This window comes from Chryseobacterium sp. FH2 (genome assembly GCF_001045455.1).
In the GTDB taxonomy this organism is placed as follows: domain Bacteria; phylum Bacteroidota; class Bacteroidia; order Flavobacteriales; family Weeksellaceae; genus Chryseobacterium.
In genome coordinates, this window is record NZ_LFNE01000006.1 from 173,015 (window position 1) to 225,540 (window position 52,526).

The window sequence follows — 52,526 nt, forward strand, 5'->3', positions numbered from 1 at the left end:
AATATTAATTTCCGGGGAAAATTGATTGTTTTTTTGTTCCGAACTGTTGGACAAAAGTACATTATATTGAGAATATTGTCCTGTATTTTCATCAAAATTATTAACATTTCTGATGTTTGATAGGTTTTTTGAGTTATAATTTAAACCTAGTGTTACGTTCAAAGAATCAGAAATCGGTTCAGAATATTTTACGTTAAAAGAGTAATTGTTAGTTTGGTTTTTACTTTGTGCCAACTGATTTCGGATGTCTACAGAATCATTGGGAATTCGATACAGAATTGTCTTCGATTTCGTTAAATTATCACTTTTTGCCTCAGAAATTGAGGTGTTCAAGCTGGCATAAAAAGTACGGCCTTTCTTTTTAAATTTTCTTGAATAATAGAGACTCGGGCTGAAAGTATTGTTTTGTGAAGCAGAATTGGTAGCAGATTCACTTTCATTCGCAAGTATATTGTCTTTAAATGTTACAGATTTTGAAGTTCTGAAATTATTTGTTTTCGAAAGCGAAAGCGAAGGTGAAAAATAAATGGTACTTAAAGAATCGGCTTTTATCCTCAAAGCAGAATTAAAATTGTATTGCTCAGTATTATTATCAGCATGATTTTCCGAATCAGTTTTCAGTGAGGAATCTGTAAGAAAAGTAGTTTTTGAGGTTTTTGAAGCGGTTTCGAGATCTGTTTCTGTACGCGTTATGCCAAGAGATTCAAGGTCGACATTTTCGCTAAGCTGATCACTGTAATTTATTCCGATTGTTGTTGACTTTTGAATTCCCTTCATATTATTACCGCCGCGTGCGCCTTTGCTGGTACCTGCACTTTCGGCTTCATCACCGGTAAAACCTCTTGTATTGATATTGTTTGAAGATCCAAGCAGGCTAATTTTCGTTTTATTTTTAAAATAACTTAAAAATCCACTTGCTTCATATCGTTTATCAGTTCCGTACCCACCGGTAAGCCTTGAAATAAATCCTTGATTTTTTTTCTCGTCAATATTAAAATTGATGGTAGATTTTTCAGATTTCGGAGTTTTTCCTGTAAGCTCTTCTTCTTTGGTTTTTGTGGAAGTAACCTGAATATTTTTAATAATATCAGCCGGAATATTTTCCAGAGCAATTTTCCCGGAGGCATCGAAGAATGGTTTTCCGTTGATCATAATCTGGTCAACTTCTTTACCATTTACCGTTATTTTTCCATCGCTGTCAACCTCAACACCGTCAATATTTTTCAATAATTCCTGGATGTTACTATCAGGACGTACTTTTATAGCATTTGCATTAAATTCAATTGTATCTTTTTTGATTTTGACAGGAGAAACAGTAATTACTACTTCTTCAATATCTGAAACTTTGTCTTTATCAAGCTTAATTTCATTTAAAACAAAGGATTTTTTAATTTCATAAAAATTTTTAGAATAGGAAATTAATTTAGCGGCATCAACTTTTAAAATAGAAGGTTCATCGAGTTCATTTATTTTTAATGAAAACTTTCCTTCGTTATCAGTAAATGCAGACTTTATCAGGGATGAATCTTTTTGTTTAATGAGGGATACCGTTGCTTTTTCTACAGGTTTGTTTTCGAAATCTGAAATTTTTCCGCCAATAGTGATGCTCTGCCCATTCAATAATAAAAAATTGAATATAAATATCAGTAACCATAAAATTTTCTTCATTAATATCTTTTTAAGATGCTAAAATATAAAAAAAACACCCCTGATTAGGGATGTCTATAATTTAAATAATGTTAAATCTTGATTAAGCTTTCAAATATCTTGAATAAGCATATCCTTCTTGGCCGTCAGCATTTTTCACTTTCCACCAATCATCAGAAGTTTGCTCGATAAGTGTTACAGAAGACCCCTTTGCAGCTTTTCCTACTACAGCAGCTTCTGTAGAAGGCTCTTGTCTGATATTTAGGTTAGAATCTTCTGTTGCAACAGTAAGAGCTGCACCGGCAGCAAGACCAGCAACCTGCACATCAATGTTGATGTCTGAAGCAGAATAGGTAGAGTCAATAGCTCCTAAAGCATTCCAGACAGAATCTTTAGCAGCTGTATTTGAAGCTTGTCCTGAAACATAAAGGATTCCGTCTTGTTCCTGAATCTGAAGATTAGAAATTCCTGCAGATTGAGCAGCAGAAACTACGCTTGAATATTTATCTTGTAATGTGCTCATTTTGAATTATTTTACTGTGTAGTTAAAGTTTACTTTTCCGACTTTCAAAGCATCTACAGATTCTTTGATTTTTCTAGCTTGTGTAGGAGATGCATTTCCTGTCAGAGTCAATTCTCCGTTTACAACTTCTACTTTTACAGATGGGAAGTCTTTTAAAGCGTCCTTTACTTTTTGCTGAACTTCTGGAGCTACTGCAGATTGAGTCTCAACCGGCGCAGCTGCAGGAGCAACAGTAGCCATGTCCATAACCTCTTTCACGCCAGTGATAGCTTTCAATTGAGCAATCATAGCGTCTTTAGCCTGTTGTGTTTCGAAAGTTCCGCTTAGATGAGCAACACCGTCTTTTACTTCTACAGAAGCACTAGGATTAGATGTTACTACCGTAGTAGCCTGAGTTTGAAGATCAGCATCAGAAACTTTCTTTTTACAAGAAACAGCTCCGAAAGATACAGCTACAGCCAATGCAGCCATTGCGATAGTTTTTTTCATAGTTGTATATTTTTAACGTTGTTAATACAAGTAAATGTAATAATAAAATTTGTACCAAAAGGATAAAAATTAAATAAATATTTTTTAATTTTTTTACAATATTTTATAAATCAGCCGATTAATTTTAATGTATCTTAAATTTAGTATTAAAATTGCTGCCGTTTGAATGAAACTTTATGCCAATTGTAAAAATATTATATTTGCGAAACTTGAATTATTGATATGAAAGGACAGAATAAACTATTTATAGCAATTATTATTGCGCTTATCGTAGGGGTTGGAATCGGTGGATTTGTACATTTACAGTATCCTGAAAGTGCAGAACCTTTTTCTAAAAACATAAAACTTTTAGGTACGGTTTTCATCAGATTGGTACAGATGATTATTGCTCCGTTGGTTTTCACCACATTGGTAGTGGGAATTGCCAAAATGAGCGATATTAAAATGATTGGAAGGGTAGGTACAAAAGCAATGCTGTGGTTTATTTCTGCGTCTCTGATCTCTCTTTTTATTGGTTTAGTACTTGTCAACTGGATGGAACCGGGACATGTTACTAAGCTGCCGATTCAGGATGCGGCTTCTGCAGAAGAATTGTTAAAAAGCAGTAAGGGGTTCTCAATGGAAGACTTCGTAAAACATATTATCCCTAAAAGTATTTTTGAAGCTTTTGCGACCAATGAGGTTCTGCAAATCGTAGTATTTTCTATCATGTTTGGAGTTGCTTTGGCAAATTTGGGTGAAGAATATGCTAAGCCTGTTATCAAATTATTTGATATTATTGCTCACGGAATTCTTAAAATGGTGGGTTACATCATGTGGTTTGCACCACTTGGAGTTTTAGGGGCGATCGCTGCTGTGGTTGCAACGAATGGTTTTGAGATTTTCAAAGTTTATGCGGTTTACCTCAGGGATTTCTTCTTTGCATTAGGAATTCTTTGGTTAGTACTTTTATTAGCAGGGTACTTTATCTTAGGAAACCGTCTTTTTGAATTATTGAGAAGAATAAAAGCTCCGTTATTGATTGCTTTTTCAACGACAAGTTCTGAAGCAGTTTTTCCAAAACTGGTGGAAGAATTAGAAAGATTTGGTTGTAACAGCAGAATAGTGTCTTTCATTTTACCTTTAGGATATTCGTTTAATTTGGATGGAAGTATGATGTATATGACGTTTGCTTCAATTTTTATTGCTCAGATTTACGGAATCGAGATGACTTTAGGTCAACAGATAACCATGCTTTTAGTGTTAATGTTAACTTCTAAAGGTATTGCCGGGGTTCCGAGAGCATCTCTGGTAATTATTGTTGCGACCTGCTCAATGTTTGGGATTCCACCGGAGGGTATAGCATTAATTTTACCGATCGACCATTTCTGTGATATGGGAAGAAGTATGACAAACGTGCTTGGAAACGCATTGGCAACTTCTGCAGTTTCCAAATGGGAGGGGCAGTTGGAACACGGCAATGGAAACCAGAGCATTTAAATAATAAATTGTTAACTTAGTTTATGCTAATTGATGGTCAATAGGGAAGGTGTGTGATAAATCCACAAAAACGAATTCACTATTGACCATCGATTGTATATAAATTTAACTTAAAATGGATTTACGGAATCACAAAGAGTTAATTCTTGAAAAAGGTTTTACTGTTATTAACAACATTTTTTCAAATGAAGAAATTGAAAAAATAAGTGAAACTATTCAAAATATAGATACGTCAAAAGATACTTTCAGGAAATCGGAAGACCTCTTTGCGATAAGACAATTTTTAAAAGAAATTCCTGAGATTAAAGACTTAATTTTAAACGATAATATTAAAACTATTGTCAAAGAAATTTTTGGAGATAATTATTTTGTAGTAAAAAGTATTTATTTCGATAAGCCTGAAAAATCAAATTGGTATGTAGCTTATCATCAGGATTTGACTATTTCTGTTGATAAAAAAATTGAGCTAATAAATTTTGGCCCATGGACGACGAAGCAAAACCAGTTTGCAGTTCAGCCTCCTTTGGATATCCTTGAAAATGTTTACACCATTAGAATTCATTTGGATGATACTGACAAAAATAATGGAGCTTTAAAGGTTATTCCAAAATCTCACTCCAAAGGAATTTACAGGCCGGAAACAATTGATTGGAACGTAGAAACTGAGGAAATCTGCCATGTAGAAAAAGGCGGAATTATGATTATGAAACCTTTACTTCTTCATGGTTCAAACCGAACGACCAATGGGATGAAAAGAAGAGTTATTCACATCGAATTTTCTGATATAGAATTGCCTGAAAAATTAAAATGGTCGGAACGCATGGATTAATGAGAATAAAATAATAATATAAACCCCTTTGAAACGTTTCAAAGGGGTTTGTATTAATCAAATTTTCAGGATTATTTCACAGAAATTTCATCAATAAAGATATAGGCATCGCCACCGGCTCCTTGATGCCATTCCGGAAGTTTACCGAAAGGATAAGCCTTTACTTTGATATAGCGCGTTTCTGTAGGAAGAATATCCGCTGAAAAATCTTTAATCTGGACTTTCTCGTCTTTCGGATCAATTGTATTGTCAACGGTTTTTAACAGAATGAAATCTTTTCCGTTCATTGAAACGTAATATTCAACTTTTTTAGGCATTAAAATCCATGCTCTGCTGTCTTGCAGGTAGGTTGAAGACAATTTATTAATCTGTTGAGGTGAGTTCATATCAATAATTGCCTCAAAAATCTGTCCCTGATAACCATGCCATTCGCCCTTTCTCCAGTTTACATCACCATTAATACCATCAATTAAAGCTAATTTACCATTTGCGGTATATTGTGGAGTTGTAGTTGAGTTGATTGTAATATTCCAATGATTTGGTCTTCTATTGAAATTGGCTGTTACAATTGAGCTTTTTTCGCCATTTCTTTCGGCATAAGCAGAAACCTGAGTGGTTTTTGTAATAATGAAAGGTTCTTTATAAGGTTTGAAGGTTTTTCTTACATTAGCATCGTTTTCATCCATTGTCATATAATACATTTTATCTTTTGGATTTAATGGAGTGATAGCCACTTTTGTATTAATATCAAAAATTCTGTCTGCTGCAATTACCGGAGAAGCCGTTAATTCATCATATTTATAATCTTTGAAGTATTTTACATTCTCGAAACCAAGTTTTTTAAGCTCTGTTCTCCCTGTATTTTTTGTAATGGTTCGTATTGTTCCGTCTTCCAAATGAATTTTAACCTCATCAAAATATGGTGTTGTAGTCTCCCATTCTGGTAGTCCCGGCGTTACAGAATAAATTCCCATTGTACTTAGAATGTACCAGGCACTCATTTGTCCGCAGTCTTCGTTTCCAATCAAGCCGTCCGGAGTATTTTTATAAAAATTATCAAGGATATATTTGATTTTAGCATCCGTTTTTCCAGGCTTATCAACATAATTATATAAATAAGCAATGTGATGGCTGGGTTCATTTCCTTGTGCGTATTGTCCCATTAAGCCTGTGATATCTACCTGTTCTCTGCCTGTTGTTTTATCCGGAGCAGAAAAAATAGCGTCGATAAACTGTTCAAATTTTTCCTTTCCACCATGAGCTGCAATCAATCCTGGAATATCTTGTTGGACAGAATAGGAATAATGCCAAGAATTTCCTTCCGTATAATTGTTATTGACTTCTCTTGGATCAAAAGGTTCGTACCAATTTCCATTTTTTCTCGGCTGCATGAAACCATTCTTTGGATTGTAAAGGTTTTTCCAGTTTTGAGAGCGTTTCATGAAATACTGGTAATCTTCTTTTTTACCTAAAATTTTAGCCATCTGAGCGATACACCAATCATCGTAAGCATATTCTACGGTTTTTGAAACACTTTCATGTTCATCATCAATACTGATATAATTGTTTTGTTTGTAAGCATTTAAACCAAAAATATCCAACATTGCAGAATTTTTGGAAGCCTCAAATGCTTTTTCATAATCAAATCCTTGAATTCCTTTTGCCATCGCATCTGCAATCACAGAAACTGAGTGATAACCGATCATACATTCCGTTTCGTTGGAAGCCAGTTCCCAAACCGGAAGTTTTCCGCCCTGTTCATATTGTTTAATAAAAGTATTGATGAAATCTGCTGTTCTTTTTCTGTCGATTAAAGTCATCAAAGGATGTGCTGCACGGAAGGTATCCCAAAGTGAAAAAACTGAATAATAATCAAAGCCGTTTGCCGTGTGGAATTTGTTATCACGGCCTCTGTACTTTCCGTCAACGTCCATGTTGATGTTCGGTTGAGTAAAAACATGGTACATTGCTGTATAGAAAACTGCAAGTTTATCTGTATCATTTGATTTAACCTCAATTTTTGATAGCTCTTTATCCCAATCTGCAACAGCCTGCTTTTTAATGTTTTCAAAATCATTAGACTTACCTTCAGCTAACATATTTTTTCCAGCACCTTCATATCCTGTCGGAGAAATTGCCACTTTTACACTTATTTTTTCTCCTTTTTTAACATTCGCGGAAAATGCTAAGGCTAATTTCGTTCCTGTGAAAAGATTGCTTTCCTGTTTACCATTCACGTTTTTCTTTGAAATTTTCATTGGTTTTGAAAACTCAATTCTTGCATAAATGTATTGGCTGGTTGCCCAAGCTTCACTTCTTCGGAAAACTTCAATGGTTTTATCATCGATTATTTTAACTTCTCCTTCGAGCAATTTATCTCTGTGGTTCAGATCTAAAATAATATTTGCATTACCTGCACTATTGAATGTATATTCGTGATAACCGACTCTTTTTGTTGTTGTCAAACGAACATCGATGTTGTTTTTATCTAATTTTACAGAATAAAATCCTGCTGCTGCCTTTTCGTTTTTGTGTGAAAATTTTGAAGAATACTCTTGGTTATTCAAGCTTGGATTTCCCATTGTCGGCATTAGCATAATATCTCCGTAATCAGAAACTCCCGTACCGTTCAGATGGGTGTGTGAGAAACCGTAAATCACTGAATCTGAATAATGATAACCGCCACAACCGTCCCAGCTTCCATCCACTCTAGTGTCAGGTGAAAGCTGTACCATTCCGAAAGGAACAATGGCTCCCGGGAATGTATGACCGTGTCCTCCGGTACCTATAAAGGGATTTACATATTGTGAAAAGTTTTGTGAAAATGCATTATGAGCGACAATTCCTAAAAGAATAGCTAAAATTTTTTTCATCATACAAAGAATTAAATTTCGCCTAAAATACTATAAAATTTGGATTCACAAAAGAAAATATCTATCATTGCGTTTACTTATTCTAAATAGGTAAAAATTGCGTAAATTTGTAAACAATTTATTTAGTTTATGTTGACGAAAGAAAAGGTACAGGATTTCCTTAAAGAGATAGAGGTTGATGATTTGGTGAATAACCTTCAGATAATGGGTAATGACGTGTATATTGACATGACAGCCCACTCACCTGCAATGCATGAAAAGAAAAAACTTGAAGCGGCAATGAAGCAGGCTTTTGCAAGTGAATTTGGTGAAGAAGTTCATTTAAAGCTGAAGATTGTTTCTCCGGAACCGAGTGAAATTCAGCAAAGTCAGATAAAAGGAAAACAAATTCCTGGAATTCAAAATATTATTGCTATTGCTTCCGGAAAAGGGGGGGTTGGTAAGTCTACGGTTTCTGCAAATATGGCAGTTACATTGGCAAAAATGGGCTTCAAAGTAGGTTTATTAGATGCCGATATTTACGGGCCGTCTGTTCCTACAATGTTTGATACGGAAGGTCAAAAACCAATTTCTGTAGAGGTTAATGGGAAGAGCTTAATGAAACCCATCGAAAATTATGGTGTGAAAATGCTGTCAATAGGTTATTTTTCAGGTTCTAATCAGGCGGTGGTTTGGAGAGGTCCGATGGCTTCAAAAGCATTAAATCAGATGATTAGAGATGCAGCTTGGGGAGAATTAGACTTTTTATTAATAGATTTACCTCCGGGAACAGGTGATATTCACTTGTCTATCATTCAGGAAGTTCCTGTAACAGGTGCAGTGATTGTAAGTACGCCTCAGCATGTGGCTCTGGCAGATGTAAGAAAAGGTATTGCGATGTTCCAGATGGAAAGCATTAATATTCCTGTGCTTGGATTAGTCGAAAATATGGCGTATTTTACACCGGAAGAATTACCAGACAATAAATATTATATTTTTGGAAACCAGGGAGCGCAATATTTGGCAGAAGATTTGGGAATTCCTGTGCTGGGAGAAATTCCTTTAATCCAGAGCATCAGAGAAGCAGGAGATGTGGGTAGACCGGCTGCTTTGCAGGAAAATTCTAAAATTGCTGATATTTATACTGAAACTGCACGTAAAATGGTAGAGAGCCTTGTAGAAAGAAATAAAAGTCTTCCTCCGACAGAAGCCGTGAAAATTACTACAATGGCAGGCTGTTCACCGAAAGCAAAATAGTTATTTTTTTAAACCTGAAAAACCGAATTGAACAGAAAAAAATATGGAAACAAATATAACACACGAAGATACAGTAACAAGAGTAATGGAAGCTCTGGAGAGCATCAGGCCATTTTTAAATAAAGATGGTGGTGATATTGAGCTTATTGATGTGAAGGATAACTTAGTTTATGTAAAACTTTTAGGAAACTGTTCCGGATGTTCATTGAATTTTTCTACACTGAAATTAGGAGTGGAAAATACAATCAAACAGCATGCGCCGGAGATTGAAAAAGTTATAAACGTAGAATAAAAATAACAGCAAATATATTTTTAAGGCAGGTTTTTACCTGCCTTTTTTGTTAAATAGTTTTAGGTTTCGGCAAGCGGAGCTTGCCGAAACCTAAAACTATTTAACATTTAATTTAAAATAACCTATCCGAATTTGTTTGATTATTTTCCAGGTTTTTAACATGATCAATATTCTGTCCATTTTGCTAAATCTGATAAAATTTCTCAACAACAAAAAAAGCCCCGGACTCATCCGAAGCTTTTCAATCAACTAAATAATATATATCTATTTTACAATTACTCTTTTTATTTCTCCTTCAGAAGTTTTTATTATATAAACTCCTGTAGAAAGTTTTGAAGTATCAATTGTCAGAGTATTTTTCCCTTTTCCAATTAATTTTCCGGACATATCATATAATTCGTAACCTTGAGCTCTGTTGAAATATAAGGTATTTCCTTTTGCAACAGGATTTGGGAATACATTGAATGTTGCTTTCTCAGGTTTTGTTTCACTTGTTTCCAATACTGCTGAATTAGCAACTTCATACATCGATAAAGTTCCGCTGATTTCGTTAGCTATAATTACATATCCCTTTCCAGTAGTTGTATTTTCTGGAGCAATATAGATAATTCCTTCAGGGCCGTTGTCACCCCCATAAGCAGAGGTTGAACGAGAATGTTTATAATCTGTGAAAGTAGGGTTATTAGGATCTGTTATGTTGTAAACCATCACACCACCTGTCCTTTCCAATGTGATGAAAGCATAAGTTTGCCCATTAATGGTTGCTAAAGTTACACCTTCCGGTTCGGGGCCTTTTGCCCGGCTTCTGCTTTTAGCTCCATTTGATTCGTTATCAGCATTGAAAATCAAAGGATGACTGGCAGCGATATATCTTTCAAACCTGTCACCACTGTCATAAACAATCTGTTTTGTATCTGCATTAAAAATTGAAAACGAACGGGCTCCCAACGCTGCAATTTCTTCGAATTCATTATCTCCATCTGTATTTCCGGTTGCATTTGAAACCCTGAATCTTCCTAGATTGTAAGATGCTTTTAATATGGCAGATTGAGGAAAAAGCGCCGGATCTAAGATGTAATCACTTGCTCCAACAGTAGTTCTCTCGCTGAAACCGGATAAATCTTTTTCATCCCCTTCATTGGCTGTCACAATATAATTTGTACCGCCCACTTTATAGTTCTGAACCGCATCAGGAATAAAATATGCTTTTACAGGCCAGTTGGCAATTAAAACCTCTCCGTTATTGTCTGAAGCATCAAAGCCGTTTCCTGGGAGGCTCATATCTTTTTTTCCTAATCCCCAAATGCTCGTAATAGCTTTTGTAGTAAGGTTAATTTCAGCAATTGCATTATTTTCCTGAAGAGTAACCCAAGCTTTTTGACTGTCAGAACTTATCGTAACATATTCGGGTTCTAAATCTTGTGAAAGTGTATTGTTAGTTCTTACTTTTCGTAAACCTGTTGCTGTCAACGCAGCAACTTGTGAATCGAAAGCATTAAAATTAAGGGTAGTGACATTACTTTGAGTCAGATTTCCAATTCCTCCTGAGATATCAATAATACTGATGGTTCCTTCAGGGTCTACTGTGTAAGCATCGTTTGGTTCGCCTTCGTTTGCGGTAATCACTTTTGTTCCGTCTGGTGTGAAAGTTACCATATCCGGTAAGGCTCCGACAGTAACCTGCTTCAAGAAATTTCCATTAATGTCAAAGAAAACGACAGAACCATTCTGTTGAGGATTGGTATTTGGAGATGCAGCGGCAATGATTCCATTTTTTACGGCGATACTTGTAATTCCGCCATAAGGAGCCATATTTATAGTGTTAATGACCGTTGGAGTATTAGGGTTGCTAAAATTAATGATATCAAAAACATTACTAATGGAACTGATTGTAAATAATCTTTGAGTTGCAGGATCATGAACTACAATTTCCGTAGAACTGTTATTATTTCCGGACGGATCAAAACTTCCGATATAATTTAACTGGATTTGATTGGAAGGAACCGGAGCCGGTTTATCATTATCAACTATATAAACTGTAGCATTGCTGTCGCCGGAAATTGTTGCTCCAGCCGGATTTTCGAGGCTTAAAACAAAATATTCAGCCTGTTGTTCTTCCAGATTGTCATCAATAATAGGAATATTTACCGTATAGCTCGCCGTTGATGGCGTGATATTGATGGTCTGATTGGCAAAAGTAAAATCATTGCTGTTGGCTGTACTGAAAGGGGCTGGTTTTACAACTAAATTTACAGTAGAATGGGAAGGGTTGTTCACATTAATTTTAAATGCTAAACTTCCTGCATTTTCATTTACTTTAATGAAATTTTTATCTAAAGAAATCGAAGTTCCGGCTGTAGTGAAAGTGCTTGAAGTAATTGATGTTACCCCATTGTCACTGAAATCTTCAACTGTATTGGGTTTTAAGGCTAGATAATAAGTCTGGTTTGGGACTAAACCTGAAACAGGGATAATTGTAATTTTATTGTTGCTGAAAGTAGTTGTAAAGGGAACCTGAGTGCCTGTGGAATTATCCAGACGGAGCTCAACAAGATTTTGGGCATTAGAATCGGTGATTGCAGAATTGTCTGTTAATCTTACATTTTCATTGAATGAAATAGTAGGATTTACAGTGGTAGAAGCGTTATTTGTACTGTTTGTTGGTAAATAAGTTACCGTAGGTGGAGTAGTATCTGTAGTGGTGGTCGCAGTAGCATCTACTGTGAAATTGTCGAAACGATTGTTGCCTACATCTCCACCTGCACCTGTGGAAAACTCGACTTTTAATTTAAAATTAGGATTATTGGCAACGCCTGAAATTGCCGAAAAATCAAAGGTAATCAGTTGTGGATTGGCATCTTGAGGAGAAACTGTTTGATAAGGCTGGAAAGTTGTTCCATCCGTAGAATAAGACCAAGCCTGAGTTCCTGCTCCGGAACCTGACCTTCTTGTCGTGAATTTTACAACGACATTGTTGTAACCTGTTGTGGGCAAATTGAATTGTAAATTACCGTTAATAGGAAAGTTATATCTTAAATGAGTACCGGAAGGGTCTCCGTTTCTTGCGTTCAGGTTTTCAGTATTGAAATTTTGTCCTGTTCCACCTGCAAAATCAATTTCTGTGGTTCCGTTTGTGACAGCTGTCAGAGAACCATTCAGCAATGTTGATGTAGGCGCAGTGATAGTCGCAGCTGAGGTATTATTATTAAAATTCCAATAATGGATAAGAGTCTGCCCGAAAAGCCCGCCATTCAAAAAAAACGCAGCAATCACTGACCCTTTTAAAAGGTAATTTTTGATCATTTTTACTTAAATTATATTAATGCAAAAATGAACTTTCTCTTTTGTAAATATTTTAAGCGAATTTTAAATAATTCTTAACAATAATGTAATAATTGTGATTTTATGAAATATTGAAAATGAAATAAGAAGTTAAAAATTTTTACAGTTTTGCTAAATTTCAAAAAGAATTATCTTTTCCTAAATAAGAAAAGAATAATGACTTTTTAATTGCTGATTTGTTTCATTTTTTTGGTTGTGTAAGATACATCTGATTTGATGATTTCTCAATAGGATGCTTTTGCATATAAAAAAATCCTGAAATTGCTGTCAAGACTAGTAAAACGAAAATAACCAGAACAATTCTTTTTAACATTTCTTTCATATAGCTAAATTTTTGATGTCCTTAATTTCTAAAATGGAAGTAGGATAGCCCTTTTGTACCGCATTGATCATTGCTTTTCCCACTTCATGTAAAGTTAATGATTTTGAAGGTAAAAAAATAGGAAAAAGTAAAATAAAAGGTTTAAAGAACCATTTTACATTTTCCTGACCGTCAACAGGTTTCATAAATCCGGGACGGAAATTGTATTCACCCCGGAAGCCAAGTTTTTTTAAGTGATTTTCTGTTTTTCCTTTTATTCTTGCCCACATCAGTTTTCCACTTTCTGTTTTATCTGTATGTGCTCCTGAAACGTAATTGAAAACCATATCCTGATTTTGGGATAAAAGAACTTTTGCAAAGTGCAGGGTAGTATCATAAGTGATTTTGGTATAGTCCTTTTCGCTCATTCCTACACTGCTTATCCCGGCGCAAAAGAAACATGCGTTGTAACCTTTAAAATTTTCATCATTTTCATCGATTTTTAGAAAATCCGGAACAATGTACTCTTTTAATTTAACGTGTTTTTTTCCTGAAGGTTTTCTGCTTACACTCAGAATTTCTGAAACGTTCGGATTTTCCAGGCATTCCATTAGAACTCCTTCTCCTACCATTCCTGTTGCTCCTGTTATAATTATTTTGATTGGGTTCATTTCTTTATAGTTGTTATTGTGATGACGTTTCCGGGTTTACTTTTACTTTAAACTAAAAGCAAATTATATATTTTTTATAATATATTATAATGAGTAGGAAATGAAAGCTATAAAAAGTGAATTTGAGCGAAAAGTATAAGCGAAAGCTGGGAATAAATAAGAAACCAGTCACAAAATGCAACCGGTCTCAAAGTTTTTATAAGTTTAAAAATTACTTTTTATCATGTAATTTGCTGTAAATATTATGGATAAGGCCATCGGCGACAGAGATTTTAGGGACAAAAATCCTGTTGATTTCAGACCAGGACATGACATTGTTGTATATTTTCAGAGCGTGGACCAAAACATCTGCACGATCTTCCCTCAGATTATGTTTTGTCATTCTTTCCTCAACAGTAAGCTCATTCAGCTCTTTATAAACCTTTTTTAGGTGAGCCAGAGACATTGGTTTTCCGTCTTTAGTTTTGCTCATGGAGAAAACTTTGTTGATATTCCCTCCGGAGCCAATAGCTACAATTGGTTTTTTACTGTTAATATTTTTTCTGATTTCCTCTTTCATCTCTTGCCAGTTGTTTGGAGTTACCAAATTATTCAGCAAACGAATAGTCCCGATATTGAAAGATTTTTCGTATTTCATGATGTCGTTTTCATAGAAAGTAAGCTCTGTAGAACCACCTCCGACATCAACATATAAATAGGCAAATTCCTTGTCTAAACCTTCTGCCACATGATTTTCAAAAACTAAAGTTGCTTCTTCGTCTCCAGTGATAATTTCTATATTGATACCGGAAATTTTCTTCACTTCTTCAATGATATTTTGTCCGTTTGCTGCGTCTCGCATCGCACTCGTGGCACAGGCTCTGTAATGGTCGACTTTATAAATTTTCATCAAATCACTGAAAATTTTCATAGAATCAATCACCATTTTTTCTCTTTCTTCCCCGATTTTTCCTAAAGAAAAAACATCCATTCCTAATCTTAAAGGTATTCTTAAAAGATTAAGTTTAATAAATTCCGGCTGGTTATTATTGATTTTTACTTCATTGATTAAAAGTCTGGCTGCATTACTTCCTATATCTATGGCTGCAATTTTCATTTCCTGTTCGTTTTAGCTTTTAAATATTTATAAGTTTCTATTTGAGAGCGACATTCTTCTTTATCATTACTAATATATTCGTTGCTCAATTTTTTATCTAAGATACGAGCTTTTACATTGTCTCTCAACTGGATATCCAGAATATCTTTTAATTCTTTTTTTAAATTTTTATCTGTGATTTTAACTGCTGCTTCAATCCTGTAATCGAGGTTCCTTGTCATCCAGTCGGCGGAAGATATGTACATGTCTTCTGCGCCTTTATTATAAAAATACATCACTCTTGCATGTTCCAGATATTCGTCTACAATACTGATTGCTTTTATTTTTTCTTTGAAATCTTTCTGATTTACGGCACAGTAAATTCCCCTTACAATCATTCTGATCACAACTCCGGCTTGTGCTGCATCATATAATTTTAAAATCAAAGCACGGTCGCTCACAGAATTAGCTTTGATGATCATCTCCGCTTTTCTTCCTGCTTTTGCCTCTTCAATCTCTTTATCAATATGATGAACAATCTTTTCACGCATGAATTGCGGGCAAACTAATAAATTTTTACAAGTTTTCAAAACGGGAAGGTAATCTTCTTTTGGTTTCTTCAACACATTGAAAACTTTGTTGATATCTGCCATCACACCGCGGTCAGAGGTCATTACTAAATGATCACCGTATATTTTTGCTGTTTTTTCATTAAAATTTCCAGTGCTTATAAAACCGTACTGGAGAGTTTTGTTGTGCGCTCTCTTTTTTATGATACAAAGCTTTGCATGAACTTTTTTGTCAGGAATTCCTACTAAAACAGTAATTCCTTCCGGCTCAAGCATTTCTTTCCATTCTAAGTTGGATTCTTCATCGAATCTTGCCTGGAGCTCAAGCATTACTGTCACTTCTTTACCATTTCTGGCTGCATAAATTAAAGCGTTGATAATTTTTGAGCTGCTCGCCAAACGATATGCCGTAATCTGAATAGATTTTACATCCGGATCCATTGCAGCTTCACGAAGAAGATCAATGACAGGATTATATTTATGATAAGGAAAAGAGAGAAGAACATCATGTTTTAAAATAACGTCTGTCACTCTTTCGCCATGCTCAAAAGCAGGATGTGTAAAAGAAGTTCTTTCGACAGGTCTTTCATACTTTTCAAAAACATCAGGAAAATCCATGAAATGCTTAAAATTATGAATCTTACCCCCCGGAATGATGCTGTCTTTTTTCGTTAAATTTAATTTTCGGATAAGCAATTCCAGCAGAGCTTTGTCCATATCTTTATCGAAAACAAAGCGCGTTGGCTTTCCTTTTCGTCTGTTTTTCAGTCCTTTTTCAATTTTTTCGGCAAAATTGGTTCGGATGTCATTATCCAGATCCATTTCTGCATCTTTTGTTACTTTAAAAGCATTGGCTGAAAATTCGTCGTACCCGAAATAAGAGAAAATATGTGGTAAATTGAATGTAATAACATCTTCTAACAGCATTACATTTTTTTCTTCCGGATCTTCTGTGGGCAGTAGAACAAATCTTCCTACAAAACGTGACGGAATTTCAATAATCGCATAATTACTGGAATATTGCCAGTCTTTTTTTCTCATTGCAACACCCAAATAAAGACTTTTGTCTCTATAATAAGGCATTGGTGTATTTTCATGTAAAAGAATAGGAATAACATTCGACTCTACCACTTCATCAAAATATTTTCTGACAAATTCCTTTTGTTTTGCCGTTAAGTTTTTTGAAGTTTTAATAAAAACCTTATGTTCGGCCATTTCACCCTGGATTTTTTTCCAGGTTTTATCAAAATTTTGCTGCTGGCTGATAACAATGTCATTAATTTTTTGAAGGATTTTTGAAGGCGGCTGATAAAAAGATTCAGCGATCACCTTTTCTTTAAAATCCATCGCACGTTTTAATCCTGCAACGCGCACTCTGAAAAATTCATCTAAATTGTTGGAGAAAATCCCTAAAAAACGGATTCTCAGATGTAAAGGTACTTTTTCATCCATTGCTTCCTGCAAAACTCTTTCGTTGAAGGCAAGCCATGTGATATCTCTCGGATTAAAATGTAGTGACATTCGGTAGTTTATATTTTATCAAAAATAATCATTAATCAGTTTTTCATCTATTTTTTTAGGTTAAACTTTGATTAATTTTTACAGCTGTCAATGTTCAAACTGTCTTGAATAGTACACTCAAATGTAGTTTTATTGCCACGGGAAAATAAGAAAAGCTATGGATTGTGTCATTTTGTCACATCGTATTGAATGGTACAAATATTGAGAAATACTGAGTGTAATTAAATTTTAAAAAATTAGAAAAAATATAAATATTATGAGTAAAATAATTGGAATTGACTTAGGAACAACCAACTCTTGTGTTGCTGTAATGGAGGGTAAAGACCCTGTTGTTATTCCTAATGCAGAAGGAAAAAGAACAACTCCTTCTATTGTGGCATTTACAGAAGATGGAGAAAGAAAAGTAGGAGATCCTGCAAAAAGACAGGCTGTAACGAATCCAAAGAAAACAGTATATTCTATTAAAAGATTTATCGGAACTCACTTCAAAGAAGATGCTAAAGAAATTTCAAGAGTACCTTACGAAGTAGTATCCGGGCCAAATGACACTGTAAAAGTAAAAATCGACGACAGAGAATATACTCCACAGGAAATTTCTGCAATGACGCTTCAGAAGATGAAGAAAACTGCTGAAGATTACCTTGGGCAGGAAGTAACAAGAGCAGTAATCACTGTTCCTGCATATTTCAACGATGCACAAAGACAGGCTACTAAAGAAGCAGGTGAAATCGCTGGTCTTAAAGTAGAAAGAATTATCAACGAACCAACTGCTGCAGCGTTAGCTTACGGTTTGGACAAAAATCATAAAGATCAAAAAATTGCAGTTTATGACCTTGGTGGTGGTACTTTCGACGTTTCTATCCTTGATTTAGGAGACGGAGTTTTTGAAGTACTGTCTACAAATGGTGATACTCACTTAGGAGGTGATGATTTTGATGATGTGATTATCAATTGGATGGCTGACGAATTCAAAGCTGAAGAGGGTGTTGACTTAAAATCTGATGCAATTGCATTACAAAGATTGAAAGAAGCTGCTGAAAAAGCAAAAATTGAATTGTCTTCTTCTCCTCAAACTGAAATCAACTTACCATATATCACAGCTACGGCTACAGGTCCTAAACACTTGGTAAAGACTTTAACTAAAGCTAAATTCGAGCAATTATCTGCAGATTTAGTAAGAAGATCTATGGAGCCTTGTAAAAAAGCGCTTTCTGATGCCGGTCTTTCTATCTCAGATATCGATGAAGTAATCTTGGTAGGTGGTTCTACAAGAATCCCGATCATTCAGGAAGAAGTTGAAAAATTCTTTGGTAAAAAGCCGTCTAAAGGTGTTAACCCGGATGAGGTGGTAGCAATTGGTGCTGCTATTCAGGGAGGTGTTTTGACAGGTGACGTGAAAGATGTATTGCTTCTTGACGTTACCCCGCTTTCTTTAGGTATCGAAACTATGGGTTCTGTTTTCACTAAATTAATTGAAGCAAACACTACGATCCCAACTAAAAAATCTGAAACATTCTCTACAGCGTCTGACAACCAGCCGGCTGTAAGTATCAGAGTAGGACAGGGGGAAAGACCAATGTTCAATGATAACAAAGAAATCGGCAGATTTGACCTTACCGATATCCCGCCGGCACCAAGAGGAGTTCCTCAAATCGAGGTAACTTTTGATATTGATGCAAATGGTATCCTAAGTGTTTCTGCTAAAGATAAAGGTACCGGTAAAGAACAGTCTATCAAAATTCAGGCATCTTCAGGTCTTTCTGACGAAGAAATTGAAAGAATGAAGAAAGAAGCTCAGGAAAACTCTGCAGCTGATGCTAAAAGAAAAGAAGAAGTTGAGGTTTTCAACAAAGCAGACGGATTGATCTTCCAGACTGAAAAGCAATTGAAAGAATTCGGTGAGAAACTTTCCGCTGACAAAAAAGCAGCAATTGAAGCAGCTCACGCAGAATTAAAAACAGCTTTTGAAGCTAAAAATGCAGATGACGTAAAAGCTAAAACAGAAGCTTTAGACGCAGCCTGGATGGCGGCTTCAGAAGAATTATATGCTGCAGGGCAAGGCGCTCAAGGTGCAGATGCAGGAGCTCAAAACCCTGGTGGAAATGCAGGTGCTGAAGATGTACAAGACGCAGATTTTGAAGAAGTGAAATAAGGATTGATTATATCAATTATAAATAAAACCGCAGTAAACATTGTTTGCTGCGGTTTTTTATTTGTATTAATTGTACTTGTTCTATTTAACTATTCTTTATTATACATTGCGCTGTGCCTACTTGCCAAACTTTCCTATTAGGGAATATTATACATTAGTTTATATCCTTTTAGGAACCAGGATAATTAAAGCAATTTCAGAAAAGATTTAGAGTAATTTTCAGGCTTAAATAAACAAGATGAGTCTGTTTTTATGAGAAAAAATAAATAGGGAGAGAAGAAAACTATAAAATATAATTGTAAAATATTTGTACAAAATTAAAAACGTGAATATATTTGTAGGAAACACAAAAGCCAAATGAAAAAAAAGAGAATCAATTTCTTACCCAATATTGATGCCAGAATATATGTGAGCTTCGGAATTATCCTGCTCCTGAGTCTCATCTTTTTATTGTACCAATATTTTCGCCATGTTGATTGCGAAAATGCAAACTATTATATTCATGCCGATGAATATCTCGTTAATAAAGTTGTTGAGTTCAATGACAATACAAAAGGAGCCCAATCCTGGGAGTGGGATTTTGGGGATAGTACTGCTATAGACAGAAGACAACGTAGTCTTCATTCGTATAAGAAACCCGGAGAATATATTGTAAAGCTGACGATCAACGGGAATTGCACCCATGAAAAACTGGTTACCATTACCAGTATCAGCCAGCAGACGGGCTACCTTCCTGTTATAATGGCACCTGATGTGGCAACTGTGGGAGATGCAGTTTACTTCAATGCTGAAAAAGAAGGAGGGGAATCCTGGGAATGGAGCTTCGGAGAGACGGCCAATACCGATGCTTTGGGAAAATCCCCCGTTTATAAATTTAAAACAGTGGGTGATAAAAAAATCACGCTTATTGTCAACGGTGATGTTGAACATACTGCTGTTAAAACCATCTATGTTGCTCCTAAAACTATAAAAGCAAAACAAAAAATAGATATCAAATCTTACGAATACGAAAGGCCTCACTCTGCTTTTTCACTGCCACAGGGCGAGGCACAAAAAGATCCCCTGGTTGATATGCTGCAATATATTCCGGTTTCTCCAAAAACAAGATCCAAAAGAGATTCTGTAATTGCTGAGAAAAAGGCTCCTGAAATATCCAATGAACAATTCCAGCTATTGCTTAATCAGGTAGCTGCACAGGCCAAAACGAAAGATGACTTTAAAGATTACCTGTGTGGCAAATATGATATTCCGGTAGTGGTAAATGATGATAAACTGATTCCTTTTGATCAGTTCTGCCAGAATATCGCAGGAAAAAACATCAAGATTACTGCTTTAAGATTAAATAAAAATCAAAAAAACTGTATTCAAAATATCAACATCCAGTATAAAGTGAAAAAATGGATGATATGGATAAAGGAATAGAAAGAAATCCAAAAAACACAAATGTCAAAACAAGGAGTATCAAAAGTATCGGGAAATATTTCGCCGGTTGTAGGTGAGAAGCAGGTATACCGCATAGCGGACTGGTATCCCGATACCCCCGCAAAAGACAGAAATCCGGCTAACGTAACTTGGGAATTGTTCAAAAAAAGGAGCAACGGAAATTTTACGACAACCAATATCAGAAAAAAAGGTGTTAGCGAATTTACCTTTGGAGAAACAGCTTGGAAACATACCTATCGTTTAGAAGCCTATTTGTACAATCCCGAAGGAGGCGGGCTTATCATCACACCTAAACCGAGTACCGTTCCGAAAATAAACAAAGTAGAACTCTATTATATAGATGATACCAAAGGCAAAACTTTCAGTTTTATGGAAAAGCTGAGAGCCAAAGCCTATTGCGTAAACCTTACGGGCAAAGAACTGCTATTTACTCTTTGGGAAGATGACGAAAAAGGGAGTGGACACAACGTCAAAAATATGGCGATAGACATCCAAAAAGCAAAAGTAGGCAAAAACGGTGTTGCAACAGTGGATTTTATGCTGACCAAAGCCTTGATGCAAAAAGCAATAAAAGGTGAAGCCGATGCCAAGCAATTGGAATTTTACGTAACTGTAGAATACTACAAAAACAAAAAACACGCCTCCGAAAATATAAATGTGGATAATCCTTTTCCTCAACAACAAGAAACAAAGAATCCAACACAGGAAAAACCTAAAACCACACCAAAAGCCAAAAACTCTCCTGCGGAGCAGAAACCAAAATCTAAGAAAGAGGAAAAAGGCATTATGGAACCCATCTCAAAAAAATGGGATGAGTTGTGGGATTGGGCAGAAAGTAAGGGAACAGCAACAGAAGATAAGCAACCTACTAAAAGCACTACTACAGGAAATAAACCTGTAGTAGTGGATATATCGGACGAAAAAAAAGATGAAAACCACAAATGCCCGAATTGTGAAAAGGATATAACAGCTGATGATTTAAAAACTATTTTTCCAAGTGCTGATATAACAAAACGCCAAAGTGTAGCCAATACATATAATAAGTATATGAAAGCTTTGCAGATGAATACTTGTTGGAACAAGGCACATTTTTTTGCTCAGGCAATGGTAGAAGGAGGTAAGTCATTAGAATTAAAAACTGGAGAAGGTATGAATTATGCTGTACAAGCCTTACCAGATAATTTTTCTGCATTCAGCACAACAGGAAAACGTTATGGTCCACCAAATGATTTAGCATTTAAGTATGGCAGGATTGATGAAAAAAATATTACGAATCTTAAAACCAAATATAATAAGCCGAATCTTCAATATCAAAGTGCAAATAAGGAGATGATAGCCAATACAGCCTATAGTAACAGAAAAGAATTGGGAAATAAAGGAGGAAGTGATGGTTGGAACTTTAGAGGAAGAGGATTGATACAAATAACAGGTAGAGAAATTTATACATTATGTAACTCATATACACAAAAATATGAGAATGTTGATGTCTTATCCAATCCTAATTTAGTTGGAGAACGCATAAATCTAGCTGTTTTCACATCAATGGTTTTCTTTTTATGGAAAAAAATAAATAAAATAGCTAACGGAACTAAAAATGTAAAGGGCAAAATATGTCCACTAGTAGGAAATAATGTAGATATAAAAAACAGTAAAGGAATAAAAATAACCTCAAATTGGGATGAGAAGCAAAAATGTTTTGATGAAGTGTCATCAATTGTTTTTAAAGTGGATGAATGTAAGTTGACAAAAAATAAAAATGATGGACTACCAAAAGATTCAAAGGTGGTAATTAAGTTTGGTGTAAATGCTGATAAATCTGTTGTAAGTGAAAAATCTTTAAATATTTTAAGAGAAGTAGGAGAACAAACTAAAAACTATTTAATAACTATTACAAGTACTGCAAGAGATCCTTATAATCAAGCCAGAGTAATGTATGATAATATTATTAAAAAAGGAATGAAGGAACAAAGAAATACATATAAAGAACCAGGACAAAAAGTATTGGATGTTTACGAAACTGCAAAATCAAAAGGGAAGGATAAGAATGGAATAATAAAAGAAATGGAAGCAAAAATAAAAGAAATAGGACCTTCAACAGTTTCAAGACATTGTGGCGATCCAAGTGTAGTGAATGTTTTTGATGTCACTCAAGGAATGAGTAATCCAAATGATTTTAAGAAAACCATAATTCCAAAAATTAAAACCCTTCTTGATGAAAACGGCTGTTATCATCTTGAAATAACTCAATAAATAAATTATGAAGAATATTTTAGTGATTATCTTATTTATTTGTGCTTGCCCATTAGCCTGCAAGAAATCTCCTGAAAAAACATCGTCAGCGAATGCAACATCAGATACTATTTTTTTAAGAGAGAAAGAAATTCTTTTTATTTCTCCAAGTGATAAGAATATTGAAAATCTTAAAAAGAAATGTGGAGACGATTTTTATACGATTGCTGATGATGCCAATAATTATTTTTCTCAAGCATCAACTTATTTGGACTCTCTGAAAATATCGTATAAAAATTATAATAATGATAAAATAATTGGATTTAAACAAAATAATAAATTTATAGAGATTCAAAAGTATAAAAATCCTTGGTATTCAATTTTTTACCAAAACGGAAAATACAAAGTATTAGATTTAATAGATTTCAGAGAAGAATATTCAAAGTTTTTTAATAATAAAAACAATACTAATTCTAATTTAAATTCAAAAAAAATTATAGATTCTATCGCCGGAAATAAATATTTTATAGTGAAAGAACAAAATTGCGATTTGAATCAAGATACATTGATAGATAAAATTGTTGTTTTAGGTAATAACAATGATATTGATCCACAAAATCCTGAAACTAGAATAGCTCCTATTTTAATTTTATTAAATAAGCAAAATAAAAAATATAAAATTTTAACAAACGAAGATATATATCCAAATGATTTCGGAGACGCTTTTAGAAGATTGGTTATTAAAAGTCCGTTTTTTACAATTGAATTATCAAATGAAGTTCCAGATAAATATACTTCAGATAAATACATTACATTCAAATTTAATGAAGAAGCAAAAGAAATTTTCCTTTATAAATATGGAGAGAATATAGATTGGAATGACGGGAAGAAAACTAATATTTTATGTTCAGAGAAAAATTTTGGGAAGATTCTATTTCAACAATTTAATTCTAATGAAATTCAGAATAAATGCTCTCACTAATCTAATATTAGATTAAACAAAAAATGACGCTCAATAAATGTATATATACTTTAATTATAATATTTAATATATCGTGTCAAGGTCAAGAGAGTAGAAATTCTAATATAGAAAAGATAGAAATGGAAATGTTTAGCAAAATTTTAAATAAATCACGATTTCAAAATTCTGAAGAAAATTTTGAAAATATTAATAAAGAGCTTTTAGGCATAAACACAAAAAATTTAGAAAAAGGTTATAATGAAATTAGACTATTTAATGAAACTACAGATTATCAGATATCTAAAGAAGGTAAGTACATAAAAATAGGAGATGATATTCTACCAGATATGGATAAAATTAAAGAGGAGGATTTAATTACTTATCCATATATGAAATCCGTCATTACTTTAAACAAGATTATATATCAAAATGATTTAGCTTCTATTTTAATGGCTACTCAAAAAGATATTGATTTATTAAGTGACATTGTTATTCTATTAAATTATGAAAAAAATGAAATTTTATTAAAAAAGATTGCCGACAACATAAAAGATTTGAAAGATTACTCAAATAATTTCATATTATCAATTGTTTTCTACAATAAAGACCATTTGATTAGAAAAAAATTATTACAATATTTATCAAAAAATCAAGAGATAATATCTCATATCTCCTTTTATTTGGTAGATAATAGAAAGCAAATTGTGACCGTAAATAAATTATTGGATAAAGACATTGATAGTGCAATGGGATTTCTTTTAAATCTTGGGCTTGAAGGTCGGTCAAATGATGATATATATACAGGAAATGATATGTCTTACGGACTTTTAAATAATATTTTTATCTCTTATCCAGATTTAATACAATCATTCGAAAGAAATAATTATTTTGGATATGAAGATTTAAGATATTTTACTAAAGTATTTCATACGGAACAAGAGCATCTTAATGATGATTCAGACACTGAAACATATACCATTCAAGATGCTGACGGCTACACCAATCTCCGCAAAGAAAAAAACGCACAATCAGGGATTTTGCAAAAGATAAAATCGGGAGAGCAGATAGAGGTTTTGGATAATACAGGCGATTGGTGGCAGATAAAAACAAAAGAAGGTAAAACAGGCTATGTTCACAAAAGCAGGGTAAAATCAGGTAACAATAATCATTCAACAACCTATAAATTATACGACCGCCCCGACTTCTCCAGTTTTTCCCGTGAGGTTATGGCAAAAGGAGAAGCAGAAATAGCTCACCACAGTTCCGGTTGGGATTTTGTAAAAATAGACGGAACAACAGGGTATTTGCCAATAGAAGAAAAAAGACAAGAATTGGAGAAAGAAGAGAAAAAGAAATTCAGTTTCCTTGCAGACGAAGAAGACATAAAACCCGAAAAGAAAAAAGGGTTTTGGGATAATTTGTTTGGGTAAAAAAAGTAAAAATGTCACTTTATATAAAAACGCATACTGTAGAAAAAGGAGAAACATTGGAGGATATTGTTTCAAGGTACAATATTCCCGATTTGGAAATGTTGCGGTATTTCCATAACCAAAATGTTCCGAAAAACAGTAATCATATTGGTTCTGTGGTTTTTGCAGGACAGGAGATTTTTATCCCTGAAAAACAAGATATAGAAAAGATTATTGCTGACAGGAAAATAAGAGTAACGGAATTTTTAGACAAAGAACAAGATAAACGGTTTAACCAAAATTTGAAGTTTCCCTTTATCAGCGGAAATTATAGCTATATCGCAACTCTGCAAGAAGAAGGAGATAATGAGGTTGATTCTTTCATTGTACAGATAGAATGGATAAAAACATTAGATGAATTGCATTATCTAAACATCACACAAGGCGAAATAAAGACCAATGAAGATATTCCCAACAGCATAGAATTATTGGCCTCCGAAATCAATAAAAACATTTATCCGATGTCGATTTTTGTTAATGAAAAAGGACTTATTCAAAAGGCTGATAAAATTCATTCACTCCGTCAGAATTGGAATATCAAAAAGCCCGATTTGTATGAATTTTTTCCAAAAGAGTTGGGAGCAGAAATGTTAACCAAAACAGGAGAAAAACTATCCAATTCCGAAGATTTAGGATTTATATTTAACCTTAATCCTTTATGGGCGTTGTTGTTTCGGGGAATAACAGGAAAATACGAAAACGGAAAATGCGAGAAAAAAATAAATTTCATTGATGGACATTCCCGATTTTCGGTTATCAATAGAATGATAAAAAAAGACACCGAAAGTCTGAAAAACACTTATGATATTGAGCAAAAGATATATGAAGAGGATACCCCCGAAGAAATAAAAGCAGAAGTTTTGTACAAGTTGGATATGAAAAATATCTTGCAATATGCAAAAATAAGCTTTTATGATATGCCTGAACATTTGAATTTAACCATTACAAAAACTCAATAATATGAGCCATAAATATTTAGTTTGTCAGGGAGCTACCTGTAGGTGCAATTTTGGGACGACACCGGATAAGCTGAAAGTGCTTACCCAAAGCAAGCATTATATCAATGACAGCGAAGGCAAAGAAAAGCTTACCGCAACGCACAAAGACATTGGCAAAACCTTTGAAAAAAATACCTTTGGCTCTTGTGCCAAGATGAACAACAATCCCTGTCAGGTGGTAGTGACGGAATGGAGCGGCTATTATGAAAATATAACACTGGCTTATAACAGAGGCGGAAAAGTGTTGTTGGAAGATAGCAAAGCGACCTGTCCTATTGGCGGAAAAGATTGTATTACGATTATCAAACACGGACAAACCGTAGAAATCAGCAAACAAAATCTCAAAAACACAAGTGCAGCAAAAATCCGCATTATGAACCCTTTGCTGGATTTAGATGAAATATTAGATGAATTAGACGAGCAGGAATTGGATGTTTATGATGACTACGAAACATATACGAAATAGATGCAAATGGCTATCTTATCAATATAAGTGCTGCAGAAAAAGATATTGTTTATGTTTCAAAAAATTTTGAAGGACAGTGACAAAACAGAAAATTAAAAGCAAGCAATGACGGAGGTGTAATAATTGGAGAAAGTGGCTTTGTTGAAAAAAACAGTAAGACATACAATGGTTATGATTATATAGATTTTGGTACAAATGAAGAAAAAGCGTTAGAATATTTTAAATACGGTGCTTCCAATACTGATGTAGAATTTAGTGTCAAAACAGAATCAGGCAACTCAATTTCGGGAACAAGTCATCGAACAAATTCAGTAACCACTCCAATATATGACCGAAAAATGGTAACCTTATTTGGGCATAGCCACCACAGACAAAAGCTTCCTCTATAGAACCATCAGGATTTAATGTAACAATTATTGATGACAGTAAAAATAAGATTATTGGAGAGCCAAAAGGGATGCAGGGAGGTGGAGATTTACAAAGTGCTAAAGAATATGCTAAAATTGGAAATAATATAGAACTATTTGTATATGCTCCAAACTATATGGGAGGTGCTAAAACAGTATTCTACAATAGTATACGAATAACATCTATGCATGACGGATTTAAACCAAAAAAATAATTAAGATGAAAAACATAATCCTTTTTGCATTTTCATTTTTTCTTATTCAATGCACCACAATTAGCAATAAAAAGAGTTGTGATTTGAGTGAAATTTTACATCAATTTATAAAAGATGAAAACATAGTAAAAAATGATAATGAAATTTTGATTTTAGGTATTCAAAAATATTTCTATGAACCGAACTATTATTTGGTATCAATAATGAATTTTGATAAAAGCCAATATTTAGGAAACCAACCCAATCTCCAATATTTGGGAACTTATGATTATGAGGGATTGGAGTTATCGATTATTTTACAACAAGGCATAAAATATTCTAATTTAGAATATTGCTTTAATAAAAAAAGTGAGAACTATTTTTACAATGAAAAATCTGAGGTTTCAGAATACGATCCTATAACTTGGAAATTTTATGTAGATGAAAAATTTAATTACGTAAAGCCATTTTACAATGGAAAAGACGAAATAGAAAAATTCCAAAGAATAAAAAATACAGTATACAGCAGAATAACCAAACTAACCCCTAAAAAAGAATTGTTTAAGAATGCTAATGATTTGATAAATCTTTATGCATTTATAGGTGAGAAAATTTCAGTTGAAGAATTTAATCCGAATATAAATAATGAAGTTAAGGAGAAAGTAATTGATGAAGAAACCAAAGATTCAGTAACTGTTGTCAGAAGAAATTTTGTTATGGACAGGGCTTTTCGATGTAAATATAAAGTGATAAAAAATATTTTCAATAATCTGCCAAATGATACGGTTGAGTTTTTAGCATATGACCATTATGGAAAACCTTATTTTTCAGAAAGAGATTCTGTCATTCTTTATATCTCAAAAAGTAAAAATGATGACCATTATTTTCATCAAAAATATCAATATGATGAAGTATTCAGAGATGAGGCAGGAAATTATTTTAGTTATTTAAAATTCAGAAATAAAGAAAATGTTGAGTATACGGCAAAAAATATAAAAGGCTTCAAAACAAATTTCAGAAATGAAAAATTTAATTTAAAAAATTTAAATACCAATGTTAGAAAAATATATTATCCAAGAGGTTTTTATAAAATCAAAAACAATTTTGCAACCCCAATCAAAGGAATTTATTTGGATGAATTAATAAATTATAGATTGCAAACAACTTTTAAAAATTTATAAAAACTGTGCCCATTTATAAAAAGAGGAAGTTTACTGGAGTTTAAATAGACTATAAACATCAAGGATTAACAAAAATAATATACAAATGCCAGTGCAGCCAAAATACGCATTATGAATCCCTTGTTGGATTTAGATGAAATATTAAATGAATTAGGCGAACAGGAATTTTAATCAAAACAAACCAAATATGAATCAAGAAGAAGTTACCTACAGCCAGGAGGTTACCAAGGCACTTAATATTGCGCAGAAAATAGGGCGGGAGAATCTGAATGCCTGTTACACTGGAGCTCATTTATTAAAAGCAATGCTTACGAGGGATCTATCCCTGTTAAAGCAGTTGGAAACGATGGGAGTCGATGTATTTTATCTGGAAGAATGGGCCGAAGTAAGGATAGAAGAACAGCCAAAGTCTCCAAACAGGTATTCCTGTGAGCCGGATGAAATTATAGATGAGATTTTTGCAGAAGCAGACTCAGTTCGGGAATTATTGGCTGAAGAGGAAATATCCTTATTTGCTGTAATGGTTGCCGTCAGCTCACCGGGAGTGGCATTTAATTTTGATCAGATGAAAACCTTTCCTGTCTCAAGAAATGAATTGTTAAAGGATGTATCTTCATTTGGGGGATCTCAAGAAATGTTAACAGCAGGAGAATTTCCAAAGAAGACAAGCAAAGGATTTTTACAGAAATATGGTATCAACAAAAAGGAATATGTAAAAAAGAAAAACAGGAAGGAACTTTTAGTGGGCAGGGATACGGAAATCAATAAAATTACGGAAATCCTCTGCCGCTTCAGTAAGCAGAATGTTTTGATAATTGGAGATCATGGTGTAGGTAAAACAGCTTTAATAGAAGGTTTTGTACAAAAGGTCCTGTTGAAGCAGATTCCTGATATTCTTTCGGGGCTGGAAATTTTCGAGTTGGATATGGGAGCATTGATAGCAGGTGCTTCCTATAAAGGTGAAATTGAAGATCGTATTAAAAATATTGCTCAAGAGTTAAAAGCTATTCCCAAATCAGTTCTTATCATAGAAGAATTTCATTCTCTGTTTGGCAGCTACGGTTCAGATTCCGGGATTGTTAATCTATTGAAAAGTGAACTTTCTAATGGTTTGACTCTTATTGTAACTTCTACCATAGAAGAATACACCAAAAAAATAGAAAAAGAACAGGGATTAGCAGGAATGTTTGAACTTTTAAAACTGGAAGAAACAAGCGATGAAATGCATTTAAGGATGCTCAAGCAAACATTAGAAGATTATCAGGCCCACCATAAAATCAGTATTGATGATCAAACGATGAAGGAAGCAATTCGTCTTTCCCAGCGATATATGAAGGAGAAGAGCCTGCCCGCTTCTGCGATTGATCTGATAGATCATACTATGTCTGTGTTAAAAACTGTGGGCGAATCTTTTTTAAAAGAAAGAAATCATTTGATAACTAAAATTATTCATCTGGAAGATAATACCGATAATTATACAGAGACAGACAGGAAGCTGCACGCTGACTGGTTTTTAAAAGACCTGATCGAAAAAACCAAATACCTTATCAGTACGGCCGATACCCGGGAAGAAGAAAAAGAGCTCCCAAAATTTGAAAATGCTGATGAAATTCTGAAATTTTCAAGAGAACTGATTGAGAAAACAGAAAAAATAGCGCAAGAAAAAAGAACACATATTACAGAATTCGATTTAGGTTTAATTATTTCTCAAAAAACTAACATCCCAATAGGAAAACTCAAAGAAGAAGAGAAACAAAAACTTAACGATATGGAAGGGGTTCTTGCGCGTAGGGTGATAGGGCAGGATCATGCGATTACCATTGTTTCGGAAGCGGTATTGGAAACCCGTTCGGGATTGAGCAAAGCAGGGCAGCCCATCGGTTCTTTTTTCTTTTTAGGGCCGACAGGAACCGGAAAGACCGAACTGGCAAAATCATTGGCTGAATTTCTATTTCAGGATGAAAATGCTATTATCCGTTTTGATATGTCCGAATTTAAAGAGGAGCATTCCGCTGCTTTATTATATGGCGCGCCTCCCGGATATGTCGGTTACGAAGAAGGAGGGTTGCTGGTAAACAAAATAAGACAAAAACCTTACTCTATTGTATTGTTTGATGAAATTGAAAAAGCGCATGCTTCGGTTTTCGACGTGTTCTTACAGATAATGGATGAAGGGAAACTCCACGACAGGCTTGGTAAAGAAGGCGATTTTTCTAATGCTATCATTCTCTTTACTTCCAATATCGGTTCTGAATTCATTGTTGAGTCTTTCGGAAAAGGAGAAATCCCTCCATCTTCCAGACTGTTGGAAATGATGAGCCGTTTCTTCCGCCCGGAATTCTTGGGACGACTTACGGAAACCATCCCGTTTGCCCCAATTAGTAAAGACAATGCGCTGAAAATATTTGAGATCCACCTGAAAAAAGAATTATTGGATTTGGCTAAAAATCTGAATATTGATTTACTAATCAATCAGGAAGCTAAAGAATATCTTTCCAACGAAGGATATGATATCAAATACGGAGCAAGACCGCTGAAAGGAGTAATCAGAGGAAAGCTGAGACGCCCGCTCGCTAAAAAAATTGTTGCCGGAGAATTTAAGGAAGGTGATAAAATAGAAGTTTCATTATTAAATGAAGAAATTGTTTGGAAGAAAATCTAGCAAATAAATTTCATCTTACAGATTTGCACAAATTGATGCAGAAGAACTTGCTGAATACAATTTTGATTTTTTTTTCTCAGCTGAACAGAATTTTAGAAAAACGGAACCTTTATTTAGCTGTAAAAACAACTAATGATTATGAAATAACAAATAACATTTTTATAAACCACGAAAAGATAAACCTTTATCCTAAACAAGACTTGAAAAGTGAGAAATTTTGGAAAACTGCTCCAAAAAATTTCTTTAGAAAAATCAATGAAATTCTAAAATCCAATAATTCAGACGAAAAGTTTTATTTGCTGTATGGCGGAAATGATTTATCTGCTTTACTGTTAACTGAAAAACAATTTCAAATTATTAGAGAATATTATAAAAATTAACCGAAAGAGATTTCATATTTAGCGTAAAAGGGAGTTACAGTATTTTATAAAATAAAAGAAAGAGTGTTTTCATAGAACGTTTTTGTTATATTTTGTTGCAAATACTTTTTCTGCTGTCGTTAATAAGCTAAAATCAAACAATCATAATAATAGAAATGACAGGGAATATTGTATTTTCAAAATTTTAATAAAAAACAAATATTGTTCAATAAAATTGATATGATTGATTAAAAACAATTATTTGCTGCTATAATAATCTATTATTTGTTAGTTATTTTTATTGTTGTTGCTTCAATGTTTCGGTAGATATTTTGATTTATTTTTAATTTTTAGGATAAAATTTTATTTTAAGGTGATATTTTATCTTAAAAATTTATATATTTGTTAAAAACACAACCTAATGAAACCAAATAAACTATTTTACATAGTCGGTCACTCGATATTATGTATCGTTATGCTTTCATGTGGTGGAAATAAGTATATCAGAGAAATTCCCTATCATTATTCTTCAGATGTATTTTCCAAAACAACCCTGCTAAAAAAAGAAGAGACTGCTTCCAATTATTCCGTTGTGGATGATAATCCTCAGGGATTAAATGATGATACTTTGAAAATAAAAGAGAAGTATTCCATTATTATGGAAGTGATGCCTAAAGAAGTAAGGGATTACAAACTCTACTCCTATATCGATGAGTGGCTCGGTACTCCTTATAAAAAGCAGATGCTTGAAAAACAGGTAGGGGTTGAAACCTCCTATTTCGTACAGGCACTTTTCAGTGATGTCTATGGAGAGACATTTTCTAAAACTCCTGACGGAATATTCCGTTCCAAGGCATTGCAGTTATTTACAGGAAGAGCTTTTTTAAAAGAAGGTGATATTTTGTTTTTCAGGTATGATAAATTCCATCCCATTTCAGATGTAGGGATCTATCTTCATAATGACCGAATCTTGGCATGTACAGCGAAGGGGCTTAATATCTATAATTTTAACGATGAATACTTTCAGCTGCGTTATGTGGCAGCAGGAAGGCTGAAAGATAAAAAATAGTGATGGATCATTTGGAACATATCGCCGGACTTATCAACTCTCTGAAACATGACATCAGGGCAGAAGTCATCATCAATGATTTGTTGGAGCATAAGGATGTGGAAGACAGGCAATATATAATCAGGAAAGAAGGACAATTTTCCAGGACCTACCGTTTTGATGTGCTGGAAACACAGGTTGTTGATTATGATTATGATAGCATCCAGATGTTGGCTGTCAGCCTTTCTCGTGACAGTATATATGATATGCTTCCGGAAGGTGTTTCGCATATTGTAAAAAATGAAGCTCCGGGAAAGGAAGTTGATACTATGATAAAAGAATATAAGGGACGAAAAAAACAGCAAAAAGCTGCGCGTACGTTTTTTCAACCTTTTGAAAACGAACTCTTTCGGTATGGGGTGCAAACAGAAAGATTCGAGAATGGCTTTTTGTCAGAGCTCAATAGCAGCAGAGTACCCGATATGTTTTATGACTTTTGGAATATCAGCCAGGATTTTCCGCCATTGCTGATTTCCAAGTTTATAAGATTACTGCCCTTTGCCTATAAAATTGTGGGAGATATTTCCCTTACTGCTTATATCCTTTCGGAATTACTGGAAGAAAAAGTAAGTGTGAGTGATAGAGCGTACCAGCAGTATGCTGATGAAAGCCAGGGCATCAAACTGGGAGAAATCCGTTTGGGGTTGGATTCCATTACCGGAACCCGTTATGATGATTATTCAAAACATTTGGATATTAGGATTGGCCCTTTACAAAAATCTTCCTTTACGGATTTTATCCATGAAGGGAAAAAAAGAAAATTTGTAGATATGTTTTATGAGCATTTCTTCCCGATAGAGGTGGAAATTAAAACGATTATCTTACTTCCTGACGATCAAGAAAAATTTGAATTTACTCCTTCAACTGATACTGTTTTAGGGTATAATACCAGCATATGAGCAAGATTAAGAAATATTTTACCAACTTATTTGATCCGCAGCTGCTGGTCATTGTTCTTATCGTGATTGCGATATGCATTATTCTCACGATGATTTTTTCGCAAAAGACATCCGAATTCAAGCAAAAGTATAGATCAAAATTCTACATTTACCTGTTCTCGTTTGCTTTTGTTTATGCGATTATTGCCTTATTGGGATATAACAAGCTCTTTTCGGATAACAATCTGTACGAATTCATTTTTTATCAGATATGTTCTCTTATAATAGGTATTGTACACTGTTATGTGTACAGGGCATACTTTGAGAAATTTGATTCGAAGAAACCAAAAAATGAATACCTTTTTGCCTTATTGTCGTTTTGCTATGCTTCCGTTCCGTTTATGCTAATCTATACCTTTTTGAACGGAAGTGCTCTTGTATATCTGATGCTTGGTCATTTTATTATATTTTTTATTCCGACTTTCCTGAACGATACCTTTAACAGAGCGATGGCAATACCTCCGAAAGTTTATGTAACGTGGCAATTTCCGGAGAATTATAAAGAATCAATCGGTCTGAGTGATGAGGAATGGCGTGATATGGTGGTTCTTACCTATGTAATGGACAGGGATAAAGAAGCTACCAAATACAGCTACTATAGGGCAAAAGGACCGACAAGAATTGATTTCGGACGGCTGTTCTACAATTTTGTAGTTGACTATAACCAAAGGCATCCCGGAAAAGAAATTCAGATCGAGGACGAGAACGGGCTTTTCAAGTGGGTATTCTTCCTGCAGCCCAAATGGTATGAGTCCACCAAGTATATTGACCCGGGACTTACCCTTAATATGAACGGGATAGAAGAAAACAGTGTGGTCTTTTGTATGAGGACAGAGCAGATACTTGATGAAAATAAGAAAGACCGCAAAGCGGATTTTGAATATGACAAAGAAAAAGACAATAAGAAAACAAAAGAATCTCAAAAAAAATCACAAGACCAGCAAGAATCTATAAGTTAGAACGATGCAAATGACAGAAAAATATAAAACCTGCAAAATAACTCCCGGAAAAGTCCGGTTAAAAGAACTTGCCACGCATTTCGGTTTGCTGCCCGAAGAGCTCCGGTGGTTTCATAATCGTTTTTGCCCGATAGAGGATTTGATAGACCCTGATATACAGTCACACATAGAGATTATCTATGTTCCCATTCCGGGTATGGAAACAGGATATTATGCTACTACGAATAGAAAGAAACCGCTTTATGAGAAAATAAACACCTTAAATGTTCCGAGATCTTTTGAAAAAAGATATGGCATCAAACAAACTGTGCAGGAAAATGGTGCAGAAAAACTAAAAATACATTATGAAACGGAGATTGAGAAAACCGGCAGAGATAATCTTTTCATTACCCGAAGGCCATTGTATATCAATAATAAACGTCCGGATATGGCAGTGGAGCAGATAGCAGATGAGGTAGGCGGTGTGTTTTATCCTTTACAATTAGAATTGTATGAAAATGCCAAGCTGAAGCATATTGCTAATTTCCCAGAGATCCAGCAGAGGTGGAAAACCAAAAAGAACCAGCTCACTGCCCATTACAAAGGAGAGATAATAGAAGAAAAGGTAAAGGATCTGGACAGGCAGATGGAGTATCGCGGAAAAACACAACGTGGAATCTTGGATAGCTGGTTTTTTACACTCTATTTTTTTCCGCTGTACGAGCAATTTAGTGATGAAAAAACGTACACTTTCCAGGCGTCACTTCCTGTTTTACCGAAAAAAAACAGGGTTTTGTTTGAGATCATTCTAAGTTTAAATGAAGGCATTTCCGATACCCAAAAATTCGTTATCACGGCAAAAGGAAAATGCATAGATCCGAGAAATACAGATGAAATAGAAAACGGAAAAGCGATGCATGATCCCGAAACCGAAGAAGAGAAAGCTGAAGGAAATTTTAATTTCACCTATAAGCTCAATGCTAAAGACAACAGTATATATACTATTTGTGGAGAGACAGATTTAAAATTAAGAAAAACCCACCGGAAAATTTCTTTTGAATGTTATGAACAGTAATAGCTAAGAACGTAAAAAAACACAATGTTATGAGTGAAAAACATTTAGTTTGCCAAGGCGCAACCTGCCGATGCAATTTCGGAACAACACCGGACAAGCTCAAGGTACTTACCCAAAGCAAACGCTACATCAACGACAGAGATGCCAAAGAAAAACTGATGGCCACGCACAAGGATATCGGAAAGACCTTTGAGAAGAACACTTTCGGCTCCTGTGCCAAGATGAACAACAACCCCTGCCAGGCCGTGGTTACGGAATGGAGTGGCTATTATGAGAAAATAACATTGGAAGATAACAAGGGCAAAGCCCTGCTGGAGGACAGCAAGGCCACATGTCCCATTGGAGGCAAAGACTGTATCACGATTATAGACCACGGGCAGATCTGCGAAGTGACATCTCAAAATATGAAGAATGCCAATCCGGAGGTGATGGCGGAGCTGTGCCCGTTCTTTGACTTTTTGGAGGAGGAAGATGATCCTTATGACGATTCTTACGTAGCTTTATAAAAACACATACCATGAAAATATTAGGAGACATCCGCCCCATCAGCAATCAGAGTTATACCTACACTATGGTTACAGACGCTGGCGCACCGGTAAAGGTGAACCAATGGCTGGTATATCTTAGAGACAGGGTGCTTGCGGAAAATAGTACGGGCATTTTTAAATTCGGTATCAATACAGCAGGGACCAGCCTGAAGCTGGTAGCAAGGGTAAGGGATTCCAAGACCGATAAGCTGGCAGATTTCCATATCAATATACAACCTTTGGCAGGGAAGCCCAAAATCCTTGACCTTTATTGGCAAGATATCAATGGCGACAAGATACAGGGCAGGGAGGTCGCCTATCTGGACAAGGTGACGCTGGTGGTAAAGACCCAGAACATCCCCCAGGGCGATACCCTGAAAATTACCATCTACGAAGATGAGTATGAGGACGGCCACGGCGACAGCTCCCGCAATATGGGAGAATACACAACATCTGCCGTTAACAGAAATGGTACGGCATATCTATATTTCAACAATATGCAGCTTTACCAGAAGAAGCTGAATAAGATGGACTATGTGGATGAGGGTGTTCACGAGTTTTATGCCAAAGTCTACTACTATTATGATAAGATAAACGAAATAAAAGACAATATACAGCTAAAGGTAAGGAACACCTTGCAGCAGATGGTGCAGCCCTATTCCGGCAATAAGCCCGTAGTGGTAGGCAAGGTAGACAGCATTGAAAAAGAAAAAAAGGAATCGCTGAACTTTACCTTTGGTGTTTTCATAGACGGTACGCTGAACAATATGTACAATACCGAGATGAAGCAGAAGGCTATAGATGGAAAAGAACCGATTGATCCAACAGGGCTCAATAGAAAAATCGAGCCTTACAAGTTTGAAGAAATCTATAAAAAATACGGAGATGAGAAATACAGCGAAAGCAGCTATGAGAACGACCTCTCCAATCCTGCCATTCTTTTTAAGAATTATACAGCAGATTTCGAAACAGTTTTTAAAATATATACCGAGGGCATAGGTACTCACAGTGCTCCGAAAGAGCAAGGAGGAACAATGCAAATTGAGGATTTTAAAGCTGATGATGACATGGAAGGGCCAGCCTTCGGTATGGGAAATGCCGGGATAAAGGACAAGGTAAAGAAGAGCATTATTGATGTTATAAAAGCAATAGAGCCGCAAGTAAATAAAGGGAAACACTATATAGATACCATTACCTTCGATGTTTTCGGATTCAGCCGTGGGGCGGCGGCTGCAAGGCATTTTGTACATGTGGTCACCCATCCTCCTTATAATCCCAAAGTAGAGTATAATAGAGAGGGGGGAGTTTCAGTTTGGGATATGCAAGGGCATGCAGTTCCTGCGACTTATGCCAGGATTTCTATGCCTCATTTTGGAGTTCTTGGGCAGATGTTACAGGATCGGGGGCTTTTAGACACACAGACCAAGGTCAAGGTACGTTTCGTAGGCATCTATGACACCGTACCACATCACGGGTTGAGCCAGTCCAATGATATCAAAGATCTCGGATTGGATGATGTGAACAAGGCGGGCTATGTGGTTCATATGGTGGCTGCCGATGAATACCGTGCCTATTTTGACCTTGTTGATATCTCATCCGTAGCCAAAACATCTCCAACAAGTGGTAAGAAAGGGGGAATAGAACTTACCTATCCTGGTGTGCATTGCGATGTGGGAGGAGCTTACTCAGAAGGTGAGGGCAATCGTCCGTACAGGATCAATGTATCTAAAAGCAAGGAAGATCTGGAAGCAGAGAAGAAAGAGTTTGTGAAACAAGGTTGGTTTCTGGAAAATGAGCTTTCTGTACAAGAATATGCCTATGCAGCATTACACAAAGTTCTTCAAAACATAAAACTCGCTGACCTATACAGGCTAGAAGGATATAAGAAGAAGGTAAGCAATCAATACAGTTATATTCCGCTTCATATTATGGCGCAGTTCTGTACCATGAAGAATGCTCCTATAGATAAAGGTGCTTTACGAGAGTTTAAAAATTTCAAAGACAACTGGATTACTGGTAATGTGGAATTTTTGAAAAGGATCAAGGTCACATTGTGGAATTATAGTTTCAATGAGGGTAAGCCCATGAGGTTTGTAGAACCGGGGATATATAAAGAACCTCCCGTGGTTTCCTCTCCGGAAAATGCATGGCTGGCGAAGCTGGAATGGGAGAAACGGCGGGCAGAAGGACAGCGAAGGCTGGATGCCGTGAATGATGATATTAGATTCCTGCGCTACCATTATCTCCATTGGAACGCTACGTATGGAGATCCACATAATAAATGGACCACCTGGCTGTCCGGCAAGAATCATCCCAATATGGTAAATGGTAAAAGGAAACGAAATGTACACTAGACTGAAAATAATTTTTGTCTGTCTCTCAATCTTTTGGTTACAGGCATGCAGCAAACAGAAAAAAATGGATAAACAAGAAAAAACAGAATATGGTTACAATGTGACCGTTACTGCCCCCAAAGAATATCCTGTGGAAGTCCATGATGGCTGGCTGCTGGACAGTAAAAAAGAATTTATCTGTGCCATGCCGAGAGCAGGTAAAACTACGGGGAGTTGGCAATATGATGGTGCAAAGGCCGGACAAGGCGGAAGCATGATTCCCTATCACCTGAACCTGACCTATGTGGCGTATGCAGAGAAGAAGTTCTACACAGTAGATGCAGAACTACCTGCGGACAAGATTCTGGAAGCGTTCAAAAAAGGTTTTATGGTACAGGGAAATACATTGCAGGAAAATGGTCTGTATGATTTGGTACATGGTACCTATGAAATTCTTACTATAGGAGCAGCTCCCGGAGGTGTTATCGTGGTTTGGCTATCGGGAAATCATAACCGTGTGGAGATTTGCAGATTGCAGGCAAAAGAAGTTTTTGTTGATAGAAATGATTTCTATGATAACCCCCATGCGAGAACTCAACAAGGATTCTTTGATACGATGTTTGAAATTGCTGTTCCTAAAGATGCACAGAAAAGCATCAAAGAAAAAGGCATTCCTTATGGATTATGGGACAAGTACAGAGAGAGGTTCAAGTATCGTTTTGTCCTTAAGCCGTATGATGAGAAAGATGTGATACTTACCAATGATATCAGGTATTATAACGGAGAACACAGGTTCTATCTCCAGCCGGAAGAAATCGCAAAGGGAGATTATACAGAAGCTGCAATTCCTTATAGTACAGAACCTATGTTCAAGATTTACAACACAGAAATTATTTTCAACGATGAGGAGATGTTAAAGGTATTCGGAGATTTCAAGAAGTCTGATCCGGACAAGCCATTGGACATCATCATCAAACCAACCTTCGAGTACGAGGATTTCAAGCTTTCTGTAAAATGTGGGGACAAGGAGGTTCCGCTTACAAAGTATAAAGTTAAAGGAGTCTGGGGCGGATAGGCAAGAATCATCCCAATCTGGTAAAAGGTAAAAGGAAACGAAATGTACACTAGACTGAAAATAATTTTTGCCTGTCTCTCAATCTTTTGGTTACAGGCCTGCAGCAAACAGAAAAAAATGGAGAAACAAGAACAAACAACGTATGGTTACAGTGTAACAGTCAACGCCCCCAAAGAATATCCTATAGAGGTACATGAGGGCTGGCTGCTGGACAGTAAAAAAGAATTCATCTGTGCCATGCCAAGAGCAGGAAAAGAAGGTGATGGATGGATATATGATGGCTCCGAGGCTGGACAAGGAGGAGAAGTTATTCCTTACCATCTGAATCTTACCTATGTGGCCTATGCAGAGAAGAAGTTCTATACGGTAGATGCAGACCTCCCTGCGGACAAGATTTTGGAAGCGTTCAAAAAAGGATTTTTGGTACAAGGGAATACTTTGCAGGAAAACGGTCTGTACAATCTGGTGCCGGGAACCTATGATATCCTTACCATAGGGGCAGCCCCCGGAGGAGTTATCGTAGTTTGGCTATCGGGGAACCATAACCGCGTGGAGATTTGCAGATTGCAGGCGAAAGAGGTTTTTGTTGATAAAAATGATTTTATCCCTAATCCTGATCCTAGTGAGTCCCAGCAACAATTTTTTGATATTGGTTTTAAATATGCGGTTCTCGACAGCATACAAACAATAATAAAAGAAAAAGGCATTCCTTATGGATTATGGGACAAGTACCGTGAGAAGTTCAAGTATCGTTTTGTTCTTAGGCCTTATGATGAGAAAGATATTGTTACGGGGTTTTATCTTATAAACTACAACGGAGAATCCAGATTTGTCCCCCACGATTCGGTAGCGGCGGCACAATATGAAGAATCTGCCATTCCTTATGATGCAAGCATATATTTTAAATTATACAGCACAGAAATTATTTTCAACGATGAGGAGATGTTAAAGGTCTTCGGAGATTTCAAAAAGTCTGATCCGGACAAGCCATTGGACATCATCATCAAGCCAACCTTCGAGTACGAGGATTTCAAGCTTTCTGTAAAATGTGGGGACAAGGAGGTTCCGCTTACAAAGTATAAAGTTAAAGGAGTCTGGGGCGGGTAATTAATTAAAATTAATAAATATAAACAAATGATAGAAAAATTAAGCCATTTTCCCGTGAACTGGATAGACGGGATGAAGATCAATAAAACCCATTTTACTGCTGTGCAGAATTATGTTAATGATTCTGTACGGGATGCTGTAGGTGTCCATACCTCGATGATCGATTATGGTCTCCTTCCGGTACAGGACCCTGTCAAGATCAATCTGATCATTGACAATCATAAGCTGTTAAGAATAAAAGTAGAAGAATGCCACGCTATAACACCCAACGGTTCCAGGATTGAAATTGGAGCATCAGAAAGTCTGAGTCTTTCCATCCCTTATCCGGAAACTGCCAGGGAACTAAAGGAAAATGAAAATGCAGTTTTACTGGCGTGTATTTCTGTTAATCCCTTTAAAAGAATGCCATGCGGAGAGCCCGATCCTGAGGAAAATCCACCGAGATACCCTTATACCCTCCCTGAATATGCCCTTACCCTGATTCCGGAAGATGAACTGAAAAATACTGTTGGATTTGGAACAAATTACCTGACAATCGGGAAAATACTGGTCAATTCGGGGGAATCGAGAATTGATGAAAACTATATTCCTCCTTCTATGAGTGTGTCAAGTCACAAAAAACTTCAGGAGCTTTATACAGAAATAGATAAATTTTATGGGCAGATCGAACTGTATGCTACCCAGATATCACAAAAGATATATGGCAAAAAGCAAAGTAGTGCCCTGGCATTAATGATGGAGCTGATGGCGGATAAGACACTGAATTATTTAGGAATGGAAATCAACAGATTCCGATGGATGTCCCCGCATACGCCACCTGCCGGAATGTTAGTATCAGTAGTAGCTTTGGCAAGGGTGATAAAGAATTTTATTGATGCCCGGTCCGGAGCAGGAAAAGAGGAGCTGTTAAATTATTTTTCGGAATGGTGTAATATAAGCCAGGGAGATTTCGAGATTGTCTTTTCTGAAACCATCAATACCGATTACAATCATAACCAGATGGATGTGGTTATTGCTAAAATCAAAAAATTTATGAAGACATTGGAGGACCTGTATTCTATATTGAGCAGGCTGGATTATATAGGCAAGAAACGGGATGGAAGTATTTTCGTTTCAGAAAATACCGACGAAAGGGACGCTGTTATTCATGCTAAAAGAAGCAGGACTTTTCTGGCAGATTAGTCTTAAAAGTTATAAGCAGTAGGTATAGCCGGCGCTTTAACAAAATCAAAATCTAAAAATTATAATTTAAAATGTATGTATGGAAGTTTTAAATAAAAGTCAACGGAGGAGTGCTTATTGGTTTTTTGTGCTTTTTTTCTTAATCACAGTTACGGTTTTGGTGACGGCTGTTTTTTTTAATGCTTATTTTCCGTTTAAGGAGAATAGCTTGCTGAAAACGGAAAACGCAAAAATGAAAAAAGAAATGGAAACCCAGAGCAAATTCTCCTTTCAGTTGGAAAAAGTTAAAGTTGCAGTAGATTCAATTGGTATGCCGAGACAGAATGACTTTTTCAATGAAAAGCTGGCACTTTCCATTTTGGCAGATATGTACAAGCAGCTTCCGAAGGATACCCTAAAGAATAAAAACATGTATAATAATATCATCATGACCTATAAAGATTTGATCGATACCAAAAAGCAGGTAAAGCAGCTTTCAGGGAATCAGGTATTAATGGATAGCTTAAGTACCATCAATAAGACATTGAAAGAAGAATATGATAAAATGAAGATTGATCTGAATGTCTGCAAACAATTGTACCAGGCACAATAAGAAATGTTATGAAATTGCAGAAAAACATATTCTTTTGTTTACTGTTTATTGCAGTATTTGGGTATGCTCAGGAAAAAACAGCTGATTCTGCGGAATTTGCTCATTTTGACTGTGGAATTACCCAGACAAAACAAAAACTGGACAAATATTTTTTCGCCAGTACTCCGCCTGTTGAGCTTAGGGTAAATAATAAAGAATTGACGTATACTACTTTTCAGCTGGGGAAGAGAAAAAATAAGCTGTATTTGTATCTGAGAATTTTGGAGGATAATGTTTGCATCAAAAAAGACAAAAATGTAGATGTTTATTTTAAATCGGGCGAAGTTATTACTTTCAAAAACGAATATCCATTGAATTGTGATGCTTTCTTTGCTAAACAATTAAAGAAAAAAGAAATTCAGAAAATGAGAGAAAATGAGATTACTCTGATTAAAATTTATACTTACAAAAAGAATTACGAAATGTATGTCAACGAAGTACAGAATCAGGATATTTACCATTATATTGATTGTTTATCGGGATATAAGATTAAAAAATCTGATGAAGTGAAAGTAAAAAAAGACAATAAAAGGGAAAAAAGAGAAGAGCCCAATATTATCAACTAACAACCTTAATTACCAACCAATATGAGTCCACTTCCTGAGCTTAACCTTAATCTCGGCATAACCAATGACCCCGGTTCTCCTTTTTACGACGGAAACGGGGGAGAAGGTGTGGTGGTACGCACCGATTCGGGACTGCGAAAATATACTATTACCCTTGTGATATCGGATCAGGAAGCGGGAAGCATCTATCTGAAAATAGGAGAAAAAGAAGTAGAAGTTCCTACTTATAAGATGACGGTAACTGATGACAAGACCGGTGAGACAGAAGCTTATCAGGTTACAAGGGATACTCTCAGTTTTGTAACTGCTAAAACCAAGAAAAGTTTCCTGTCGTTTTTCGGATTTAAAAAATTTGACAAAACTACTTTTCTATATGAAAATATTGCTTTTGAGCCACAGCTGGAAAGTATCGAAAAGTTTGACATTTCAAAACACAGGATATTCTCGGTAGATACACTTACCTATGAGCTGGAGGGAAGCGGGCAGAAGATTATACTCTATGCCGGAGATATTAACGGGTTTGAAAAGCCCAAGCATATAGGACAGTATTTCATTGTTGTAGATAAGGATCACGGCAAAAGCTTTATTGGGGATATTCTCTTTCGTGAAAAATTCCTGAAACTCACTCCGAAAGTGGAGCTGCATGTTATCAAAAGGAAGAAAGTACCTAAGAATTTTGAATATGACGATAAAGGAAATATTAAAAAGCTGATTTATTTGTAAATGAGAAAAGATAATACACTTTTATAAAATATCATGGCAATAATAAAACAGGCAAAGAATATGAATATAACAGTAAAAGGAACTTATACTGTTATTGCAGGTTCTATAACGGAAATAGCAGATAAAATTACAATTACAGCAACAACGGGAAATCTAACCTTGAGCTCTAATAAAAAAGTAGTTATACAAGGAATGAATGGTGGTGTTGTATATAATAATTATACACCTACTTCTAATGAAAAAAAGATTACAGATGTTATTTGGATGGATTCAAATTTAGAGCATAAAATAAATTCTGCACATATTGGTGATAAAGTAAGTCTTGTGTTACAAACCAAAAATTATAATAATGGTGAAACAATCACATTGAAAATGAGAGAAAAAAATGAAAGAGAAATTAAAACAGGAAAAGTAGAAATCATATTTACAGGTGTGGTAAATGAAAATGGGTTTGCCGAATTAAAGGGAGTTGTTGAAATAGAAGAAACTGAAAAAAATCAATAAAATGCCGGGGAGAGTTTTTTATATTGCAGAGATAGATGGGGATACTGGTTTCCAAGATGTAACGCTTGAAATATTACCGCCTCGTCAACCAAATGTTATTTTAAATTTTTTAAGATTAGATAAAGAAGTCGGAAATTTTTTAGATAAAGAATTTGAGCAAAATGGCTGGCACATAATTGACGTATCGAGTTTGAAAGATGCAAAAAATAAATTATCCCAATATTTAAACAAAAGTAAAGTTCAAAACCTTTATATAAATGCTCACGGACTTTTAAGTGATTGCTATATATACGATGATGAAGGTAATGGGATATCTGATTCAACAGGAATGGGGATAAATGGATTTAAATCCTATCCGACATCTGGGTTTAGTGCTGGAGAAGGTGGTATTCTGGGAGGTAACATTGTTCAATATATAAAAAACAAAAATGTTCTTTCTCGAAAAAATATTGAAGATATTGAAGATTTTATAGAAATTTCAAAGTCAGTTGAAATAGGCAAAAATTTAATTATTGCAGGATGTTTTTCTGCAAGATATGATGATTTGGGAATTGGCATTACTACCCTTATTAATTCTATTGATGTTTTTATAAATAAAGATTTTTCAAGTATTTTTTATACGGGGTCCAAAGGGAAAGAATATATACCATTTACAAACTTTGTTAGTTATAATCAAACCTCAGCCAAAAACAGTCACGAAGGTTGGAGGCAATATCAGAATGGTAAAATTGTAAGAAGATTAAGTAATATCAAAATTACAAAATATGGAGTCAAGACATTATAAAAAATATTTTCTGATTATATTTTTGATATATAGTTCATATTTATTTTCTCAAATGAATATGATTTCTATAAATTCATTATCATTTAAAATTAATTTGAAAGAAAATAAAGATACAATTAATATTTATGAAGATGAAAATCTTAAAGTATTATATCCCATAGATAAGTTTATTTTTGATTCTCGCATTACCAAAAAAAGAGGATTAACCACAAAAGTTAATTTATTATACTATTCCAAAAAAGAAAGTATAGGATTATTTATACTTCTAAGTTATGGTCAGTCAATTATGAAAATAAAAAATCAAACATACAATATAACTATCAATGTTGATAAGAATAAATTTATTCCTTATATGCTTTTATTAGATAAGAATATGGAGACAAAATTCCTAGTCAAATATAATAGAATTAAAGATTTTCATTCAGAAAATTATACAAATTCTTATTCAATCCAAGATAGCACAAATTTTTGCAAATACGGAGAATTTCAAATTAACCAAAATATTATATATGAAGATATTGAATTGGTTATCAAAAAAAGAATAGCTATAAATAATAACGAAAAAAAATTAGATTGTGAACCATTATTTACATATGAAGTTTTCCCACTTTTAAATTTTAAGAATCAACACCAATGAAAGGAGCTTATTATAAAATACCGTTTGATTTTGAAAACCTGATAGAAAAAAAGGATGCCGATAAAATATCCTTAGATGCCTCTATCAGCCAGCATATATTTCTTATTGCTACTACATCTTTAGGAGAATGTAAATATGATGAAACCTATGGAACAGAGATTTGGGAAATGGATTTTGATTTAATGAAAAGCGATAATATCCTGAAAGAAATGATTGCAGAAACGTTGAAGACATCTGTTGCGATGCACGAAAAAAGGATTAGACTGGAAGATGTGGAAGTTTCCGTAAATGATCACAATTTAGGAACATTAGGAAAGAGGAGAATGAAAAAGAAGGTGGCCATATTGATAAAAGGGCTTATACTGGAAACTAACCGGCCTTTTATATTTAATAACTCATTTTTTGTAGGACCCCTTTCGTATTAATTAAAATCAGAGTATGAACCAAGACCGTATAAAAGACCGCATATTAAGAAGAGCCGCCAGAATGTGGGGATATAATGAGCTGGAAGCCGAAGCTTCTTTTGACCCCATTGTCAGCTTATTACTCTCAGCTTGTGCCGCTGAGCTGGAGAAGCTCGATTTTGAGCTGGAAAATTCCCGTTCCAGGATTATAGAGCGGGTTTTGGAAGTGATGTTTCCTGAAGAAGTGTCAGGAGTGCTGCCTTCCAGAACGCTGCTGCAGGTTTCACCTTTAGAGAATAATACCAGGATATCGTTATACAATCATTTTAAAACGATTATAAAACAGCATAGTATTTATAACCCTACTGAAACCATTACAAAAGATCTGTTTTTCAGTCCGTCCATCGAAGCAGGACTTACGACCGGGAGTGTAAAATATATTGCCTATGGGAATACCCTTACCAATCTGGAAAGTTTTTTCTTCGATGCTGCAATAGGAAAAGCAGAAAAGCATCTTCCTTCGGGTGAGTTGTGGGTAGGTATCCATTCTCCGAACAAAGAGGATCTGGAAGATCTTATGTTTTTTATCGACATCAGCAATACCTATCAGAAAGAAATATTCTTTTATTACCTGAAACAGGTAAAAGTTTATTTTGGTGAAAAAGAATATTTACTGAAAGAAGGGTATAATGTTGATCAGGAAAACATCAGTCTTCAAAACATTATTACTAAAAACTATTCTGATCTGGAACATATATATAATGACGTAAACCAATATTATTTCTCTAATTTTTTCACGCTTAAAGGGAAGTTTGGGTTTAATGATAAAACACAGAATGAGGTTCTTTTTACTTCTCATTTCCCAGGACATACAATCGGAGAGAATGATGATATTATATGGCTTAAGTTCAAATTTTCTGAAGCTATCGTTCCCGATATACTGCAGAATGTCCGCATTGCACTCAACTGCATTCCGGCTATTAATATCAGGAATACAAAGATAGTCCGCAGGATAAAAGGACGATTGAATATTATCCCTATACCCGGAGAGGATGATTTTCTGGATCTGGATTATATATCTGATGACCACGGAAAAAGACTGGATATTAAAAATTATGAAACAGAGACTGAAGGAATGACTGCCTTATTGCGAAAAGGAGGCGTTTCCCGTTTTGACCAAAGGAGCGCATCGGAGCTGCTGCAATATCTTTTAGCACTCATTAAAGATGAAACGGCCGCTTTTGCCGGCATTGGTGCAGATACTGCAAAAGATACTTTAAGACATATTAATCAAAATGTGGCTTCATTGCATCAAACGGCTAAAGAAAAAAGCTATACCCAAACGAGTAATCCATACCTTATTGTTTCTTCCGCTGTTCCTGATGCGGATGTTCGTTGTACCATTTCCTATTGGTCAACGGCTGCAGAGCATGGGAATAACCTAAAACCTGGTACGGTATTCACCTTGGAAGGCGGAAATGGATTATTGGACAATAACGCAGTGATGCTGTATGCTTCCTATGGAGGGCGGAAAAAGCTCTCTTCTCAGGATAAAATTTTAGAATACCGGAATGCACTTCTTACCAGAGGAAGAATTGTCACTATTGCAGATATCAGGGCATTTGGGATGAACCATTTCAAAAATCTGATTACAGGAATTGAAGTGCAGAAAGGAACTAAAAAAGAAGTCTCTTTAAAAGGAGGATTCAGCAGGACGATTGATATATTCCTTGTAAAAAATAAAGAACAAACAGAAAATATCAATCCTTCCGAATGGGAGTATGTATGTGAAAGTTTTTTGCTGAAACTAAAAAATGCATCAGCTAATATTTATCCGTACAGATTATTTGAGAAATAATACATAACCTATTGTATAACAAGAAGATTTTTTTATTTTTATAGAGAAAACAAAAAACACATTGATGAAATCGCTGCAATCCCCTGCAAAACCGGAGCTGTATCAAAGCCTGGACAAAACCATTGGAAAAATACGAGATCATCTTTGAAAGCTAGCTGAAACAATTAACAAATTAATTTAAAATCATATTACTATGCTATCAAACAAAGGAATCGGTGGTAATGAAGTACCATTAGACACCAATGAGGCTATTTCGGAAATTCCTCAGAACAGAACAATTATCGCGCAAAAGCTTACTGCTGAAGATCCCGTAAAACCGGAACTGGTAGAAGGGCTTACCACGGTGGAAAAAGTATTTGAACACTACAAGCCGGAAATCAAAGTTGATTTTGAAGATGCCAATGGCGCTATCAAAATGGAGAACCTGAAATTCAAAAATCTTGGAGATTTCGGAACCAAAGGTATAACAGGGCAAAGCAACTTCCTGACCGGGCTGGAAACGGAGAAAGATCAGTACCAGAAAATTGTAAAGCAACTAAAGACCAACAAGATTCTGAAGGCAGCTTTAGAAGATCCTGATGCAAAAAAAGCTTTATACGATACTCTGCAGTCATTAATAAAAGAATTAGAAGAAAACAAATAACCGAAAAGCACAAATTTTATGTCAAACAATAAACAACAAGAAGTACAGCAAGCGGCAGAAGCCCCTGTTTTGGAACAAACAAAAGTACAAGGCAGTTTAGATAAATCAATAGAAAAACTGGCACGTTACGGTGGGTTTGATTTGTTGGAAACGTCCATTGAAAACGTACAAAATATCAATCCTGACAGAAAAGCAAGAAGAAAAATTTTTCTTACCGAAAAAGGTAAAGAAAAAGAAAGGGAAACCTTAAGAAAAACACTAGAACTTTGGGCAAACGTTATCAGCAAAAGTGATTCATTGACTGATATGGTGGCAAATTGCGAAGATCAGAGAAAAGCAGCGGAGGAGCTGCTTTCCAAGAATTTATCAAAAGCGGTGGATGCTACCAGAGAACTAGAGGGTAATTACAGAACGATCGCCATGTTCTACAAAAATACAGAATCAGACAAAGTAAAAAATGTGACTGTAGTCAACGCTGATTTGGAGCAATTGAAAGATTTGGACAATACCCGTTTCATCGATACCATCCATGCTGAGCTTTCTGATAATTATGACAGGCTGGATCTTAAAAATAATTATGGACTTTTAGTTATTCCGGGATATCTGGGTTCTAATACGGTAGTGGAAAAATGGGCAAAAATTGCACATGAAAATAAAGTAATGCTGGTTACCGATTTTGAACATCTGGACGAGCCGGATGATGTGATGGAAATGTTTGATCAGGCCTATCTGACGGGTGGAGAAATTTACAGGTCGAACGTGCTGATGACCTGCAACTGGCTGGTAGGAAGAGGGAGATTTGAAGAAATCGACGAGTTGGATGATTTGTTCATTCCGCCTTCAGGTGCATTGGCAGGAAAAGTATATAAAACTTTAATGTCTCAGGTGACAGCAGGTAAGAAGTTTGGGGGCATCAATGAAGTGGAAGGCGTGAAATTCGATCTGAAGAAAAGTGAGATTGCCAATCTTGAAAACTTAGGATTAATCCCAATGGTTAATGAGTACGGAAAAGTAATGGCTTTCTCAGGAAAAACATTATTCAATGGAGATAATTTAGGGCTGCAAACGTATTCTGTAGTAAGGGTTTTTGATTATGTAACCAAAGTACTGATGGATTTCTTAAACAGAAGAGCATTTGAAAACTTTACAGCTGTTACCCGAAAGGAAATTATGAACCAGATTGTGCGTTTTCTGGATGCGATCACGGGGCCAGGAAAATTGATTGAGAATTTTGAGATCAGAAAATTTGAACAAGACCCTGTTCAGAAAGACCGAATTCACTTGGATATTCATATGAAACCGTATTTCCCGGCCAAAAATTTCCTTATCAAAATGGATGGGCATAAAGGCGATGATGGGAATGAGTGGGAAACGGAATACGAACAGAAATAAAGATCAGGAATAGTGATACAGGAGTTAGGAAAGTAAAAGAGAGTGTTCTGCAATATTTTTTAAAATTATTGTATTTCCTAAATTTTTCATCATTTGTGTTTGTGAGCGTGGAAAGTTTTCTTTCCACGCTTTTTTGTTTCATTATTTTGCTCCTGATGATGTATCACAAAAAAATATTTCTAAGAAATATTTTTTTGTGATTTAATAATTACCTGTAAAATGTTATTATTATATAAATGATAATATAAATAAATTATAAATATTAATTGGTTAAAAATAACTTAATATCTATAATTTTATATTTTTATTTATTTTATTGAATAGATATAATTTTTATTATTAATTCAATTATTTTTGTATAATTTTATATTTAACATAATAAAATATTTAAAAAATTGTTTTAAATTTATTTTTTTTACATAATATAAGTTTATATATTTGATAAAAATATAGTCCATTATTGGTTCTTTTAAAAATATACCTGAACACATTATTAGGATACATATATTTCCATTTTTGGTAGTTGTTAGATAGTTAAACCTAAATATATTTATTATGTCATTTAAAGCAAAATTCAAAGTTGCCGGTAAAGAACGCAACATCTTAGCTGTAGAATTCGGAATGTTACAGCAAACTGACCCGACAGGAAGACCATCTTCCATTGCAAGAGGCGGTAAAATTCATTTAACAGTTGAAGGGACAGGAGAAACTGATCTTTTTGAGTGGATGACCAATTCATTTGAGAGAAAGGATGGGAGCATTACTTTTGTAAAAAGAGACAGCGACGCTACCCTTAAAGAACTGAAATTCAAGGAAGCTTACATTGTGAAATACACAGAGGATTTTGATGCTAAGGGAGAAAATCCGCTTACAGAGTCGTTTGTGCTTTCAGCAAAAGAAATTGAGCTGGGCAATGCCAAGCATATCAATGACTGGGCACAATAATCCCATCTAAATAAAAAGAACCTGCTTTTCTGTAAGATCCACCAGAATCTTTTTCTCGTGCAAAAACACAACTACCAATATTCAATTATTCGATGAAAATCTTATAGGAGGGATTCTTATGGGCGGCATGTCTTTTTTTTTTACCTTTTTTTAACACAAATTCATATACAAATCAACAATTTAAAACCAATTAATTATGTCATTTAAAGCAAAACTAAAAGTAGCAGGCAAAGAATATAATGTCCTTAATGTAAGCTATGGTCTGTTTCAGGAAACAGATGCTACAGGAAGACCATCAACAGTTTCCCGAGGGGGTAAAATAGATGTTACTGTGGAGGGAACAGGAGCAACGGATCTGTTCGAATGGATGACCAACTCGTTTGAGAGAAAAGACGGAAGTGTGGTATATTTCAAAAGAGACAGCGAAGCAACACTGAAAGAATTGAAATTCACAGAAGCCTATCTTGTAAAACACAAAGAAAAATTTGACTCCATAGGAGATAATCCGCTTACCGAAGTCTTTACGATATCTGCAAGAAAGATAGAAATGGGAAGTGGGGCGTTTGAAAATGAGTGGCCGGGCTCTATGTAAAATTAATAAGAATGGGCAATATGGCATTGCCCATTTTTTGTCTTTTTCGGAATGAAACAAGAGCTGAGGAATCGGGAATTTAGATTCGGGATTCCATCAATATGAGATATGAAGATAAATGAAATATTTTATTAAATATCGGATACTGACAGTCAATCATCAACCATTAACAAACAATTAATCAAATATGTCATTTTTATCCAAATTAGAATTAGACGGCAACACTTATAATATATTAGAGTGTACATACAAATTTGTCCAGCCGGTTAATGAGTCCGGGAAACCGGATGGTATACCTTTGGGCGGAGACATTATCATTAAGATCGAAAGCACAGGAAACCCCGAACTTTTAACATGGATGCTTGATCATAGTCTGGTAAAGAACGGAAAGATCATTTTCTACCGAAGGGATGCGATGAGCAAGCTTCAGGAAGTGAATTTTGAGAAGGCTTACTGTATAGAGTTTGCTGAGTATTTTAATGCCAATAACGATCAGCCCCTGCAAATAGAGATGAAACTCATTGCCAAAAAACTGCATGTAAACGGCTCTGTCCACGAAAAGCAATGGAGATAGAAAAACTGTATGAATGGACATTTTATCCGGGATTACAACGTCTTTATATAGGAGAAGAGATCAATATTCAGGCTTATGTAGGTAATCAGATATGCATAAATAACCATTTTGCTGATAAACTGTTTATACATTATTTTGAAACCAACCGGATCATATACCAAGACGGAAAAAATATCCTGACCAATAAAAGACCGGAGAGGAGGTGTGAGCTTACAGCACCAATATTTCCTTTGGAAAAACCGGGAGATTCTGTTAACCTTGATAATGGCGGGATAGGCTGTATGCTGGAAGAAGGTGATTTGAGAGAACTGCTGGAAAACACATTTTTTCTTCCTGGGCAACTTCGTTTTTATGACTTTATAAACCAAGAATTGCTTTTATTAAAATGGTAGAACCTTTTCTGCATCGTTAAAATTCAAATTAAAAAAAACAAATGAAACATGGAAAATAACGACAACGATCTTGACCTTGATGCCGCTTTCGGCACGTCCAAACCTTTTGAATACTGGCTGAACGACCCCACTAATCCCATCGTATACTGCCTGCTCCAGCTCGACGGAAAGGATTTCCTCGCCAAAAACGGATATACGGTAGAGCTTATCCAAAAAACGGCAGACCACGA

At 35.1% G+C, this 52,526-nt stretch carries 47 protein-coding genes (1 of these 47 cut by a window edge); 39 read left to right on the plus strand and 8 right to left on the minus strand.

From position 1 onward, the window contains the following. The 3 genes from ACM39_RS11425 to ACM39_RS11435 form a co-directional block, all read right to left on the minus strand. Window positions 1-1,668 carry the 5' portion of an outer membrane beta-barrel protein gene (locus ACM39_RS11425; RefSeq protein WP_048511174.1) on the minus strand. The gene continues 1,041 nt to the left of window position 1, outside the view, so 1,668 of the gene's 2,709 nt are visible here — the first part of the coding sequence; the start codon lies at window positions 1,666-1,668; its stop codon lies beyond the left edge, outside the window. Between the two features lie 82 nt (window positions 1,669-1,750). Then, entirely contained in the window at window positions 1,751-2,170 is a 420-nt protein-coding gene (locus ACM39_RS11430; RefSeq protein ID WP_048511175.1) for an SH3 domain-containing protein, read from the minus strand. Between the two features lie 6 nt (window positions 2,171-2,176). Beyond that, entirely contained in the window at window positions 2,177-2,659 is a 483-nt protein-coding gene (locus tag ACM39_RS11435) for a BON domain-containing protein (protein ID WP_048511176.1), read from the minus strand. 222 nt (window positions 2,660-2,881) lie between these two features. Here ACM39_RS11435 and ACM39_RS11440 point away from each other — a divergent pair, with 222 nt between their 5' ends. After that, window positions 2,882-4,138, plus strand: a complete 1,257-nt coding sequence (locus ACM39_RS11440; protein ID WP_048511177.1) for a dicarboxylate/amino acid:cation symporter — start codon at window positions 2,882-2,884, stop codon at window positions 4,136-4,138. Between the two features lie 115 nt (window positions 4,139-4,253). After that, entirely contained in the window at window positions 4,254-4,967 is a 714-nt protein-coding gene (locus tag ACM39_RS11445) for a phytanoyl-CoA dioxygenase family protein (protein WP_048511178.1), read from the plus strand. Between the two features lie 71 nt (window positions 4,968-5,038). Here ACM39_RS11445 and ACM39_RS11450 read toward each other — a convergent pair whose 3' ends face one another. Further along, window positions 5,039-7,843, minus strand: a complete 2,805-nt coding sequence (locus tag ACM39_RS11450) for a GH92 family glycosyl hydrolase (RefSeq protein ID WP_082140575.1) — start codon at window positions 7,841-7,843, stop codon at window positions 5,039-5,041. A gap of 126 nt (window positions 7,844-7,969) precedes the next feature. On the opposite strand from ACM39_RS11450, the gene ACM39_RS11455 reads away from it, so the two are divergent. Both ACM39_RS11455 and ACM39_RS11460 read left to right on the plus strand, forming a co-directional pair. Next, the gene (locus ACM39_RS11455; RefSeq protein WP_048511180.1) at window positions 7,970-9,076 is read left to right on the plus strand and encodes an Mrp/NBP35 family ATP-binding protein; all 1,107 of its coding nucleotides are present in this window, start codon (window positions 7,970-7,972) and stop codon (window positions 9,074-9,076) included. A 43-nt stretch (window positions 9,077-9,119) separates the two neighbouring features. After that, complete coding sequence (locus tag ACM39_RS11460) at window positions 9,120-9,368, plus strand: NifU family protein (RefSeq protein ID WP_048511181.1); 249 nt, start codon at window positions 9,120-9,122, stop codon at window positions 9,366-9,368. A gap of 264 nt (window positions 9,369-9,632) precedes the next feature. Here the strand turns inward: ACM39_RS11460 and ACM39_RS11465 are convergent, their stop codons facing one another. From ACM39_RS11465 to ppk1, 4 genes are all read right to left on the minus strand, one after another. Further along, window positions 9,633-12,671, minus strand: coding sequence for a choice-of-anchor I family protein (locus ACM39_RS11465; RefSeq protein ID WP_048511182.1), 3,039 nt, complete (start codon window positions 12,669-12,671; stop codon window positions 9,633-9,635). A gap of 357 nt (window positions 12,672-13,028) precedes the next feature. Then, entirely contained in the window at window positions 13,029-13,682 is a 654-nt protein-coding gene (locus tag ACM39_RS11470) for an NAD-dependent epimerase/dehydratase family protein (protein ID WP_048511183.1), read from the minus strand. Between the two features lie 211 nt (window positions 13,683-13,893). Next, window positions 13,894-14,778, minus strand: a complete 885-nt coding sequence (locus tag ACM39_RS11475; RefSeq protein WP_048511184.1) for an exopolyphosphatase — start codon at window positions 14,776-14,778, stop codon at window positions 13,894-13,896. Then, complete coding sequence (gene ppk1, locus ACM39_RS11480) at window positions 14,775-16,847, minus strand: polyphosphate kinase 1 (protein ID WP_048511185.1); 2,073 nt, start codon at window positions 16,845-16,847, stop codon at window positions 14,775-14,777. Before ppk1 ends, ACM39_RS11475 begins: the two co-directional genes overlap by 4 nt. A 256-nt stretch (window positions 16,848-17,103) precedes the next feature. On the opposite strand from ppk1, the gene dnaK reads away from it, so the two are divergent. The 35 genes from dnaK to ACM39_RS11650 form a co-directional block, all read left to right on the plus strand. After that, window positions 17,104-18,999: a molecular chaperone DnaK gene (gene dnaK, locus ACM39_RS11485; protein ID WP_048511186.1), complete on the plus strand. Its 1,896-nt coding sequence runs from the start codon at window positions 17,104-17,106 to the stop codon at window positions 18,997-18,999. Between the two features lie 357 nt (window positions 19,000-19,356). Beyond that, window positions 19,357-20,421, plus strand: a complete 1,065-nt coding sequence (locus tag ACM39_RS11490) for a PKD domain-containing protein (protein WP_048511187.1) — start codon at window positions 19,357-19,359, stop codon at window positions 20,419-20,421. Window positions 20,422-20,442: 21 nt separating this feature from the next. Next, the gene (locus tag ACM39_RS19455; RefSeq protein ID WP_048511188.1) at window positions 20,443-22,692 is read left to right on the plus strand and encodes a glycoside hydrolase family 19 protein; all 2,250 of its coding nucleotides are present in this window, start codon (window positions 20,443-20,445) and stop codon (window positions 22,690-22,692) included. Window positions 22,693-22,699: 7 nt separating this feature from the next. Next, on the plus strand, window positions 22,700-23,653 hold the full coding sequence (locus ACM39_RS11500; protein WP_048511189.1) for a hypothetical protein: 954 nt from the start codon (window positions 22,700-22,702) through the stop codon (window positions 23,651-23,653). A gap of 23 nt (window positions 23,654-23,676) precedes the next feature. After that, window positions 23,677-25,062, plus strand: coding sequence for an SH3 domain-containing protein (locus tag ACM39_RS11505; protein WP_082140576.1), 1,386 nt, complete (start codon window positions 23,677-23,679; stop codon window positions 25,060-25,062). A gap of 11 nt (window positions 25,063-25,073) precedes the next feature. Continuing rightward, the gene (locus ACM39_RS11510) at window positions 25,074-26,060 is read left to right on the plus strand and encodes a LysM peptidoglycan-binding domain-containing protein (RefSeq protein WP_048511191.1); all 987 of its coding nucleotides are present in this window, start codon (window positions 25,074-25,076) and stop codon (window positions 26,058-26,060) included. A 1-nt stretch (window position 26,061) separates the two neighbouring features. Continuing rightward, window positions 26,062-26,565 carry a DUF4280 domain-containing protein gene (locus tag ACM39_RS11515; protein ID WP_048511192.1) on the plus strand — a complete coding sequence of 168 codons (504 nt, stop codon included), beginning with the start codon at window positions 26,062-26,064 and terminating at the stop codon, window positions 26,563-26,565. Between the two features lie 179 nt (window positions 26,566-26,744). Next, on the plus strand, window positions 26,745-26,954 hold the full coding sequence (locus ACM39_RS19620) for a JAB-like toxin 1 domain-containing protein (RefSeq protein WP_410470248.1): 210 nt from the start codon (window positions 26,745-26,747) through the stop codon (window positions 26,952-26,954). Window positions 26,955-27,022: 68 nt separating this feature from the next. Next, window positions 27,023-27,187: a hypothetical protein gene (locus ACM39_RS19210; RefSeq protein ID WP_165585115.1), complete on the plus strand. Its 165-nt coding sequence runs from the start codon at window positions 27,023-27,025 to the stop codon at window positions 27,185-27,187. An 83-nt stretch (window positions 27,188-27,270) separates the two neighbouring features. After that, window positions 27,271-28,347 carry a hypothetical protein gene (locus ACM39_RS11520; RefSeq protein WP_131701449.1) on the plus strand — a complete coding sequence of 359 codons (1,077 nt, stop codon included), beginning with the start codon at window positions 27,271-27,273 and terminating at the stop codon, window positions 28,345-28,347. 187 nt (window positions 28,348-28,534) lie between these two features. Continuing rightward, window positions 28,535-31,009 carry an AAA family ATPase gene (locus tag ACM39_RS11525; protein WP_048511194.1) on the plus strand — a complete coding sequence of 825 codons (2,475 nt, stop codon included), beginning with the start codon at window positions 28,535-28,537 and terminating at the stop codon, window positions 31,007-31,009. A 780-nt stretch (window positions 31,010-31,789) separates the two neighbouring features. Next, entirely contained in the window at window positions 31,790-32,437 is a 648-nt protein-coding gene (locus ACM39_RS11535; protein WP_048511195.1) for an NlpC/P60 family protein, read from the plus strand. A gap of 2 nt (window positions 32,438-32,439) precedes the next feature. After that, a complete protein-coding gene (locus ACM39_RS11540) occupies window positions 32,440-33,375 on the plus strand; it encodes a type VI secretion system baseplate subunit TssG (RefSeq protein ID WP_048511196.1) in 936 nt (311 codons plus the stop codon). Continuing rightward, a complete protein-coding gene (locus tag ACM39_RS11545; protein ID WP_048511197.1) occupies window positions 33,372-34,373 on the plus strand; it encodes a TssN family type VI secretion system protein in 1,002 nt (333 codons plus the stop codon). Before ACM39_RS11540 ends, ACM39_RS11545 begins: the two co-directional genes overlap by 4 nt. Before the next feature lie 10 nt (window positions 34,374-34,383). Next, complete coding sequence (locus ACM39_RS11550; protein ID WP_131701450.1) at window positions 34,384-35,427, plus strand: hypothetical protein; 1,044 nt, start codon at window positions 34,384-34,386, stop codon at window positions 35,425-35,427. 29 nt (window positions 35,428-35,456) lie between these two features. Then, window positions 35,457-35,933 carry a DUF4280 domain-containing protein gene (locus ACM39_RS11555; protein ID WP_048511199.1) on the plus strand — a complete coding sequence of 159 codons (477 nt, stop codon included), beginning with the start codon at window positions 35,457-35,459 and terminating at the stop codon, window positions 35,931-35,933. An 11-nt stretch (window positions 35,934-35,944) separates the two neighbouring features. Beyond that, window positions 35,945-38,308 carry a phospholipase effector Tle1 domain-containing protein gene (locus ACM39_RS11560; protein WP_048511200.1) on the plus strand — a complete coding sequence of 788 codons (2,364 nt, stop codon included), beginning with the start codon at window positions 35,945-35,947 and terminating at the stop codon, window positions 38,306-38,308. 64 nt (window positions 38,309-38,372) lie between these two features. Then, the gene (locus ACM39_RS11565) at window positions 38,373-39,362 is read left to right on the plus strand and encodes a DUF2931 family protein (protein ID WP_048511201.1); all 990 of its coding nucleotides are present in this window, start codon (window positions 38,373-38,375) and stop codon (window positions 39,360-39,362) included. Window positions 39,363-39,479: 117 nt separating this feature from the next. After that, window positions 39,480-40,469, plus strand: a complete 990-nt coding sequence (locus ACM39_RS11570) for a DUF2931 family protein (RefSeq protein ID WP_048511202.1) — start codon at window positions 39,480-39,482, stop codon at window positions 40,467-40,469. A gap of 27 nt (window positions 40,470-40,496) precedes the next feature. Further along, complete coding sequence (locus ACM39_RS11575) at window positions 40,497-41,651, plus strand: hypothetical protein (protein WP_048511203.1); 1,155 nt, start codon at window positions 40,497-40,499, stop codon at window positions 41,649-41,651. A gap of 79 nt (window positions 41,652-41,730) precedes the next feature. Then, entirely contained in the window at window positions 41,731-42,243 is a 513-nt protein-coding gene (tssO, locus tag ACM39_RS11580) for a type VI secretion system TssO (RefSeq protein ID WP_048511204.1), read from the plus strand. 8 nt (window positions 42,244-42,251) lie between these two features. Next, complete coding sequence (locus tag ACM39_RS11585) at window positions 42,252-42,848, plus strand: hypothetical protein (RefSeq protein ID WP_048511205.1); 597 nt, start codon at window positions 42,252-42,254, stop codon at window positions 42,846-42,848. 21 nt (window positions 42,849-42,869) lie between these two features. After that, window positions 42,870-43,571, plus strand: a complete 702-nt coding sequence (locus ACM39_RS11590) for a hypothetical protein (RefSeq protein ID WP_048511206.1) — start codon at window positions 42,870-42,872, stop codon at window positions 43,569-43,571. A gap of 33 nt (window positions 43,572-43,604) precedes the next feature. Continuing rightward, on the plus strand, window positions 43,605-44,075 hold the full coding sequence (locus tag ACM39_RS11595; protein ID WP_048511207.1) for a hypothetical protein: 471 nt from the start codon (window positions 43,605-43,607) through the stop codon (window positions 44,073-44,075). A gap of 1 nt (window position 44,076) precedes the next feature. Continuing rightward, the gene (locus ACM39_RS11600; protein ID WP_048511208.1) at window positions 44,077-44,859 is read left to right on the plus strand and encodes a hypothetical protein; all 783 of its coding nucleotides are present in this window, start codon (window positions 44,077-44,079) and stop codon (window positions 44,857-44,859) included. Then, the gene (locus ACM39_RS11605) at window positions 44,840-45,496 is read left to right on the plus strand and encodes a hypothetical protein (protein ID WP_131701451.1); all 657 of its coding nucleotides are present in this window, start codon (window positions 44,840-44,842) and stop codon (window positions 45,494-45,496) included. Before ACM39_RS11600 ends, ACM39_RS11605 begins: the two co-directional genes overlap by 20 nt. Continuing rightward, complete coding sequence (locus ACM39_RS11610) at window positions 45,493-45,921, plus strand: GPW/gp25 family protein (protein WP_048511210.1); 429 nt, start codon at window positions 45,493-45,495, stop codon at window positions 45,919-45,921. The genes ACM39_RS11605 and ACM39_RS11610 overlap by 4 nt, the downstream gene beginning before the upstream one ends. A 13-nt stretch (window positions 45,922-45,934) precedes the next feature. Next, window positions 45,935-47,758, plus strand: a complete 1,824-nt coding sequence (locus tag ACM39_RS11615) for a type VI secretion system baseplate subunit TssF (RefSeq protein WP_048511211.1) — start codon at window positions 45,935-45,937, stop codon at window positions 47,756-47,758. Between the two features lie 193 nt (window positions 47,759-47,951). Further along, entirely contained in the window at window positions 47,952-48,401 is a 450-nt protein-coding gene (locus tag ACM39_RS11620) for a hypothetical protein (RefSeq protein WP_048511212.1), read from the plus strand. An 18-nt stretch (window positions 48,402-48,419) separates the two neighbouring features. Next, window positions 48,420-49,793 carry a DUF5458 family protein gene (locus ACM39_RS11625; RefSeq protein ID WP_048511213.1) on the plus strand — a complete coding sequence of 458 codons (1,374 nt, stop codon included), beginning with the start codon at window positions 48,420-48,422 and terminating at the stop codon, window positions 49,791-49,793. Between the two features lie 555 nt (window positions 49,794-50,348). After that, window positions 50,349-50,738 (plus strand): type VI secretion system tube protein TssD, encoded by a 390-nt coding sequence (gene tssD, locus ACM39_RS11630; protein ID WP_048511214.1) that lies wholly within the window; start codon window positions 50,349-50,351, stop codon window positions 50,736-50,738. A gap of 196 nt (window positions 50,739-50,934) precedes the next feature. Continuing rightward, the gene (tssD, locus tag ACM39_RS11635; protein ID WP_048511215.1) at window positions 50,935-51,330 is read left to right on the plus strand and encodes a type VI secretion system tube protein TssD; all 396 of its coding nucleotides are present in this window, start codon (window positions 50,935-50,937) and stop codon (window positions 51,328-51,330) included. A gap of 187 nt (window positions 51,331-51,517) precedes the next feature. Next, window positions 51,518-51,904, plus strand: a complete 387-nt coding sequence (gene tssD / locus ACM39_RS11640; protein WP_048511216.1) for a type VI secretion system tube protein TssD — start codon at window positions 51,518-51,520, stop codon at window positions 51,902-51,904. Further along, window positions 51,895-52,296, plus strand: a complete 402-nt coding sequence (locus ACM39_RS11645) for a hypothetical protein (RefSeq protein WP_048511217.1) — start codon at window positions 51,895-51,897, stop codon at window positions 52,294-52,296. The genes tssD (ACM39_RS11640) and ACM39_RS11645 overlap by 10 nt, the downstream gene beginning before the upstream one ends. Window positions 52,297-52,344: 48 nt before the next feature. After that, window positions 52,345-52,526: hypothetical protein (locus tag ACM39_RS11650; RefSeq protein WP_048511218.1), on the plus strand; the 182-nt coding region annotated here is incomplete at its 3' end.

Excerpts from the sequence above, each read along its gene's own strand:
- ACM39_RS11490 (WP_048511187.1), top strand. The coding sequence starts at position 19,357 with ATGAAAAAAAAGAGAATCAATTTCTTACCCAATATTGATGCCAGAATA.
- ACM39_RS11430 (WP_048511175.1), bottom strand. The coding sequence starts at position 2,170 with ATGAGCACATTACAAGATAAATATTCAAGCGTAGTTTCTGCTGCTCAA.
- tssD (WP_048511214.1), top strand. The coding sequence starts at position 50,349 with ATGTCATTTAAAGCAAAATTCAAAGTTGCCGGTAAAGAACGCAACATC.
- ACM39_RS11540 (WP_048511196.1), top strand. The coding sequence starts at position 32,440 with ATGGATCATTTGGAACATATCGCCGGACTTATCAACTCTCTGAAACAT.
- ACM39_RS19210 (WP_165585115.1), top strand. The coding sequence starts at position 27,023 with ATGCAGGGAGGTGGAGATTTACAAAGTGCTAAAGAATATGCTAAAATT.
- ACM39_RS11500 (WP_048511189.1), top strand. The coding sequence starts at position 22,700 with ATGAAGAATATTTTAGTGATTATCTTATTTATTTGTGCTTGCCCATTA.
- ACM39_RS11510 (WP_048511191.1), top strand. The coding sequence starts at position 25,074 with ATGTCACTTTATATAAAAACGCATACTGTAGAAAAAGGAGAAACATTG.
- ppk1 (WP_048511185.1), bottom strand. The coding sequence starts at position 16,847 with ATGTCACTACATTTTAATCCGAGAGATATCACATGGCTTGCCTTCAAC.
- ACM39_RS11570 (WP_048511202.1), top strand. The coding sequence starts at position 39,480 with ATGGAGAAACAAGAACAAACAACGTATGGTTACAGTGTAACAGTCAAC.
- ACM39_RS11560 (WP_048511200.1), top strand. The coding sequence starts at position 35,945 with ATGAAAATATTAGGAGACATCCGCCCCATCAGCAATCAGAGTTATACC.
- ACM39_RS11535 (WP_048511195.1), top strand. The coding sequence starts at position 31,790 with ATGAAACCAAATAAACTATTTTACATAGTCGGTCACTCGATATTATGT.
- ACM39_RS11435 (WP_048511176.1), bottom strand. The coding sequence starts at position 2,659 with ATGAAAAAAACTATCGCAATGGCTGCATTGGCTGTAGCTGTATCTTTC.
- ACM39_RS11595 (WP_048511207.1), top strand. The coding sequence starts at position 43,605 with ATGGCAATAATAAAACAGGCAAAGAATATGAATATAACAGTAAAAGGA.
- ACM39_RS11515 (WP_048511192.1), top strand. The coding sequence starts at position 26,062 with ATGAGCCATAAATATTTAGTTTGTCAGGGAGCTACCTGTAGGTGCAAT.
- ACM39_RS11590 (WP_048511206.1), top strand. The coding sequence starts at position 42,870 with ATGAGTCCACTTCCTGAGCTTAACCTTAATCTCGGCATAACCAATGAC.
- ACM39_RS11565 (WP_048511201.1), top strand. The coding sequence starts at position 38,373 with ATGGATAAACAAGAAAAAACAGAATATGGTTACAATGTGACCGTTACT.
- ACM39_RS11545 (WP_048511197.1), top strand. The coding sequence starts at position 33,372 with ATGAGCAAGATTAAGAAATATTTTACCAACTTATTTGATCCGCAGCTG.
- ACM39_RS11605 (WP_131701451.1), top strand. The coding sequence starts at position 44,840 with ATGGAGTCAAGACATTATAAAAAATATTTTCTGATTATATTTTTGATA.
- ACM39_RS11550 (WP_131701450.1), top strand. The coding sequence starts at position 34,384 with ATGACAGAAAAATATAAAACCTGCAAAATAACTCCCGGAAAAGTCCGG.
- ACM39_RS11455 (WP_048511180.1), top strand. The coding sequence starts at position 7,970 with ATGTTGACGAAAGAAAAGGTACAGGATTTCCTTAAAGAGATAGAGGTT.
- ACM39_RS11505 (WP_082140576.1), top strand. The coding sequence starts at position 23,677 with ATGACGCTCAATAAATGTATATATACTTTAATTATAATATTTAATATA.
- ACM39_RS11575 (WP_048511203.1), top strand. The coding sequence starts at position 40,497 with ATGATAGAAAAATTAAGCCATTTTCCCGTGAACTGGATAGACGGGATG.
- ACM39_RS11610 (WP_048511210.1), top strand. The coding sequence starts at position 45,493 with ATGAAAGGAGCTTATTATAAAATACCGTTTGATTTTGAAAACCTGATA.
- ACM39_RS11600 (WP_048511208.1), top strand. The coding sequence starts at position 44,077 with ATGCCGGGGAGAGTTTTTTATATTGCAGAGATAGATGGGGATACTGGT.
- ACM39_RS11440 (WP_048511177.1), top strand. The coding sequence starts at position 2,882 with ATGAAAGGACAGAATAAACTATTTATAGCAATTATTATTGCGCTTATC.
- ACM39_RS11645 (WP_048511217.1), top strand. The coding sequence starts at position 51,895 with ATGGAGATAGAAAAACTGTATGAATGGACATTTTATCCGGGATTACAA.
- ACM39_RS11620 (WP_048511212.1), top strand. The coding sequence starts at position 47,952 with ATGCTATCAAACAAAGGAATCGGTGGTAATGAAGTACCATTAGACACC.
- ACM39_RS11475 (WP_048511184.1), bottom strand. The coding sequence starts at position 14,778 with ATGAAAATTGCAGCCATAGATATAGGAAGTAATGCAGCCAGACTTTTA.
- ACM39_RS11615 (WP_048511211.1), top strand. The coding sequence starts at position 45,935 with ATGAACCAAGACCGTATAAAAGACCGCATATTAAGAAGAGCCGCCAGA.
- ACM39_RS11465 (WP_048511182.1), bottom strand. The coding sequence starts at position 12,671 with ATGATCAAAAATTACCTTTTAAAAGGGTCAGTGATTGCTGCGTTTTTT.
- tssD (WP_048511216.1), top strand. The coding sequence starts at position 51,518 with ATGTCATTTTTATCCAAATTAGAATTAGACGGCAACACTTATAATATA.
- ACM39_RS11460 (WP_048511181.1), top strand. The coding sequence starts at position 9,120 with ATGGAAACAAATATAACACACGAAGATACAGTAACAAGAGTAATGGAA.
- ACM39_RS11525 (WP_048511194.1), top strand. The coding sequence starts at position 28,535 with ATGAATCAAGAAGAAGTTACCTACAGCCAGGAGGTTACCAAGGCACTT.
- ACM39_RS11450 (WP_082140575.1), bottom strand. The coding sequence starts at position 7,843 with ATGATGAAAAAAATTTTAGCTATTCTTTTAGGAATTGTCGCTCATAAT.
- tssO (WP_048511204.1), top strand. The coding sequence starts at position 41,731 with ATGGAAGTTTTAAATAAAAGTCAACGGAGGAGTGCTTATTGGTTTTTT.
- ACM39_RS11555 (WP_048511199.1), top strand. The coding sequence starts at position 35,457 with ATGAGTGAAAAACATTTAGTTTGCCAAGGCGCAACCTGCCGATGCAAT.
- tssD (WP_048511215.1), top strand. The coding sequence starts at position 50,935 with ATGTCATTTAAAGCAAAACTAAAAGTAGCAGGCAAAGAATATAATGTC.
- ACM39_RS19455 (WP_048511188.1), top strand. The coding sequence starts at position 20,443 with ATGTCAAAACAAGGAGTATCAAAAGTATCGGGAAATATTTCGCCGGTT.
- ACM39_RS11585 (WP_048511205.1), top strand. The coding sequence starts at position 42,252 with ATGAAATTGCAGAAAAACATATTCTTTTGTTTACTGTTTATTGCAGTA.
- ACM39_RS11445 (WP_048511178.1), top strand. The coding sequence starts at position 4,254 with ATGGATTTACGGAATCACAAAGAGTTAATTCTTGAAAAAGGTTTTACT.
- dnaK (WP_048511186.1), top strand. The coding sequence starts at position 17,104 with ATGAGTAAAATAATTGGAATTGACTTAGGAACAACCAACTCTTGTGTT.
- ACM39_RS11470 (WP_048511183.1), bottom strand. The coding sequence starts at position 13,682 with ATGAACCCAATCAAAATAATTATAACAGGAGCAACAGGAATGGTAGGA.
- ACM39_RS11625 (WP_048511213.1), top strand. The coding sequence starts at position 48,420 with ATGTCAAACAATAAACAACAAGAAGTACAGCAAGCGGCAGAAGCCCCT.